The organism is Rubrivivax gelatinosus IL144 (assembly GCF_000284255.1).
Lineage (GTDB): Bacteria > Pseudomonadota > Gammaproteobacteria > Burkholderiales > Burkholderiaceae_C > Rubrivivax > Rubrivivax gelatinosus_A.
Window position 1 is genome coordinate 220,814 of sequence record NC_017075.1, and the last position, 55,655, is coordinate 276,468.

General features: G+C 71.4%; 50 protein-coding genes and 1 riboswitch (2 of these 51 running past the window's edge). Of the genes, 11 read left to right on the forward strand and 39 right to left on the reverse strand.

Annotation, left to right across the window (positions count from 1 at the left end; genetic code table 11):
• The 5 genes from RGE_RS01030 to RGE_RS01050 all read right to left on the reverse strand — a co-directional run.
• Window positions 1-275: the 5' portion of a DedA family protein gene (locus RGE_RS01030; RefSeq protein WP_014426448.1), read on the reverse strand. It extends 316 nt beyond the left edge of the window; the window shows 275 of its 591 coding nt (coding positions 1-275); the start codon lies at window positions 273-275; its stop codon lies beyond the left edge, outside the window.
• A 50-nt stretch (window positions 276-325) separates the two neighbouring features.
• Window positions 326-958 carry a trimeric intracellular cation channel family protein gene (locus RGE_RS01035; RefSeq protein ID WP_014426449.1) on the reverse strand — a complete coding sequence of 211 codons (633 nt, stop codon included), beginning with the start codon at window positions 956-958 and terminating at the stop codon, window positions 326-328.
• A 2-nt stretch (window positions 959-960) separates the two neighbouring features.
• Window positions 961-2,985 (reverse strand): primosomal protein N', encoded by a 2,025-nt coding sequence (locus tag RGE_RS01040; RefSeq protein WP_014426450.1) that lies wholly within the window; start codon window positions 2,983-2,985, stop codon window positions 961-963.
• Window positions 2,986-3,315: 330 nt separating this feature from the next.
• Complete coding sequence (hemE, locus tag RGE_RS01045) at window positions 3,316-4,413, reverse strand: uroporphyrinogen decarboxylase (RefSeq protein ID WP_014426451.1); 1,098 nt, start codon at window positions 4,411-4,413, stop codon at window positions 3,316-3,318.
• A gap of 7 nt (window positions 4,414-4,420) precedes the next feature.
• A complete protein-coding gene (locus RGE_RS01050) occupies window positions 4,421-5,164 on the reverse strand; it encodes a Rossmann-fold NAD(P)-binding domain-containing protein (RefSeq protein WP_014426452.1) in 744 nt (247 codons plus the stop codon).
• A gap of 83 nt (window positions 5,165-5,247) precedes the next feature.
• Here RGE_RS01050 and RGE_RS01055 point away from each other — a divergent pair, with 83 nt between their 5' ends.
• From RGE_RS01055 to RGE_RS01065, 3 genes are read left to right on the forward strand one after another with little or no spacing between them, the layout of a single operon-like run.
• The gene (locus tag RGE_RS01055; protein ID WP_014426453.1) at window positions 5,248-5,850 is read left to right on the forward strand and encodes a LemA family protein; all 603 of its coding nucleotides are present in this window, start codon (window positions 5,248-5,250) and stop codon (window positions 5,848-5,850) included.
• 7 nt (window positions 5,851-5,857) lie between these two features.
• Entirely contained in the window at window positions 5,858-6,775 is a 918-nt protein-coding gene (locus RGE_RS01060; RefSeq protein ID WP_014426454.1) for a TPM domain-containing protein, read from the forward strand.
• Window positions 6,775-7,272 (forward strand): TPM domain-containing protein, encoded by a 498-nt coding sequence (locus RGE_RS01065; RefSeq protein ID WP_014426455.1) that lies wholly within the window; start codon window positions 6,775-6,777, stop codon window positions 7,270-7,272. Before RGE_RS01060 ends, RGE_RS01065 begins: the two co-directional genes overlap by 1 nt.
• A 10-nt stretch (window positions 7,273-7,282) precedes the next feature.
• On the opposite strand, the gene RGE_RS01070 is transcribed toward RGE_RS01065, so the two are convergent.
• The 12 genes from RGE_RS01070 to RGE_RS01125 form a co-directional block, all read right to left on the reverse strand.
• Window positions 7,283-7,816: a hypothetical protein gene (locus RGE_RS01070; protein WP_014426456.1), complete on the reverse strand. Its 534-nt coding sequence runs from the start codon at window positions 7,814-7,816 to the stop codon at window positions 7,283-7,285.
• A 42-nt stretch (window positions 7,817-7,858) separates the two neighbouring features.
• Complete coding sequence (locus RGE_RS01075; protein ID WP_014426457.1) at window positions 7,859-8,869, reverse strand: XdhC family protein; 1,011 nt, start codon at window positions 8,867-8,869, stop codon at window positions 7,859-7,861.
• Window positions 8,870-8,948: 79 nt separating this feature from the next.
• Complete coding sequence (gene ppk2 / locus RGE_RS01080; protein ID WP_014426458.1) at window positions 8,949-9,746, reverse strand: polyphosphate kinase 2; 798 nt, start codon at window positions 9,744-9,746, stop codon at window positions 8,949-8,951.
• Between the two features lie 84 nt (window positions 9,747-9,830).
• Window positions 9,831-10,250 (reverse strand): F0F1 ATP synthase subunit epsilon, encoded by a 420-nt coding sequence (locus RGE_RS01085; RefSeq protein WP_009858588.1) that lies wholly within the window; start codon window positions 10,248-10,250, stop codon window positions 9,831-9,833.
• A 62-nt stretch (window positions 10,251-10,312) separates the two neighbouring features.
• A complete protein-coding gene (gene atpD, locus RGE_RS01090; RefSeq protein ID WP_014426459.1) occupies window positions 10,313-11,713 on the reverse strand; it encodes a F0F1 ATP synthase subunit beta in 1,401 nt (466 codons plus the stop codon).
• A gap of 25 nt (window positions 11,714-11,738) precedes the next feature.
• Window positions 11,739-12,617: a F0F1 ATP synthase subunit gamma gene (atpG, locus tag RGE_RS01095; protein ID WP_014426460.1), complete on the reverse strand. Its 879-nt coding sequence runs from the start codon at window positions 12,615-12,617 to the stop codon at window positions 11,739-11,741.
• 15 nt (window positions 12,618-12,632) lie between these two features.
• Window positions 12,633-14,186: a F0F1 ATP synthase subunit alpha gene (gene atpA / locus RGE_RS01100; protein ID WP_014426461.1), complete on the reverse strand. Its 1,554-nt coding sequence runs from the start codon at window positions 14,184-14,186 to the stop codon at window positions 12,633-12,635.
• Between the two features lie 34 nt (window positions 14,187-14,220).
• On the reverse strand, window positions 14,221-14,751 hold the full coding sequence (locus RGE_RS01105) for a F0F1 ATP synthase subunit delta (RefSeq protein ID WP_014426462.1): 531 nt from the start codon (window positions 14,749-14,751) through the stop codon (window positions 14,221-14,223).
• A gap of 1 nt (window position 14,752) precedes the next feature.
• Entirely contained in the window at window positions 14,753-15,223 is a 471-nt protein-coding gene (locus tag RGE_RS01110) for a F0F1 ATP synthase subunit B (RefSeq protein ID WP_009858583.1), read from the reverse strand.
• A gap of 85 nt (window positions 15,224-15,308) precedes the next feature.
• Entirely contained in the window at window positions 15,309-15,572 is a 264-nt protein-coding gene (atpE, locus tag RGE_RS01115; protein WP_009858582.1) for a F0F1 ATP synthase subunit C, read from the reverse strand.
• Between the two features lie 71 nt (window positions 15,573-15,643).
• Window positions 15,644-16,516, reverse strand: coding sequence for a F0F1 ATP synthase subunit A (atpB, locus tag RGE_RS01120; RefSeq protein ID WP_014426463.1), 873 nt, complete (start codon window positions 16,514-16,516; stop codon window positions 15,644-15,646).
• A 25-nt stretch (window positions 16,517-16,541) separates the two neighbouring features.
• Window positions 16,542-17,021, reverse strand: coding sequence for an ATP synthase subunit I (locus RGE_RS01125; RefSeq protein ID WP_014426464.1), 480 nt, complete (start codon window positions 17,019-17,021; stop codon window positions 16,542-16,544).
• Between the two features lie 201 nt (window positions 17,022-17,222).
• Here RGE_RS01125 and RGE_RS01130 point away from each other — a divergent pair, with 201 nt between their 5' ends.
• Window positions 17,223-19,355, forward strand: coding sequence for a protein-disulfide reductase DsbD family protein (locus RGE_RS01130; RefSeq protein ID WP_014426465.1), 2,133 nt, complete (start codon window positions 17,223-17,225; stop codon window positions 19,353-19,355).
• On the opposite strand, the gene RGE_RS01135 is transcribed toward RGE_RS01130, so the two are convergent.
• From RGE_RS01135 to RGE_RS01155, 5 genes are read right to left on the reverse strand one after another with little or no spacing between them, the layout of a single operon-like run.
• Complete coding sequence (locus tag RGE_RS01135) at window positions 19,356-20,933, reverse strand: glycerol-3-phosphate dehydrogenase/oxidase (protein WP_014426466.1); 1,578 nt, start codon at window positions 20,931-20,933, stop codon at window positions 19,356-19,358.
• A complete protein-coding gene (locus RGE_RS01140) occupies window positions 20,930-21,808 on the reverse strand; it encodes an SMP-30/gluconolactonase/LRE family protein (protein ID WP_014426467.1) in 879 nt (292 codons plus the stop codon). The genes RGE_RS01135 and RGE_RS01140 overlap by 4 nt, the downstream gene beginning before the upstream one ends.
• A gap of 3 nt (window positions 21,809-21,811) precedes the next feature.
• Window positions 21,812-22,663: an aldose 1-epimerase gene (locus tag RGE_RS01145; RefSeq protein WP_014426468.1), complete on the reverse strand. Its 852-nt coding sequence runs from the start codon at window positions 22,661-22,663 to the stop codon at window positions 21,812-21,814.
• A 4-nt stretch (window positions 22,664-22,667) separates the two neighbouring features.
• Window positions 22,668-23,183 (reverse strand): GNAT family N-acetyltransferase, encoded by a 516-nt coding sequence (locus RGE_RS01150; RefSeq protein WP_014426469.1) that lies wholly within the window; start codon window positions 23,181-23,183, stop codon window positions 22,668-22,670.
• A gap of 5 nt (window positions 23,184-23,188) precedes the next feature.
• Window positions 23,189-23,881, reverse strand: a complete 693-nt coding sequence (locus RGE_RS01155) for a cytochrome b/b6 domain-containing protein (RefSeq protein ID WP_014426470.1) — start codon at window positions 23,879-23,881, stop codon at window positions 23,189-23,191.
• A 190-nt stretch (window positions 23,882-24,071) separates the two neighbouring features.
• Here RGE_RS01155 and RGE_RS01160 point away from each other — a divergent pair, with 190 nt between their 5' ends.
• Window positions 24,072-24,527: a c-type cytochrome gene (locus RGE_RS01160; protein ID WP_014426471.1), complete on the forward strand. Its 456-nt coding sequence runs from the start codon at window positions 24,072-24,074 to the stop codon at window positions 24,525-24,527.
• Between the two features lie 77 nt (window positions 24,528-24,604).
• Here the strand turns inward: RGE_RS01160 and RGE_RS01165 are convergent, their stop codons facing one another.
• Genes RGE_RS01165 through RGE_RS01180 form a run of 4 tightly spaced genes read right to left on the reverse strand, consistent with a single transcriptional unit; the run spans window position 24,605 to window position 28,308 of the window.
• Complete coding sequence (locus tag RGE_RS01165) at window positions 24,605-25,333, reverse strand: alanyl-tRNA editing protein (RefSeq protein WP_014426472.1); 729 nt, start codon at window positions 25,331-25,333, stop codon at window positions 24,605-24,607.
• A gap of 7 nt (window positions 25,334-25,340) precedes the next feature.
• On the reverse strand, window positions 25,341-26,174 hold the full coding sequence (locus tag RGE_RS01170) for a PhzF family phenazine biosynthesis protein (protein ID WP_014426473.1): 834 nt from the start codon (window positions 26,172-26,174) through the stop codon (window positions 25,341-25,343).
• Window positions 26,171-27,340 carry an aminotransferase-like domain-containing protein gene (locus RGE_RS01175; RefSeq protein WP_014426474.1) on the reverse strand — a complete coding sequence of 390 codons (1,170 nt, stop codon included), beginning with the start codon at window positions 27,338-27,340 and terminating at the stop codon, window positions 26,171-26,173. The genes RGE_RS01170 and RGE_RS01175 overlap by 4 nt, the downstream gene beginning before the upstream one ends.
• Complete coding sequence (locus RGE_RS01180; RefSeq protein ID WP_014426475.1) at window positions 27,337-28,308, reverse strand: DMT family transporter; 972 nt, start codon at window positions 28,306-28,308, stop codon at window positions 27,337-27,339. Before RGE_RS01180 ends, RGE_RS01175 begins: the two co-directional genes overlap by 4 nt.
• Window positions 28,309-28,409: 101 nt before the next feature.
• Between RGE_RS01180 and RGE_RS01185 the strand changes: the two genes are divergently transcribed.
• Window positions 28,410-29,816, forward strand: coding sequence for an aminotransferase-like domain-containing protein (locus tag RGE_RS01185; RefSeq protein ID WP_081528188.1), 1,407 nt, complete (start codon window positions 28,410-28,412; stop codon window positions 29,814-29,816).
• A 76-nt stretch (window positions 29,817-29,892) separates the two neighbouring features.
• On the forward strand, window positions 29,893-30,636 hold the full coding sequence (locus RGE_RS01190) for a hypothetical protein (protein ID WP_014426477.1): 744 nt from the start codon (window positions 29,893-29,895) through the stop codon (window positions 30,634-30,636).
• 10 nt (window positions 30,637-30,646) lie between these two features.
• Here RGE_RS01190 and RGE_RS01195 read toward each other — a convergent pair whose 3' ends face one another.
• Window positions 30,647-32,560 (reverse strand): ATP-binding cassette domain-containing protein, encoded by a 1,914-nt coding sequence (locus tag RGE_RS01195; RefSeq protein ID WP_014426478.1) that lies wholly within the window; start codon window positions 32,558-32,560, stop codon window positions 30,647-30,649.
• Between the two features lie 59 nt (window positions 32,561-32,619).
• Here RGE_RS01195 and RGE_RS01200 point away from each other — a divergent pair, with 59 nt between their 5' ends.
• On the forward strand, window positions 32,620-33,948 hold the full coding sequence (locus tag RGE_RS01200; protein ID WP_014426479.1) for a serine hydroxymethyltransferase: 1,329 nt from the start codon (window positions 32,620-32,622) through the stop codon (window positions 33,946-33,948).
• Here RGE_RS01200 and gshB read toward each other — a convergent pair.
• The 6 genes from gshB to RGE_RS01230 form a co-directional block, all read right to left on the reverse strand.
• Window positions 33,945-34,892 carry a glutathione synthase gene (gene gshB / locus RGE_RS01205; protein WP_014426480.1) on the reverse strand — a complete coding sequence of 316 codons (948 nt, stop codon included), beginning with the start codon at window positions 34,890-34,892 and terminating at the stop codon, window positions 33,945-33,947. The genes RGE_RS01200 and gshB overlap by 4 nt on opposite strands.
• Before the next feature lie 8 nt (window positions 34,893-34,900).
• On the reverse strand, window positions 34,901-36,079 hold the full coding sequence (locus RGE_RS01210) for a benzoate/H(+) symporter BenE family transporter (RefSeq protein ID WP_014426481.1): 1,179 nt from the start codon (window positions 36,077-36,079) through the stop codon (window positions 34,901-34,903).
• A 12-nt stretch (window positions 36,080-36,091) separates the two neighbouring features.
• The gene (locus RGE_RS01215) at window positions 36,092-37,978 is read right to left on the reverse strand and encodes a potassium transporter Kup (RefSeq protein ID WP_043784471.1); all 1,887 of its coding nucleotides are present in this window, start codon (window positions 37,976-37,978) and stop codon (window positions 36,092-36,094) included.
• A gap of 91 nt (window positions 37,979-38,069) precedes the next feature.
• Complete coding sequence (gshA, locus tag RGE_RS01220; RefSeq protein WP_014426483.1) at window positions 38,070-39,365, reverse strand: glutamate--cysteine ligase; 1,296 nt, start codon at window positions 39,363-39,365, stop codon at window positions 38,070-38,072.
• 143 nt (window positions 39,366-39,508) lie between these two features.
• Window positions 39,509-41,023: an ammonium transporter gene (locus RGE_RS01225; RefSeq protein WP_014426484.1), complete on the reverse strand. Its 1,515-nt coding sequence runs from the start codon at window positions 41,021-41,023 to the stop codon at window positions 39,509-39,511.
• 38 nt (window positions 41,024-41,061) lie between these two features.
• On the reverse strand, window positions 41,062-41,400 hold the full coding sequence (locus RGE_RS01230) for a P-II family nitrogen regulator (protein ID WP_014426485.1): 339 nt from the start codon (window positions 41,398-41,400) through the stop codon (window positions 41,062-41,064).
• Window positions 41,401-41,801: 401 nt separating this feature from the next.
• Between RGE_RS01230 and RGE_RS01235 the strand changes: the two genes are divergently transcribed.
• Window positions 41,802-43,331, forward strand: coding sequence for a YifB family Mg chelatase-like AAA ATPase (locus RGE_RS01235; protein ID WP_014426487.1), 1,530 nt, complete (start codon window positions 41,802-41,804; stop codon window positions 43,329-43,331).
• A gap of 4 nt (window positions 43,332-43,335) precedes the next feature.
• Here RGE_RS01235 and metH read toward each other — a convergent pair whose 3' ends face one another.
• The gene (gene metH, locus RGE_RS01240) at window positions 43,336-46,059 is read right to left on the reverse strand and encodes a methionine synthase (protein ID WP_014426488.1); all 2,724 of its coding nucleotides are present in this window, start codon (window positions 46,057-46,059) and stop codon (window positions 43,336-43,338) included.
• 18 nt (window positions 46,060-46,077) lie between these two features.
• Window positions 46,078-46,167, reverse strand: a riboswitch (S-adenosyl-L-homocysteine riboswitch).
• A gap of 12 nt (window positions 46,168-46,179) precedes the next feature.
• Window positions 46,180-48,090 (reverse strand): glucokinase, encoded by a 1,911-nt coding sequence (locus tag RGE_RS01245; RefSeq protein ID WP_014426489.1) that lies wholly within the window; start codon window positions 48,088-48,090, stop codon window positions 46,180-46,182.
• A 382-nt stretch (window positions 48,091-48,472) separates the two neighbouring features.
• On the opposite strand from RGE_RS01245, the gene glk reads away from it, so the two are divergent.
• A complete protein-coding gene (gene glk, locus RGE_RS01250; protein ID WP_014426490.1) occupies window positions 48,473-49,495 on the forward strand; it encodes a glucokinase in 1,023 nt (340 codons plus the stop codon).
• A 176-nt stretch (window positions 49,496-49,671) separates the two neighbouring features.
• A complete protein-coding gene (locus RGE_RS01255) occupies window positions 49,672-50,883 on the forward strand; it encodes a maltoporin (protein WP_014426491.1) in 1,212 nt (403 codons plus the stop codon).
• 121 nt (window positions 50,884-51,004) lie between these two features.
• Here RGE_RS01255 and RGE_RS01260 read toward each other — a convergent pair whose 3' ends face one another.
• From RGE_RS01260 to malF, 4 genes are all read right to left on the reverse strand, one after another.
• On the reverse strand, window positions 51,005-51,481 hold the full coding sequence (locus tag RGE_RS01260; protein WP_014426492.1) for a pullulanase-associated domain-containing protein: 477 nt from the start codon (window positions 51,479-51,481) through the stop codon (window positions 51,005-51,007).
• 53 nt (window positions 51,482-51,534) lie between these two features.
• Entirely contained in the window at window positions 51,535-53,223 is a 1,689-nt protein-coding gene (locus tag RGE_RS01265; RefSeq protein ID WP_014426493.1) for an alpha-amylase family glycosyl hydrolase, read from the reverse strand.
• Between the two features lie 139 nt (window positions 53,224-53,362).
• The gene (gene malG, locus RGE_RS01270) at window positions 53,363-54,253 is read right to left on the reverse strand and encodes a maltose ABC transporter permease MalG (protein WP_014426495.1); all 891 of its coding nucleotides are present in this window, start codon (window positions 54,251-54,253) and stop codon (window positions 53,363-53,365) included.
• Between the two features lie 3 nt (window positions 54,254-54,256).
• Window positions 54,257-55,655, reverse strand: the 3' portion of a protein-coding gene (gene malF, locus RGE_RS01275; protein ID WP_014426496.1) for a maltose ABC transporter permease MalF. Its footprint extends 155 nt past the window's final position; the window shows 1,399 of its 1,554 coding nt (coding positions 156-1,554); its start codon lies beyond the right edge, outside the window — the gene reads right to left on this strand; it ends in the stop codon at window positions 54,257-54,259.

The window sequence follows — 55,655 nt, forward strand, 5'->3', positions numbered from 1 at the left end:
GTCAGCCAGCGGCCGTGGCGTTCGGCCAGGTGCTCCAGCCGGCGCTGCCCCAGACGCTGGCCGAGCCAGTACCAGGGCAGCGTCCCGGCCAGCGAGCCGGCGGCGCCGGCGGCGACGACCAGCGCCGGGTCGAGCGCGCCCTGCGCGGCGTGGAAACCGGCGAAGGGCATGATCAGCTCCGACGGGATCGGCGGCAGCACGTTCTCCAGCGCCATCAGCGTCGCGATGGCCCAGTAGCCGTGGGTCTCGATGAAGCCGGTGATCCAGTCCGCCATGCGGGCTCCGCTGAAAGCAAAGCCGCGAATCGGCAAACGCCGTTCCCGTCTCAGCGCCGGCCGGCGCGCCACTCCGGCAGGCGCAGGTCGCGCCACAGCGTCCAGGCGCGCAGGCCGAAAGCCAGCGCGGCGCCGGCGGCCAGGCTGGGGCCCGGCGGCCAGCCCCAATGCTCGGCGAGCACGACCAGCCAGCCGCCGACGAAGGCGCAGAGCGCGTAAGGCTGGTGGTCGTTGAAGGCCGTCGGCACCTCGGCACAGGCGATGTCGCGCAGCACGCCGCCGCAGGCCGCGGTCATCGTGCCCATCAGCACCGCGATCAGCGGCGGCATGCCGGCGGCCAGCGCGATCTGCGTGCCGCTGGCGGCGAACAGGCCCAGGCCCAGCGCGTCGGGCCACTGGATCGCACGCTGCGTCGTCGAGACGTGGCGGTGGTCGAGGTAACGCATCGCCAGCAGCGTCAGCAGCATCAGCCCCCACAGCCAGTCGGCGTTGTCGACCCAGAAGAAGGGCCGGCGGTCGAGCAGCAGGTCGCGCATCGTGCCGCCGCCGAACGCCGACAGACAGGCCACCGAGAACGAGCCGACGACGTCCAGCCGCTTGCGTGCCGCCGCCAGCAGCCCGGCGGTGAAGAAGGCCAGCGTCGCGGCGACCTCGATCGCCAGGTGCAGCAGGTCCAGATGCATCGTCAGATCGCCAGCGGGTCGACGTCGACGGCCCAGCGGATCAGGCCTTTGTGATGCGGCCGCAGCGCGTGCAGCTGCGGTAGCCAGCCGGCGAGGAAACGCTGCAGCGCCGGCCGCGACGTCGACTCGACGAGCATCTGCACGCGTTCGACGTCGGCCACGCGCGACACCGCCGGCGGCACCGCCGGGTACAGGCCGATCGTCTCGACGCCCTCGGCCAGCGTCGCGGCTTCGTCGAGGAAGGCGGTGGCGACCTCGGCGCTCTTGGCTTCCGCCCGCAGCAGCGCCAGGTGGCTGAACGGCGGCAGCCCGGCGCTGCGGCGCTCGTCGAGCTGGCTGGCGGCAAACGCCGCGTAGTCGTGGCGCTTCAGGGCGTCGAACAGCGCGTGCTGGGGGTTCCAGGTCTGGATCCACATCTCGCTGCGCGCCGCCTGCTCGGCGTCGCGCCCGGCGCGGCCGGCGGCCTGCATCAGCAGCGCGAACAGGCGCTCGGGGGCGCGGAAGTCGCTGGCGAACAGCGCCGAATCCGGGTTCACCGCGACGACCAGCGTGATGCGGCGGAAGTCGTGGCCCTTGGCCACCATCTGCGTGCCGACGAGCACGTCGACCTCGCCGGCGTGCACGGCGCCCAGCTGCTGCTCCAGCGCGCCGGCGCCGCGTGTGCTGTCGGCGTCGATGCGCGCCACGCGCGCCTCGGGCAGCAGTTCGGCCAGCTGCTCGGCGAGCTTCTCGGTGCCGCGGCCGATCGGGGCGATGTCCTGGTTGCCGCAGTCGGGGCAGGCGCGCGGCACACGTTCGGTGAAGCCGCAGTGGTGGCAGCGCAGCGTGCGGTCGCCCTTGTGGAAGACGCGCCAGGCGCTGCAGTGCGGGCAGCCGCTCTTCCAGCCGCATTCGCCGCAGTGCAGCACCGGCGCATAGCCGCGGCGGTTGAGCAGCAGCAGGCTCTGTTCGCCGCGTTCGAGCCGCTGCTTCAGCGCCTCGAGCACCGGCGGTGCCAGCGGCGGCGCGTCGACACCGCGCTGGCGCGGCAGCCGGCTCATGTCGAAGACACGAACACGCGGCATCGCGCCGCCGCCGATGCGGGCGTCCAGCGCCAGGCGCCGGTAGCGGCCTTCCTGCACGCGTTGCCAGGTTTCCAGCGACGGCGTCGCCGAGCCCAGCAGCACCGGCACGCCGGCGTCGTGGGCGCGCCAGACGGCCAGGTCGCGCGCCGAGTAGCGTGCGCCTTCCTGCTGCTTGAACGAGGGGTCGTGCTCCTCGTCGACGACGACCAGCCCCAGCCGCGGCAGCGAAGCGAACACCGCCAGCCGCGTGCCGAGCACCAGGTCGGCCGTGCCCAGGTGGGCCTGCAGCCAGTTCTTCAGCCGCTGCGCCGGCGTCAGCGCGCTGTGCAGGCTGACCAGGCGCCGGCCGGGGAAACGTGCGGCGAAACGCGCTTCGAGCTGCGGCGTCAGGTTGATCTCGGGCACCAGCACCAGCACCTGCCGGCCGGCGTCCAGCGCCTGCTCGGCGGCGCGCAGGTAGACCTCGGTCTTGCCGCTGCCGGTGACGCCGTGCAGCAGCGCCGGCGCCGTGCCTTCGGCCAGGGCGGCCAGCGCGGCCTGCTGCTCGGCACTGGGCTCGGGCCGCGGCGGCGGCTCGGCGGCCGGCGGCGGCGCGAGCTTGGCCAGCTTGGCGACGCGGCGCGCGAGCTGCACGTCGTCGAGCTTGCGCAGCTCGGGCGGCAGCACCGCCAGCGCCAGCTCGCCGACGCCGCGCTGGTAGTACGCCGCGGCGAACTCGACCAGCCGGCGCCAGGCTTCGCCCAGCGGCGGCAGCGCTTCCAGCGCCGGGCCGGCCGGGCGCAGCGCGTCGTCGGCCAGTTCGGTGTCGCCGCCGCGGTGCCAGACGATGCCCGGCACTTCGCGCCGCCCCAGCGGCACGCGCAGCAGCGTGCCCGGTGGCCAGGCCTGGTCGGCGAGGTAGTCGAGCACGCCGACCCCCGTGTGCTGGGGTGTCTCGACGGCGACGGCGATACGGTTCGTCATCGGCTCGTCACTTGCGTGCGAAAGCTCGGTGGCTTCTCAAGGATCGTCCCCAAGTCCTTGTGTCGGAAGGCTTTTCGGACCTGCCCACAGCTTCTGTGGATAACTTTGTGCAGAAGCTGCGTCCAGCGCCTCCAAGTTGTTGATTCTCCAAGCCCCGAGGTTCTTTGCGCGATTTCGTGGCAGTGGAGCGATCGTATATGAATCAACAACTTAGCGAAGACAAACGGCCCCAGTGGGGCCGTTGTGGGGAAGTGGCTGCGGCGTTGCGCCGCAGCACGTTTTCTGGGGATAAGTCAAGCCTTCAGGCAGGGCAAACGCTGCCCTGAGCACTCACTTACCGGCCGAGCGAAGCAGGCGGCCGTGCTTGTGCACCGCTTCGACGAGCGCGGTGACGTTGTCCGGCGGCGTGTGCTGGCTGATGCCGTGGCCGAGGTTGAAGACGTGGCCGCCCCAGCCGCCGTCGGCACGCTGCGGCGCGCCGAAGCTGTCGAGCACCTTGGTCGCTTCCTTGGCGATGACCTCGGGGTTGGAGAACAGCACCGCCGGGTCCAGGTTGCCCTGCAGCGCGACGCGGTCGCCGGTGCGGCGGCGGGCGTCGCCCAGGTTGGCCGTCCAGTCCAGGCCGACGACGTCGGCGCCGATCGCGGCGATCTCTTCCAGCCAGATGCCGCCGCCCTTGGTGAAGACGATGACCGGGATCTGCTGGCCGTCGTGCTGGCGCTTCATGCCGGCGACGACGCGGCGCGTGTACTCCAGGCTGAATTCCTGGAACACGCCGTCGGCGAGCACGCCGCCCCAGCTGTCGAAGATCATCACGGCCTGCGCGCCGCACTCGATCTGCTGGTTCAGGTAGGCGGTGACGGCCTGGGCGTTGACGTCGAGGATGCGGTGCAGCAGGTCGGGGCGCGCGTACAGCATCTGCTTGACGACGCGGTAGTCGTCCGAGCCGGCGCCTTCGACCATGTAGCTGGCCAGCGTCCAGGGGCTGCCGGAGAAGCCGATCAGCGGCACGCGGCCGTTGAGCGCCTTGCGCAGCATCGTCACGGTGTCGAAGACGTAGCGCAGCTTGTCGAGGTCGGGCACCTGCAGCGCGGCGACCGAGGCTTCGTCACGCAGCGGGCGCGCGAAACGCGGGCCTTCGCCGGCGCCGAAGCTCAGGCCCAGGCCCATCGCGTCGGGCACGACCAGGATGTCGGAGAACAGGATCGCCGCGTCCAGCGCGTAACGGTCCAGCGGCTGCAGCGTCACCTCGGTGGCGTACTGCGGGTTGGTGGCCAGACCCATGAAGCTGTTGCCCGCCTTCTCGCGCGTCGCGCGGTACTCCGGCAGGTAACGACCGGCCTGGCGCATCAGCCAGAGCGGCGTGTGGGTCGTGGGCTGGCGCAGGCACGCGCGCAGGAACTGGTCGTTTTGGAGGGGGGCGAACATCGGCGAATTATCGCCGTGCGAGCGCCGCCGCCAGTTTGATCTCGGCTTGGTTCTCGTCAGGCTCGCGTGCGGCGTCGGCGAGTTGTTCGGGCGCCAGCACGTGCGTGCCCGGCGGCACGGCCGGCAGCAGCCGGCCGATCGTCACGACGAGCTGCGCCAGGCGCGCGGTGAGCAGCGCGGCCTGCGGCGCCGGGATCATCCAGCGCAGCTGCGACAGCCACCAGCCGACCAGGCGCTCGACCGTCGAACGCCCGGCCTGCGGCGTCGCGCCCTGCGCGGCGCGCAGGAAGACGCAGTGCTCGAAGTCCAGCGCCGCGACCGCGTGTTCGGTCTGCGACGCGAAACCCTGGGCCAGCGCGGCCGGCAGCAGCGCCGGCGCGTGCGGCACGACGACGACCAGCCGGCGTACGCCGGCCGCGAGCAGCCGCGCGGCGAGTGCCGGCAGCGCCAGCGGGTCGGGGCGCACGAAGGCCTCGTCGCGGCCGTTGGCGTGGCGGTCGCGTTCGAAGACGACGAAAGCGATGTCGGCGACGGCCGCGCCCGGGGCGTCCAGCGCCGCCTCGGGCAGCGCGACGAAGCCGTCCAGCGTCGCCGCCAGCGGCGTGGCGACCAGCGCCGCGACCCGGGCGAAGCGCCCGGCGACCAGCGCCTCGGCCAGCAGCGCCGAACCGAGCACGCCGCCGGCGCCGACGACGAGCGCGCGCTGGCGCGGCAGCAGCGTCGTGGCGGAGGGCGGCGCGGAGGGCGACATCGGGGCCGATCCTACGCCGCAGGCCCGGCTGCCGCGGGGCCATCGCCCGGCGTAGCATCGGGCGCCAAACGAAGGAGGACGCAATGGGTTTGACGAGGTGGATCGCCGCGTTCGGCGTCGTGCTGGCCCTGTCGGGCTGCGGCTACAACGACTTCCAGCGCCTGGACGAGCAGACCAAGTCGCGCTGGGCCGAGGTGCTCAACCAGTACCAGCGCCGCGCCGACCTGGTGCCCAACCTGGTCGCCACCGTCAAGGGCGAGGCCAACTTCGAGCAGGAGACGCTGACCCGCGTCGTCGAGGCGCGTGCGCGCGCGACCTCGATCCAGGCCACGCCCGAGCTGGTCGACAACCCCGAGGCCTTCCGCAAGTTCCAGGCGGCGCAGGGCGAGCTGTCGGGCGCGCTGTCGCGGCTGCTGGTCGTCAGCGAGAACTACCCCGCGCTGCGCGCCAACCAGGGTTTCCAGGACCTGCGCGTGCAGCTCGAAGGCACCGAGAACCGCATCACCGTCGCGCGCAACCAGTACATCCAGGCGGTGCAGCAGTACAACGTGCTGGCGCGCAGCTTCCCGAGCAACCTGACGGCGATGGCGCTGGGTTACCAGGTCAAGCCCAGCCTGCAGGTGCAGGACGAGGCCGCGATCAGCCGGCCGCCGGCGGTCAACTTCGAGAGCCCGGCCTCCAGGTGAGCGCCTGATGCAGCGCCTGCTGCGTGCGCTGGCCTTCGTGCTGGCGCTGTTCGTGCCGGCGGTCTTCGCCCAGGACGGGCTGCGGCCCGTGCCGGCGCCGACGGCGCGCGTCATCGACCAGACCTCGACGCTGCAGCCGGCCGAGCGCGACGCGCTCGAAGCCAGGCTCGCCGCTTTCGAAGCCGAGGCCGGGCCGCAGATCGTCGTGCTGATCGTGCCGGCGACCGCGCCCGAGGACATCGCGGCCTACGCCTGGCGCGTCGCCGACCAGTGGAAGATCGGCCGGCGCGAGGTCGGCGACGGCGTGCTCGTCGTCGTCTCGATGGGCGACCGGCGGGTGCGCATCGAGGTCGCACGTGCGCTCGAAGGCGCGATCCCCGATCTGGCAGCGCGCCAGATCATCGACCGCGCGATCCGCCCGGCGTTCCGCGAGGGCCGTTACGCCGACGGCCTGTCGGCCGGCGTCGACCAGCTGATCGCGCGCATTCGCGGCGAACACCTGCCGGCGCCCGAGGCCGGTGCCGCGCGCGGCGAAGAAGGCACGCAGATCGAGGACTGGGGGCTGCTGCTGTTCTTCGGCGTGCCGCTGATGGCCACCGTGCTGTCGCGCGCGCTGGGCCGCAAGCTCGGCGTGCCGCTGACGGCCGGCATCGCCGGCGGCGTCGCCTGGTGGGTGACGGCCAGCGTGCTGGTCGCGCTGGGCGTCGGCGTCGCGGCGCTGGTCTTCGCGCTGATCTTCAGCGTCGCCTCGGCGCTGCGCCAGATCGGCGGCGGCTCGGGCCGCGGCGGTGGTGGTTGGGGTGGCGGCGGCTGGGGCGGAGGAGGTGGCTTCGGCGGCGGCGGCGGGTTCGGCGGGGGTGGCGGCGGCTTCTCCTCCGGCGGCGGCGGAAGTTTCGGCGGCGGTGGCGCCTCGGGAGGCTGGTGATGGGCATGACCCGCTGGTGGCGTCACGCGTTCGCCGACGAAGGCGAGGTGCGCGCCGTGCTGGACGCCGCGGCGATGGCCCGGCTGACCGAACGCGTGCGCGCCAGCGAGGCGCGGCACTCGGGCGAGATCCGGCTGTGTGTCGAGGCCGGCCTGCCCTGGGCCTGGCTGCGCCGGCCGGTGCGCGAACGTGCGCTGGCGGTGTTCGCCGAGCTCGGCGTCTGGGACACCGAGGCCAACAACGGCGTGCTGGTCTACCTGCTGCTGGCCGACCGCGCGATCGAGATCGTCGCCGACCGTGGCGTGATGCGCCACGCCCCGGCCGGCCACTGGGACGCGGTCGTCGCGACGATGCGCGAGGCCTTCCGCGCCGGGCGTTTCGAGGACGGGCTGGCGCAGGCCATCGACGCCGTCGACGCGCTGCTGCTGCGCCACTTCCCGCTGGCCGAGGGCGAGCGCAACCCGAACGAGCTGCCGGACGCGCCGCACGTGCGCTGACGACGCGGGCTCAGCGCGGCAGGGCCAAGGTCTTGCGCAGCCCGGTTCCGTCGTAGCGCTCGATGGTCACGACGGCGCGGCCGTCGGCGTCCAGCGCCAGCTCGCCGCGCCGGGCGTCGGTAAAGCTGTCCAGGGCGCGCACGCGGTGCACCGGCCCGTAGCCGGTGGCGAGGAAGAGGTTCAGCGCCGAGAACGAGGTGAAGGCGCCGCCGTCGTTGGCCTCCAGCAGCAGCCATTGCCCGGACGGCAGCTGCAGCGTCGCGGCATAAGGCGGCGCGTCGTCGCCCCAGGTCATCGCCTGGTAGCTGCCGAAGATGGCGGTCAGCACCACGATCGCCGTGATGCGCAGGGTCTTGCCGCCGCGCATCGTCGCCAGCGCGAAGGCGATGACCAGCATGAAGGCACAGGCCAGCAGCAGGTTGGCGTGACGGAAGTAGGCCGCGGTGAACCAGGCCGGCCGCAGATCGGGCCAGAACAGGCGGCTGCCGTAGTAGGCCAGCGGCGCGCCGAGGGCGAGGGTCCAGACGGCGAGACGTTTCAGCATGGCGGCCACATCGTAGCGAGGGCCGTGCCGTGGCCGGCCGCCTCAGCCGGGGGGCGTCACCCGGGCGCAGGATCGGCCGCCCTGCCAGTCGGCCAGCGGCCCGTCCAGCGCCGCGCCGCGGCGCACCGCGGTCATCTCGGCGACGATCGCCAGCGCGATCTCCGGCGGCGTGCGGCCGCCCAGGTTCAGCCCGACCGGGCCGTGCAGGCGCGCGATCTGCGCCTCGTCGAGATCGAACTCGAGCAGGCGCCTGCGGCGCGCATCATTGTTGCGTCGCGAGCCGAGCGCACCGACGTAGAAGGCCGGCGTCTTCAGCGCCTCCATCAGCGCCAGGTCGTCGAGCTTGGGGTCGTGCGTCAGCGCGACGACGGCGGTGTGCGCGTCGGGGCGCATCTCGACGACGAGGTCGTCGGGCATCGTGCGCGTCAGCGTCGCGCCGGGCAGCGTGTCCCAGCCTTCGCGGTACTCCTCGCGCGGGTCGCAGACGGTGACCGCGTAGTCCAGCATCAGCGCCATCTGCGCCAGGCAGCGCGAGAGCTGGCCGGCGCCGATGACGATCAGCCGCAGCCGCGGGCCGTGCACGGTCTCCAGCACCGCCCCGTCGAAGTGCAGGGCGTCGCCGTCGGTGGCCGGCAGCAGGGCCACGCGGCCGCTGGCCAGATCCAGCCGGCGGCGCACCAGCTCATGGCGCTGCACCGCGGCCAGCAGCTCGGGCAGCGCCGAGGCCGCGGACAGCGGCTCCAGCACGATCTCCACCGTGCCGCCGCAGGGCAGGCCGAAACGCCGCGCCTCGTCGGCGCTGACGCCGTAGCGGGTGAGCGCCGGCGTGACCGCGGGCAGCTCGCCGGCACGGCGGCGGGCGATCAGGTCGTCCTCGATGCAGCCGCCGGACACCGAGCCGGCGACCTGGCCGTCGTCGCGCAAGGCCATCATCGAGCCGGGCGGCCGGGGCGAGCTGCCCCAGGTGCGCACGACGGTGGCCAGCAGCACGCCGCGGCCGGCGTCGAGCCAGGCCAGCGCGGTGTTCAGGACTTCGACGTCCAGGCTGTGCATCTCGGGGGCTCCTGCGGCGGGGCGACCAGACTGCCACGCGCGCTGCGGCGGCGCCTCGGGGCCGTCCCGCAGTCCGCGCTCAGATCGGCTTGAGCGGCCCGTCGAAACGCTCGACCAGCGGCGGGTGGCCCAGCGGCGGGAAATCGATCTTCGCCTCGGGCACCTTGCGGTCGGGGATGCGGTCGATCAGGTCGCGGATCAGGCGCAGCCGGCCGATGCGCTGGTCGTTGAAGTCGACCAGCGTCCACGGCGCGTGTTTGGTGTGCGTGGCCGCGAGCATCGCGTCGCGCGCGCGGCCGTACTCGGCATAGCGGCTGCGCGCCTGCAGGTCCACCGGCGAGAGCTTCCAGCGCTTGAGCGGGTCGGCCAGGCGGTCGGCGAAACGCAGCTCCTGGCGCTCCTGGTCGACGGTCAGCCAGTACTTCAGCAGCAGGATGCCGTCGTCGACGAGCAGCTTCTCGAACACCGGGGCCTGCTTCAGGAAGGCCTTGGCCTGGGCTTCGCTGCAGTAGCCCATCACACGCTCGACGCCGGCGCGGTTGTACCAGCTGCGGTCGAAGAGCACGATCTCGCCGGCCGCCGGCAGGTGCGCGACGTAGCGCTGGAAGTACCACTCGGTCGCCTCGCGTTCGGTCGGTTTGGGCAGCGCGACGGTGCGGCACTGGCGCGGGTTCAGCGTCGAGGCGATGGCCGAGATCACGCCGCCCTTGCCGGCGGTGTCGCGGCCCTCGATCAGCACCAGCAGGCGCTTGCCGGTGTGCTGCAGCCAGCGCGCCAGGTCGTTGAGCTGCAGCTCCAGCGGTTCGAGCTGCGCCAGGTAGTCGGCCTTCGAGATCTTGCCGTTGGTGCCGTCGCCGTGCTTGGTCTTCTTGCCCATGCGGCGATGATGCGCCCGGCACGCGGCCAATGAAAAGGCCGCCGGCGCTCTCGCGCGGGCGGCCCGTCGTGCGGACGTCGCAGCTTACTTGCGGCGCAGCTTCTGGATCGCGGCGATCTGCGCGGCCATGGCCGCGAACTCGCTCTGCGCCTTCGCCAGGTCGATGTCGCTCTTGGCGTTGCGCATCGCTTCCTCGGCCAGGCGCTTGGCCTCGGTGGCCTTGGCCTCGTCGAGGTCGTGGCCGCGGATGGCCGTGTCGGCGAGCACCGTCACGACGTTGGGCTGCACTTCCAGGATGCCGCCGGCGACGAAGACGAACTCCTCCTCGCCGTTGTCGGCGCGCTCGATGCGCACCGCGCCCGGCTTGATGCGGGTGATCAGCGGCGTGTGGCGCGGCAGGATGCCGAGCTCGCCGTTCTCGCCCGGCAGCGCGACGAACTTGGCCTCGCCCGAGAAGATGCTCTCCTCGGCGGAGACGACGTCGACGTGAATGGTCTTGGCCATGGGGGTCCTCGGATGGAAGAAGGATCAGGAAGCGGCGGGGCGCAGCGCGCCCCGGGACCCGCTTACTGGATCTTCTTCGCCTTCTCGAAGGCTTCGTCGATCGTGCCGACCATGTAGAAGGCCTGCTCCGGCAGGTGGTCGCACTCGCCGTTGACGATCATCTTGAAGCCGCGGATCGTTTCCTTCAGCGGCACGTACTTGCCCGGCGTGCCGGTGAACACTTCGGCGACGTGGAAGGGCTGCGACAGGAAGCGCTGGATCTTGCGGGCGCGGGCGACGGCCAGCTTGTCTTCCGGCGACAGTTCGTCCATGCCCAGGATCGCGATGATGTCGCGCAGTTCCTTGTAGCGCTGCAGCGTGGCCTGCACCGCACGCGTCGTGCTGTAGTGCTCCTCGCCGACGACGTTCGGGTCGATCTGGCGCGAGGTCGAGTCCAGCGGGTCGACGGCGGGGTAGATGCCCAGCGCGGCGATGTCACGCGACAGAACGACGGTGGCGTCCAAGTGGGCGAAGGTCGTGGCCGGCGACGGGTCGGTCAGGTCATCCGCAGGGACGTACACGGCCTGGATCGAGGTGATCGAGCCGACCTTGGTCGACGTGATGCGCTCCTGCAGGCGGCCCATTTCCTCGGCCAGCGTCGGCTGGTAGCCCACCGCCGACGGCATGCGGCCCAGCAGAGCGGACACTTCGGTACCGGCCAGCGTGTAGCGGTAGATGTTGTCGACGAAGAACAGAACGTCACGGCCTTCGTCGCGGAACGCTTCGGCCATCGTCAGGCCGGTCAGCGCGACGCGCAGACGGTTGCCCGGGGGCTCGTTCATCTGGCCGTAGACCATCGCCACCTTCGACTCGGACAGGTTCTCCTGCACGACGACGTTGGAGTCCGACATCTCGTGATAGAAGTCGTTGCCCTCGCGGGTGCGCTCACCGACGCCGGCGAACACGGACAGACCCGAGTGCGCCTTGGCGATGTTGTTGATGAGCTCCATCATGTTGACGGTCTTGCCGACGCCGGCGCCGCCGAACAGACCGACCTTGCCGCCCTTGGCGAACGGGCAGATCAGGTCGATGACCTTGATGCCGGTTTCGAGCAGTTCCTGCGACGGCGACAGCTCGTCGTAGGCCGGGGCCTTGCGGTGGATCGTCGCGGTGTGGGTCTGGTCGACCGGGCCACGCTCGTCGATCGGGTTGCCGAGCACGTCCATGATGCGGCCCAGCGTCGCCTTGCCGACCGGCACCGTGATGCCGGCGCCGGTGTCGGTGACCATCAGGCCGCGGCGCAGGCCGTCCGACGAGCCCAGGGCGATGGTGCGCACGACGCCGTCGCCGAGTTGTTGCTGCACTTCCAGCGTCAGCGGCGAGCCTTCGAGCTTCAGTGCGTCGAAGATCTTGGGCATCTGGTCGCGCGGGAACTCCACGTCCACGACGGCGCCGATGCACTGAACGATCTTGCCTTGTGCCATTTTGAGCTTCCTTCGATTCGTATCTTTAGACGGCGGCGGCGCCACCCACGATTTCCGACAGTTCCTTCGTGATCGCGGCCTGGCGGGTCTTGTTGTAGACGAGCTTGAGTTCGGCGATCAGGTTGCCGGCGTTGTCCGTGGCGGCCTTCATCGCGACCATGCGCGCGCTCTGCTCGCTGGCCATGTTCTCGGCCACGGCCTGGTAGACCAGGGCTTCGATGTAGCGCGTGATCAGGTCGTCGATGACCACCGACGCCTCGGGCTCGTAGATGTAGTCCCAGGCGTAGGCCTTCTTCTCGGCGGCGGTCTGCTCAAGGCGCGCGGGCGCCAGCGGCAGCAGCGGCTCGACCATCGGCTCCTGCTTCATCGTGTTGATGAACTTCGTGTAGCAGAGATGCACTTCGTCGATCTCGCCGGCCACGAAGGCGTCGAGCATGACCTTGACCGGGCCGATCAGCTTCTCGAGCTGCGGCGCGTCGCCGAGCTGGATCGCGTGGCTGATGACCTGCGCGCCGATCCGGTTCAGGAAGCCGAACCCCTTGTTGCCGATCGCCACCGTCGCGATCGAGCCGCCGGCCGCCTGGACTTCCTTCATCTTCGCCGTCACCGCACGAAGGATGTTGGTGTTCAGGCCGCCGCACAGGCCCTTGTCGGTGGTCACGACGATGAAGCCGACCTTCTTCGTCGTGCCGCCGGTGCGCAGGTAGGGCGACTTGTATTCCGGGTTGGCTTCCGACAGGTGCGCGGTGATGTTGCGCACCTTGTCGGCGTACGGGCGCGCGGCGCGCATGCGCTCCTGCGCCTTGCGCATCTTGGAGGCGGCGACCATTTCCATGGCCTTGGTGATCTTCTTGGTGTTCTCCACCGATTTGATCTTGCCGCGAATTTCCTTGCCGACCGCCATGGTCTGGGCTCCCGGTTAGGCGAAGGACTTCTTGAACGCAGCGATCGCGCCGGCCAGCTCTTCCTCGGCGGCCTTGTCCATCGCCCGGTCGTTCTCGAGCTTGGCCAGCAGCGCGGCGTGGCTCGACTTCAGGTGCTGGTGCAGGCCGTGCTCGAAGGCGAGGACCTTCTTCACGTCGATGTCGTCCAGGAAGCCCTTGTTGGCGGCGTACAGCGTCGCGGCCATCAGGCTGATCGGCAGCGGCGAGTACTGGGCCTGCTTGAGCAGTTCGGTCACGCGTGCGCCGCGGTCGAGCTGCTTGCGGGTGGCAGCGTCGAGGTCCGAGGCGAACTGCGCGAACGCGGCCAGTTCACGGTACTGCGCCAGGTCGGTACGGATGCCGCCCGACAGGCTCTTGATCAGCTTGGTCTGGGCGGCGCCACCGACGCGCGACACCGAGATACCGGCGTTGATCGCGGGACGGATGCCGGCGTTGAACAGGCTGGTTTCCAGGAAGATCTGGCCGTCGGTGATCGAGATCACGTTCGTCGGCACGAAGGCGGACACGTCGCCGGCCTGCGTCTCGATGATCGGCAGCGCGGTCAGCGAACCGGTCTTGCCCTTGACCTCGCCCTTGGTGAAGGCTTCGACGTAGTCGGCATTCACGCGAGCGGCGCGCTCGAGCAGACGGCTGTGGAGATAGAACACGTCGCCAGGGAAGGCTTCGCGGCCCGGCGGGCGGCGCAGCAGCAGCGAGACCTGGCGGTAGGCGACGGCCTGCTTGGACAGATCGTCGTAGATGATCAGGGCGTCCTGGCCGCGGTCGCGGAAGTACTCGCCCATCGTGCAGCCGGAGTAGGCCGACACGTATTGCATCGCCGCCGATTCCGACGCCGAGGCCGCGACGACGATGGTGTAGTCCATCGCGCCGGCTTGTTCCAGGGAGCGCACCACGTTCTTGATCGACGAAGCCTTCTGGCCGATCGCGACGTAGATGCAGGTCATGTTCTGACCCTTCTGGTTGATGATCGTGTCGATCGCCACCGCGGTCTTGCCGGTCTGGCGGTCGCCGATGATCAGCTCGCGCTGGCCACGGCCGATCGGCACCATCGAGTCGATCGACTTCAGGCCGGTCTGCACCGGCTGGTCGACGGACTTGCGGGCGATGACGCCCGGCGCGACCTTCTCGATGACGTCGGTCATCTTGGCGTTGATCGGGCCCTTGCCGTCGATCGGCTGGCCGAGCGCGTTGACGACGCGGCCGATCAGCTCGGGGCCGACCGGCACCGACAGGATCTGGCCCGTGCACTTGACGGTGTCGCCTTCGGAGATGTGCTCGTACTCGCCCAGAATCACCGCGCCGACGGAGTCGCGCTCGAGGTTCAGAGCCAGGCCGTAGGTCGGCTGGCCGCTCGCGGTGGGCGGGAACTCCAGCATTTCGCCGGCCATCACCTCGGACAGGCCGTGAACGCGGCAGATGCCGTCGGTCACCGAGACGACCGTACCCTGGTTGCGGATGTCGGTCGAGACGCCAAGGCCTTCGATGCGGCTCTTGATCAGCTCGGAAATTTCAGCGGGATTCAGGTTCATAGGTTCTCCTCGAAGGGCGCACGCTCGACGGCTGTCAGGCGGTCAGGGCGGCCTTCATCTGTTCGAGACGGGCGCGGACCGAGGTGTCGAGCACCTCGTCGCCGACGACGACACGCACGCCGCCGATCAGCTCCGGGTCGACTTCGACGTGCGCGTTCAGCTTGCGGCCGAAGCGCTTCTCGAGCGAGGCCGTGACCTCGGCGAGCTGCGCGCCGTCGAGCGGGAACGCGCTGTAGACCGTCGCGTCGGAGACGCCGCCGGACGCGTTGACCAGGGCGCGGAACTGGGCCGCGACTTCGGTCAGCGCCGCGAGGCGGCCGTTTTCGATGACGGTGCGCAACAGGTTGGCCGCGCGCGGGTCGAGCTCGAGGCCGACGACGCCGGTGATGACGTCGTAGACCTGCGAAGCCGGGACCTTCGGGTGTTCGGCGAACTGGCGCAGCTCGGCGTTGCCCGCCACGGCGGCCAGCGCGTCGATCTGCGGCGTCAGGACCGCGGCACTGCTGCCGGCGGCCTGGTACAGCGCTTCGGCGTACGGCCGGGCGATCGTCGCGAGCTCTGCCATGTCAGAGCTCCGCCTTCAGGCGCGACAGCAGCTCGGCGTGAACGCCGGGATTCACCTCGCGACGAAGGATCTGCTCGGCGCCCTTGACGGCCAGGCCGGCGACCTGCTCGCGCAGCGCCTCGCGGGCCTTCACGGCTTCCTGTTCGGCCTCGGCTCGCGCCGCGGCGATGATCTTGGCCCCTTCCTCGGTGGCACGCCCCTTGGCTTCCTCGATCATCTGCTGCGCGAGACGTTCGGCGTCGGCGAGCCGCTTCTGGGCATCGTTGCGCGCAGCCGAGAGTTGCTGCTCGACGCGCTGGTTCGCGGCCGCCAGATCGGACTTGGCCTTGTCGGCCGCCGACAGACCGTCGGCGATCTTGGCAGCGCGCTCGTCGAGCGCCTTGACGATCGGCGGCCAGACGAATTTCATCGTGAACCCGACCAGGATCAGGAACACGATCATCTGGATGATCAGTGTCGCGTTGATGCTCACTTTGTGTCCTCGAAACGCATGTGGCGAAAAACGGCTGCGTCGCGCTGAGCCGTCCGATTCGCGGCGCTGAAGGCCGCGCGCCGGATTACTTCGCCAGGGCGGCGATCTGGCCGAGGAACGGGTTGGCGGTGGTGAACCACAGCGCGATACCCGTGCCGATGATGAACGAGGCGTCGATCAGGCCGACCAGCAGGAACATCTTGGTTTGCAGTTCGCCCATCAACTCGGGCTGACGCGCGGCCGATTCGAGGTACTTGCTGCCCATGACGCCGATACCGATACAGGCGCCAGCGGCGCCGAGACCGATGATCAGGCCGGCGGCGAGAGCGACGAGACCGATGAGTTCCATGATGACTCCTTGCTAAATGCGAAAGTGGAGAAAGGGGAAGAAGGGGCAGTGACCTGCCCCGGGGCTAACTGTCAGTGCGAGTCGTGCGCCTGACCGATGTACACCAGCGTCAGCATCATGAACACGAACGCCTGGAGCGTGATGATCAGGATGTGGAAGATGGCCCAGACGGTCCCGGCCACGATGTGCAGCAGGGACAGCACCAGACCGCTGGCGGAAAGGGTGAAAGCACCGCCGAGCAGCGCGATCAGCAGGAAGATCAGCTCGCCGGCGTACATGTTGCCGAACAGCCGCATGCCGTGCGAGATGGTCTTGGCGACGAACTCGACGAGCTGCATCGCGAGGTTGACGATGCCCAGCAGCACGGCGAACAGCGGGTTCTTGCTCGTGCCGAACGGCGCCGTGACGAGTTCGTGCGCGAAGCCGCCGATGCCCTTGATCTTCAGGTTGTAGTACAGGCACAGCAGCAGCACCGTGCCCGACAGCGCCATCGTGATCGACAGGTCGGCGGTCGGCACGACGCGCAGATAGGCCTCGTGGTTGCCGGTGGCCGACTGCCACATCCAGGGCAGCAGGTCGACCGGCAGCAGGTCCATCGCGTTGAGCATGAAGACCCAGATGAAGACCGTCAGCGCCAGCGGGGCGACGAACTTGCGGCTCTGGGCGTTGTGCACGATGTCCTTGGCCTGGCTGTCGACCATCTCGACGAGCAGCTCGATGGCGGCCTGGAAGCGGCCCGGCACGCCGGAGGTGGCCTTGCGGGCGGCCATCCACAGCAGGCCGCAGGTCAGGATGCCCAGCGTGATGGCGAAGAACACCGAGTCCAGGTTGACGACCGAGAAGTCGACGACCCCGGTCTGGTGACCGGTCTGCGCATGGTGCAGGTGGTGGACGATGTACTCGCCCGCGGTCGGCGCGTGTTCTGCGGTTCCTTCGGCTGCCATGTTCTCGTCGTCCCGTGTCGTCGTGTCAGCGGCCGCGCCACAGGAGCGCAACCCAGTATGTCTTGATGCACAGCACCAGGCTCACCAGCAGCGCCGGCCAGCTCAGGTCCTGCACGAGCCTCGACGCCAGCATCAGCATGGCGACCGAAACCGCGATCTTCACCGACTCCCACAACATGAAGCTGACGGCGCCTGAGCCGGGCGACATGATGCTGAAGCGGCTGGTCGCACCGCGCGCCATCAGGGCGCTTGGTAGGACCACGGTGGCTGCGCCGTAAAGCGCCGACCATCCGGCTGCCGGACTGCCCGTGATCAACGCTGCAAGCAGCGAGACCACCACCCCGACCCCCGCCTGGACAAGGATCACCCGCCACGGTGACAGCGGCGGGTTCTTCTGGCGCAGGATGCGAGCTTCCTCGCGGGTCAGTGGCTTGAAGTCAGCCAGGTCCGTCGCGTCCTCGTCGTCCTCCCAAGGGTCGGCCTGCAATTTACGGTCGATCGCCATGGTGAGTCGGGGGAAGCGGACAGCAAAGCCGGCGCATTATACGGATAAACCCCGGTCAAACCGGAACACCCGGAAACGCGGTATGGCACCCCTGCGCCGCCGCGGGTCGGGCGCCTTGGCGCGGCGTCCGCTGGCGGACAATCGGGGCCCTTCGGCGCCTCTCGCGCCCCTCGTGGCGACCTGTCTTCCGCCCCTGTCCCGATGCTGCTCCCGCGTCCGCTGCTGACCCTCGCCGCCCTCGTTGCCGCCCTCGCCGCGCCGTCCGTCATGGCGATTCCCGGCGCCGTCGTCACCACCCCCCAGGTGCGGGCCGAACTCGTCGCCCATGCGCCCGAAGGCCTGGGCCCCGGCCGGCCGATGGCGCTGGGCCTCCTGATCCGCCACCAGCCCGGCTGGCACACCTACTGGAAGAACCCGGGCGACTCGGGCCTGCCGACGACCTTCGCCTGGACGCTGCCCGAAGGCGCCAGCGCCGGCGACATCCGCTGGCCGACGCCGCGCCGGCTGCCGGTGGGCCCGCTGATGAACTTCGGCTACGACGGCACGCTGCTGCTGCCGGTGCCGCTGACCGTCGCCGAGGGCTTCAAGGGCGAGCGCCTCGACGTCACGCTGCACGCCGAGTGGCTGGTCTGCAAGGAGGTCTGCATCCCCGAGTCGGGCGACTTCGCGCTGTCGCTGCCGCGCGAGCAGGCCACGGCCGGACAGGCCGAGGCCTTTGCCGCCGCCGAGGCCGCGAAGCCGGTTCCGGCCACCGGCGCCCAGGCCCGAGCACGCATCGACGGCCAGGCTGTCGTCGTCGAGGTGAAGGGCCTGCCCGCCGACTGGCAGGGCGCCGCGCTCGACGTGCTGCCGGCCACCGCCGGCGCGCTGCGCAACGCCGCCGTGCCGCAGGCCTCGTGGTCGGGCGCGGTCTGGACGGCGCGGCTGGAGATCGACCCGCAGCACACCGAATCGCCCCCTGCGCTGGACCTGGTGCTGGTGCGCGATGGCGTGCCGGCCGGGCTGGAGATCAATGCGCCGGTGTCCGGCAGCTGGCCGGCGCCGGCCGACGCGGCGACGCCGGCCGAGCCTGCGGCCACGCCCGCCGCACCGCCGGCCGACACCTCGCTGGGCCTGGCGCTCGCGCTGGCCTTCGGCGGCGGCCTGCTGCTGAACCTGATGCCCTGCGTGTTCCCGGTGCTGTCGCTGAAGGTGCTGGGTTTCGCCGCGCACGCGCACGACCGCGCCAAGCTGCTGGCCGGCGGCCTGGCCTACACCGCGGGTGTCGTCGTCTCCTTCGTCGCGCTGGCCGGCCTGCTGCTGGCCTTGCGCGCCGGCGGCGAGCAGCTCGGCTGGGGCTTCCAGCTGCAGCAGCCGGGTGTCGTCGCGGCGCTGGCGGCGCTGTTCACGCTGATCGGCTTGAACCTGGCTGGCGTCTTCGAGTTCGGCTCGGTGCTGCCCTCGTCGTGGGCGGCGGCGCGCGCGCGCCATCCGCTGGTGGACTCGCTGCTGACCGGCGTGCTCGCGGTCGCGGTCGCCTCGCCGTGCACGGCGCCGTTCATGGGCGCGTCGCTGGGCGTCGCGGTGACGCTGCCGGCGCCGCAGGCGCTGACGATCTTCGCCGCGCTGGGCCTGGGCATGGCCGCGCCCTACCTGTTGGCCAGCGCCTGGCCGCGGCTGGCCGGCGCGCTGCCGCGCCCGGGCGTCTGGATGGCGCACTTCAAGGTCCTGATGGCCTTCCCGATGTTCGCCACCGTCGTCTGGCTGGTCTGGGTGCTGGGCCAGCAGGCGGGCATCGACGGCGCCGCGGCGCTGCTGGCCTTGCTGGTGGCGCTGGCCTTCGCCGCCTGGGCCTTCGGGTCGCGTTCGCTCGGCGTGCGCGCCCGCACCGGCTTCGGCCTGCTGTCGCTGGCGCTGTTCGGCGCGACGCTGGCCTGGGCGCTGCCGGCCTGGCGCGAGGCGCCGCCGGCGGCCACGGCGGCGGCGGCCGAGACCGGCTGGCAGCCCTGGAGCGCCGAGCGGGTCGCCCAGGCGCTGGCCGAAGGCAAGCCGGTGTTCGTCGACTTCACCGCCGCCTGGTGCGTGACCTGCCAGGTCAACAAGCGCACGACGCTGGCGCGCGAAGAGGTGCTGGCCGAGTTCCGCGCCCGCGGCGTCGTGCTGCTGCGCGCCGACTGGACGCGCCGCGACGCGGCGATCACCGCCGAGCTGGCCCGCCTGGGCCGCAGCGGCGTGCCGGTCTATGCGCTGTACGCGCCGGGCGGCGGCGCGCCGCGCGTGCTGAGCGAGATCCTCAGCCCGGCCGAGGTGCGCGCGATGCTGGCCGAGCTGCCGGCGGTCGCCGCGCCGGCCTGATCAGGGCAGCCGCGTGTAGCGTGCGGCCAGCGCCTCGAACGGCGCCGGGTCGAGCTCACGCTCCAGCTCGTCGCCGAGGATCGCCGCCACCGCGCCGGCCAGCCGGCCGGCCTCGGCGGCGTCCAGGAACAGCAGCCGCGAGCGCCGCGCCAGCACGTCCTCGACCGTGCGCGCCGCTTCGTGGCGGGCGGCGAAACGCACCATCGCCTCGCTGAGGCCGCCGTCGCCGTCGCGCCAGAGCCAGCGCTCCGCACCGGGCAGGGCGCGCAGCGTCGCGGCTTCGCTGCCGTAGAGATGTTCGCCCGGCGGCGCCGCCAGCGAGCGCCCCGGTGCCGCGCCGACGAGCTGCAGCCGCGCCGTCGCGCCGGCCGGCCGGCGCGGCAGCAGGCCCTGGGCCATGCAGCGGTCCAGCACGTCCTCGGCCATCGCGCGGTAAGTCGTCCACTTGCCGCCGGTGACGGTGACCAGGCCGCTGGCGGCGACCAGCACCGTGTGCTCGCGCGACAGCGCCTTGGTGTCGCCGGCCTCGCCGTCGTGGCGCACCAGCGGGCGCAGGCCGACCCAGACCGAGCGCACGTCTTCGCGCCGCGGCGCCTGCTGCAGGTAGCGCGCGCTCTCGCGCAGGATGAAGTCGACCTCGGCCGGGAAGGGCTGCGGTTCACGCGCCAGGTCCTCGCGCGGCGTGTCGGTCGTGCCGAGGATGGTCTTGCCCAGCCAGGGCACGGCGAAGAGCACCCGCCCGTCGGCGGTCTTGGGCACCAGCAGCGCGTGCGTGCCGGGCAGGAAACGGCGGTCGACGACCAGGTGCACGCCCTGGCTGGGCGCGACCAGCGGGGCACGCGCCGGGGCCTGGTCGTCGCGGTCCAGGTCGCGCAAGGTGTCGACCCAGACGCCGGCGGCGTTGACTACGCAGCGCGCCGACAGCGTCGCCTCGGCGCCGGTCTCGGCGTCGCGCACGACGACGCCGTGCACGCGGCCGTCGCGGCGCAGCAGCGCGGTGGCGGCGCAGTGGTTCAGCACGACCGCGCCGCGCGCGGCGGCGGTGCGCGCCAGCAGCACGGCGTAACGCGCGTCGTCGAATTGGCCGTCCCAGTACTTGACGCCGCCCCACAGCCCGCGCGGCTGCACGCCGGGCAGCAGCGCCTGCACCCGGGCGCTGCCCAGCCATTCGGTGGCGCCCAGGCCGCGCGCGCCGGCCAGCGCGTCGTAGAGCTTGAGCCCGGTGCCGTAGAAGCCGCGCTCCCACCAGTGGTAGCCCGGCATCACGAAAGGCAGCGGCTGGGCGACGTGCGGCGCGTTGGCCAGCATCGCCGCGCGTTCGTGCAGCGCCTCGCGCACCAGGTGCACGTTGCCTTGCGCCAGGTAGCGCACGCCGCCGTGCACGAGCTTGGTCGCGCGCGACGAGGTGCCCTGGGCGAAGTCGTGCGACTCGACGAGCGCGACCGAGAAGCCGCGTGCCGCGGCGTCCAGCGCCACGCCCAGCCCGGTGGCGCCGCCGCCGACGACGACCAGGTCCCAGTCGCGGCGCTCGGCGAGGCGCGCCCAGCGGCGCGCGCGGTCCTCGTTGGCGGGTTTCACGCGTGCACGAAATTCACCGGCAGGCCCGGCACGTCGACGTGCAGCACGAGCACGCGCCCGGCCAGCGGCTCGGCGTCGCCCTTGGGCACGGCGCTGGTGACGTACAGCGTGCGCAGGTCGGCGCCGCCGAAACACGGCATCGTCGGGCAGCGCACCGGCAGCGGCAGGTCGGCCAGCACCCGCCCGTCGGGCGCGAAACGCAGCAGCCGCGCGCCTTCGTACATCGCCACCCAGTAAGCCCCCTCGACGTCGACCGCGGCGCCGTCGGGCCGGCCGACGTAGCCGGCGAGCGAGCCGTCGGCGGGTTTCAACGGGAACTGGTGGAAGACCCGGCGCCGCGACAGCGAGCCATCGCTGGCGTCGAAGTCGAAGGCCTCGATGCGGTGGGCCTGGGTGTCGCACCAGTACATCGTCGTGCCGTCGGGGCTCCAGGCCAGGCCGTTGCTGGTGCTGGCGGTGTCGAGCTGCGGCTCCAGCGCGTCGTCGGCCCAGCGGTACAGCGCGGCGCGCGGCGGCAGCCGCGGCTCGCAGATCGTGCCGACCCAGAAGCGGCCCTGCGGGTCGGCCTTGCCGTCGTTGAAGCGCTGCGAGGCGCGGTCGTAGGGCGGCGGCGCCAGACGCTGCGTCGCGCCGGTGGCCAGGTCCAGCCGGAACAGGCCGTCACGGCGCGCCAGCATCAGGCCGCCGTCCAGGTGCGGCGCGATGCAGCCGACCTCCTCGGGCTGGTCCCAGCTCGTGTGCACGCCGTCGCGCGGCCGCCAGCGGTGCACGCGCCGCCCGGGGATGTCGCACCAGTACAGCGCGCCTTGCTCGGGCCACCAGAACGGCGATTCGCCGGTGCCGCAAGGCGCGACGGGCAGCGCGTCGACCTGCATCGTTCAGACCGCGGCGATGTCCAGTCGCATCCAGGCCTCGGTGCCGGCGCCCGGCGCGACGTCGACCAGGCCGTGGGCCAGCGGGTCGGCCATGTGCACCGCGTTGCTGACGTGGCTCACCGGCTCGACGCAGAAGTAGGGCTTGGTCGGCGGCGTGTAGACCACCAGGCGCGACACCGACGAGGTGAGGCGCAGCGACAGCTTCTCGTCGCGCAGGCGTGCCGGCCCGCTCCAGCCGTCGAAGCAGTGGTCGAAGCTGAGGTGGGCGACGTCGGCATCGATGCCCGGCTGCGGCACGGCGCGTGTCGGCAGGCCGCTGGCGTCGCTGTCCCAGCGCTGGGCGACTTCGGCGTGCAGCCGGCTGCGCGCGCGCTTGGGGAAGTACGGGTGCCAGCCCAGGCCGACCGGCTGCGGTTCGGCGCCGGTGTTGCGCAGCTCCAGCGAGAGCTTGAGCGCGTCGGGCTCGAGCACGAAACGCTGCCGCACTTCGAAGGCGGACGGCCAGTGCGAGTCGCCCGGGTGCACCAGCCCCAGCGTCGCGCTGGTGGCGTCGGCCTCCAGCACCTCCCAGCCGCGCTGCCAGGCGATGCCGTGCAGCGAATGCGGGCTGCCGGCTTCGTTGGGCGCGGTCGTGAAGTCCTGGCCGTGCCAGCGCAGGCGGCGGTAGCCCAGGCGGTTGGAGTAGGGCACCAGCGGGTAGCAGGCCGCCAGGCGCGAGCTGGCCAGTTCGGCCGGCTCGGTGCTGCGCATCACCGGCAGCTCGCCGAGCCAGAGGCCGGCGATCGAGCCGCCGAGGTCGGGGCGAAGGGCCAGGCGCAGATCGCCGGCACGGAGTTCGAGGGCACAGGGGGTCATCGGGTCACCAGCGTGTCAGACCGTCGGCCAGGTCGGCGCGCAGGTAGTGCGCCCCCGGAATCGGGTTGTAGTAGTAGGGCGGGATCTCCTCGAAGCCGAGCGACTCGTAGAGGCCGCGTGCGGCCTCCATGTCGTCCAGCGTGTCGAGCAGCATGTTGGAGTAGCCGTCCTGCACCGCACGTTCGAGCAACGCCTGGGCGACGATGCGGCCGATGCCGAAACCGCGGAAGGCGCGCCGCACGTACAGGCGCTTCATCTCGCAGGCGTTGGTGTAGTCGACGTCGGCCAGCGCGCGGAACGCGCCGCAGCCGGCCACCTGGCCGTCGACCAGCGCCAGCAGCAGCGCGCCGGCCGGCTCGGCGTAGTCGCCGGGCAACTGGGCCAGTTCGGCCTCGAAGTTCTGGAAGCACAGGTCGATGCCCAGGCCTTCGGCGTATTCGCGCAGGATGGCGCGCGTGGCGTCCAGCAGCGCCTCGTCGCCGTGGGCGAGGTCGACGAGCTGGATGTCGGGTGGCTGCACGGCGATCAGCTCAGCGCGCCGAGCGAGACCACCCAGCTGACCAGCGCCCAGGCCGCGGCGCCGAGCACCAGCGCCAGCAGGCGCTGCGACCAGCCGTCGGCGCTGGCCGGCGTGCCGGCGGGCAGCGGCTTGTCGCCGGTGAGCATCGGCAGCACGAGGTTGTGGCCACGAAGGCGGTGGAACACGATCGACGCGATGTGCAGGGACACGAGGGCGATGATGATCCACTGCCCCGGGCCTTTGTGCCAGGAGGTCGCGGCCGACGCGGTCTCGCTCTCGACGAAACGCCACAGCGGGCCGGTGTTGGCGATCTCGTCGTCGGCGACGAGGCCGGTGGCGACCTGGATCGAGACGATGCCCAGCAGCGCGAAGACCGAGAAGCTGCCCAGCGGGTTGTGGCCGACCTCGATCAGCTCGTCGGGCCGCGTGCGGCCCTTCAGGTAGCGAAGGATCGTGCCGGGCGCGTAGATGAAGTTCACGAAGCGCGACCAGCGGCCGCCGACCAGGCCCCAGACGAGGCGGAAGGCGACGAGCCCGAACGCGACGTAGCCGGCCTTGAAGTGCCACTCCATCGCGTTGCCGCCGATCTTGCCGCTGACGAAGCAGACGACGATGGCGGCGGCCAGCGTCCAGTGGAACAGACGGGTCGGCAGGTCCCAGATGCGGGTCGGGCGGGGCGTGAGAGCGGTCTCGGCCATGGGGTGCAGCAGGCTCCTCGGGCAGCAATGGGAGGCTCAACCATAACCCCATCCGGGGCCGGCGCCGGCCAATGTCGGCGATCCGCGGCGTGTTTGTCCAAACCCGGGGCGGTATCGGTTCGTGGGGCTTTAGACTCGCCGCGCCGGGCGCTGCGCCCGCGCCCCTGCATAACCTACAACGGAGTGCCGCATGAAAAAGATGTTGCTCGTGGCCGCCGGCCTGGCTGGCCTGGCCACCGCGCTGCCTGCCGCCGCCCAGTTCCAGAAGCCTGGTGACGCGATCGAATACCGCCAAAGCGCGTTCACGCTGATCGCCACCCACTTCGGCCGGGTCGCCGCGATGGCGCAAGGCAAGGCGCCGTTCGACGCCAAGGTCGCCGCCGAAAACATCGCGCTGGTCTCGACCCTGTCCAAGCTGCCGCTGACGGCCTTCGGCCCGGGCACCGACAAGGGCCACAAGACCGAAGCCAAGCCGGCCGTCTGGAGCGACGCCGCCGGCTTCAAGGCCGCCGCCGACAAGTACGTCGCCGCGGTCGAGAAGCTCGACGCCGCCGGCAAGACCGGTGATTTCGCCCAGATCAAGGCCGCCGTCGGCGAGACCGGCGGCTCCTGCAAGGGCTGCCACGACAAGTTCCGCGAGAAGTGATCGCCGCGGCGCTGCGGCGCCGCTGAAGACACGCCCATCGGCGAAGCGAGGCTCCGGCCCGCTTCGCCGATGTCGCTTCAGCCTCCAGCAAAGCCGAGCACGACGCGCCGGGTCCGTGCGGACTTCTTCTCGATCTTGGTGACGACGACGGCGCCGATCTCGGCCGTGTTGCCGACGTGCGTGCCGCCGCAGGGCTGCAGGTCCACGCCTTCGATCTCGACCAGGCGCACGCGGCCCTGGCCGCGCGGCGGTTGCACGCTCATGCTGCGCACGAGCTGCGGGTTGGCGTCGAGCTCGTCTTCGGAGATCCAGCGCGTGCGCACGGGCCGCGCTTCGGCGACCAGGCGCGCCAGGCCCGCGTTCAGCGCGTCCTTGTCCAGCGGCTCGGTCATGTGGAAGTCCAGCCGCGCGTAGCCGGCGGTGATCGAGCAGCCGTCCACCGGCTGCGGCACCAGCGCGCACAGCAGGTGCGTCGCGCTGTGGAAACGCCGGTGCGCCTGGCGGCGGGCGACATCGATCGCCGCGCGAACGGCGGTGCCGGGCGCCAGCCACGACAGGTCGGCGCCTTCGGCCGGGCGATGCACGACGACGCCCGGGTGCTCGGGGTGCTTGCGTGTGTCGGCGATGGCCACGCGGCGGCCGTCGGCGCTGAGCAGCTCGCCGGCGTCGCCGGCCTGGCCGCCGCCCTGCGGATAGAACACCGTGCGGTCGAGCACGATGCCGCCGTCGGGCTCGACGACCAGCACCGTCGCGTCGCATTCGGCCAGCGTCGCGTCGTCGCGGAACAGTTCTTCGGTGGCTTGCATCGCGGTCTCAGAGCGTGACGCTGCCGGCGATGCAGGGTGCGACCTCCCCGCCGATCCAGACCGTGTCCCCGTCGGATTCGACGTGCACGCGCCCGGCGCGGCCCAGCGCCGTGCCCTGCGCGGCGACATAACGCCCGGGCAGCACGCCGGCGCCGATCAGCCACAGCGCCAGGCCGGCGTTGAGGCTGCCGGTCACCGGATCCTCGTCGACACCGACGCCGGGCACGAAGGCGCGCACCTCGGCGGCGGTCTCGCCGTCGTCGACGACGGCGACGACGCCCAGCTTCAGCCGGCCCATCGCCACCATGTCGGGCTTCAGCGCCAGCACCTGGGCGCGTGTGCGCAGCCGGATCGCCAGCCATTCGGGGCCGTTGACGACCCACTGGTGGTCGACGACGTCCTCGGCCGCCACGCCCAGCGCGCGCACCGCCTGGGCCAGCGTGGCCGCGTCGGCCGGGCCGCTGCGCAGCAGCGGCGGCGCCGCGAAGGCCAGCCGGCCGTCGGCCTGGCGCAGGCGCACGAGGCCGATGCCGCATTGCTGGACGACGACGCCGGCTTCACGCGGCGTGCCGCCCGCCTGCAGCCAGGCCCAGGCGCTGCCCAGCGTCGGGTGGCCGGCGAACGGCAGCTCGCCGCCGGGCGTGAAGATGCGCACCCGGTAGTCGGCGCCGGCCTCGGTGGGCGGCAGCAGGAAGGTCGTTTCCGACAGATTGGTCCAGCGCGCGAACGCGGCCATCTGCGTGTCGTCCAGCCCCTCGGCGTCGTGCACGACGGCCAGCGGGTTGCCCTTGGTCGCTTCGGCGGCGAAGACGTCGACCTGGTGGAAGCGGCGTACGGTCATGCCGAGGCCTCTTTCAGCACCTGGCCGAGCAGCGCGATGCCGCGCTCGATCTGCTGGGGCGACACGGTGACGAAACTCAGCCGCAGCGTGTTGGCGTGGCCGCCGCCGGCGAAGAAGGGCGCGCCCGGCACGTAGGCGACGCCGGCGGCCACCGCGGCCGGCAGCAGCGCCGTCGCGTCCAGGCCGGCCGGCAGTTCGATCCAGAAGAACATGCCGCCCGAGGGCACCTGCCAGCGGCAGCCGGCGGGCAGGTGCGTTTCCAGCGCGGCGCGCATCGCGTCGCGGTGCGCGGCGTAACGCGCGCGGATCGTCGGCACGTGCTGCTCGAGGAAGCCGTCCTTCACGACCTCGTAGACGATGCGCTGGTTGAAGCCCGGCGTGTGCAGGTCGGCGGCCTGCTTGGCCTGCAGCAGCTTGGGGAAGAGCGCGCGCGGCGCCAGCATCCAGCCCAGCCGCAGCCCTGGCGCCAGCACCTTGGAGAACGAGCCCAGGTAGACGGCGTTGTCGCCGGCGTGCGCCGACACCGGGGCCGGCGGCGGCTGGTCGTACCAGAGGTCGCCGTAGGGGTTGTCCTCGACGATCGGCAGGCCGGCGGCGGCAGCAGCGGCGGCCAGCGCGCGGCGGCGTTCGTCGCTCAGGCAGCGCCCGCTCGGGTTCTGGAAGTTCGGCAGCAGGTAAATGAAACGTGCGCCGGCGACGGCGGCCAGGCCCTCGGGACGCGGGCCTTCGTCGTCGCCGTCGACGGCGACGAACTCGGGTTCGTAGGCGTTGAAGGCCTGCAGCGCCCCCAGGTAGGTGGGCGACTCGACAGCGACGCGGCTGCCCGGGTCGATCATCACCTTGCCGACCAGATCCAGCCCCTGCTGCGAGCCGGTGGTGACGAGGATGCGTGCCGGGTCGGCGTCCAGGCCCTTGGCCGCCAGGCGCGCGGCGATCCATTCGCGCAGCGGGGCGTAGCCTTCGCTGGCGGCGTACTGCAGCGCCTCGCGGCCGCTGTCGCGGTAGACGCGGGCGGTGGCCTCGGCCATCGCCCCGACCGGGAAACCGTCGGCCGCCGGCAGGCCGCCGGCCAGCGAGACGATGCCCGGCTTCTCGGTCAGCTTGAGGATCTCGCGGATCGTCGAAGGATTCAGCCGCTCGGCGCGGCGGGCCATCTGCCAGCTCATCGGGTCATCGCTCCAGGTTCGGGATCGGGTTCGGCCGGCCGCCAGGCCGGGGACGGCGCGCGGGGCGCTGCCGCGGGTGCCGCCGAGAAGCGGCGCCCCAGCGCCACCAGGCCCACCGCCGCGGCGGCGAAGCCGACGGTGGCCGCATCCAGGGTCTCGCCCAGCAGCGGCACGGCGGCCAGCAGGGCGACGAAAGGCTGCAGCAGCTGCACCTGGCTGACGCGCATCACGCCGCCCAGCGCCAGGCCACGGTACCACGCGAAAAAGCCCAGCCACATCGAGAACAGCGAGACGTAGCCCAGCGCCGCCCAGGCGCCGGCGCGCACCGGCGTCGGCGGCCATTGCAGCAGCGCCGCGGGCAGCGTCAGCGGCAGCATGAACAGCAGCGCCCAGCAGACGGTCTGTGCCGGCGGGATCTCCAGCGACACGCGGGCGCCGGCGACGTAGCTCGCCGCGGCGCTGAACAAGGCCAGCAGCAGCAGACCGTCGGCGGCCTGCAGGCGGCCGTGGCCGCTCCAGGCGGCAAACCCGAGCACCAGCGCACAGCCGGCCACGGCGCAGGCCCATAAGCCGGCCGACGCCCGCTGGCGCAGCGTGATCGCGGCGACGACGGCGGTGGCCAGCGGCAGCACGCCGCTGATGACGGCGGCGTGCATCGCGTCGACCTGGCGCAGCGCCAGCGCGCTGAACAGCGGGAAACCGACCACCGAGCCGGCGGCGCAGGCCGCCAGTGCCGGCCACAAGCCGCGCCGCGGCGGCCGGGCGCGCACGGCCAGCAGGTAGGCGGCGCTGCACAGCCCGGCGATCGCGGCGCGCGCCGCGGTGACGAAACCCGGCGGCAGCTGCGGGTCGGACGCATCGCCGACCGCCAGCCGCGTCACCGGCAGCGTGAGCCCGAAGACCAGCACCGCGAGCGCCCCCAGCCACAGGCCGCGGCGGGCGTCTCGGGCGTGCGGGGTCATCGGCATCGCTTCAGTCTAGGGGCGACAAGCAGCACAGTACCAGTACACTTTGCCGATACACAACCAACATCTGTATTGGTGTCGCCGCCAATACAGTGGCCGCGACGATGGACGAGAGCCCCGTGCTGGCGCGTGCTGCCGGCGAGACGCTGGCCGAGCAGCTGGCCGCCCGCTTCACCGAGCGCATCACCCAGCGCCTGCTGGCGCCGGGCGCACGCCTGCCTTCGGTGCGCGACTGCGCGCGCCGGCATCGCGTCAGCGCCAGCACCGTCGTCGGCGCCTACGAGCGGCTGCAGGCGCGGGGTCTGGTCGAGGCCCGGCCGCAGCGCGGTTTCTTCGTGCGCGAGACGCAGCCGGCGCGCGCGCTGCCGGCCTCGCGCGCCGCGGCGCCGATGCCGCTGCCGGTGGACGCGACGGCGCTGATCCGCAGCATGTTCCAGGCGCAGTCGGGCCGCCCGGCGCCTGGCATGGGCACGCTGCCGCAGGAATGGCTGGACGGCGAACTGCTGCAGCGCGCGCTGCGCCGCCTGGGCAGCGGCGACGCCGGCGCCTGGCTGCGCTACGGCGAGCCGGCCGGCGATGCCGCGCTGCGCGAGGCGCTGGCGCAGCGCCTGGCCGACCTGGGCATCGCTGCGTCGCCGGCGCAGATCATGACCTCCATCGGCGCGACGCACGGGCTGGACATCGTCTCGCGCACGCTGCTGCGCCCGGGCGACGCGGTGCTGGTCGACGAGCCCGGCTGGTCGGTCGAGTTCGCGCGCCTGACGGCCGCCGGCATGCGCCTGCTGCCGGTGCCGCGCGGCGCCGACGGGCCCGATCTGGCGGCGATGGAGGCGCTGGCGCGCGAGCACCGCCCGCGGCTGTACGTCACCGTCTCGGTGCTGCACAACCCGACCGGCAGCTCGCTGACCGCCGCCGCCGCGCACCAGGTGCTGCGCCTGGCCGAGGCCCACGACTTCGTCGTCGTCGAGGACGACACCTACGCCTGGCTGGCGCCGGCGCATGCGCCGCGGCTGGCCCAGCTCGACGGCCTGCGGCGCACGGTCTACGTCTCGGGTTTCTCGAAGATCCTGACGCCGCAGTGGCGCGTCGGCTTCGTCGCCGCGGCGCCGGCGCTGGTCGAACGTTTCATCGACACCAAGCTGCTCGGCTCGCTGGGCACGCCCGGGCCGCTGGAACACGCGCTGGCCTGGTGCCTGTCGCAAGGGCTGCTGCGCCGCCACGCCGAGCGCATCGTCGCCCGGCTCGACGGCGCGCGCGCCCGCGTCGTTCGCCTGGCCGAAGACGCCGGCTGCCGTTTCGTCACGCCGCCGCAAGGGCTTTTCGGCTGGATCGACGTCGGTGCCGACACCGAGCGTTTGGCGCAGAATTTGCTCGATGAAGGCTGGCTGACCGCACCGGGCCTGTTGTTCCACCCGACGCGGCGGCCGACGACGCTGATGCGGGTGAATTTCGCGACCTCGTCGGAGCCGGGTTTCTGGCGGCGTCTGCGGGAACTGGCGGACGCTGCTTGAACGGCGCATTTCCTCTTGTCACCGCGCATCCTTACCATCGGTCCCACGGCTTCCGAGTGAGGCGGGAATGAGCGGTATGTTCGAGTCCACGCTGCCGGCCGGGGTGCCCGACCTGTTGAGCGTCAGCGCGTTCCGGCGCTACCTGGACGAGATCTCGCGCGGCCCCGATGTCGATGCCGGCGCGAGCCGGCTGTCGGGCCTGAACCCGTCGCTGCTGCAGGACCTGCTGCGTTTCGACGGCCGCAGCGCCGAGGGCGAGGGCCTGGAGGTGCTGGAGGTGCTGGCCGCCTGCGTGCGCCACGGGCGCGCCTTGCTGGTGCATCTGCAGGACGGCCAGCGGGTCGTGCCGCTGACGGTGTTCCCGGCCCAGCGCCTGGTGCACACGCCGGTGCCGCCGGCCGAGCTGCTGGCCGGCGACCCGACCGTGCTGCGCGTGCTGCACGTCGAGCCGGCGCTGCTGCGCCCGCCCGGCCACCCCGACCGCACGCTGGTCGGCGAACGCGAATGCCACGCGCCGCTGGGCCCGCTGCTGTGGGAGCTGGCGCTGCGCGGCGCGCGCGAAGACCTGCTGCCCGAGATCGCCGGCCCTGCCGCCTACCGCCTGGCGCCGGGCGTGGATCTGTCGGCGCTGAAGATGGCCGGCACCCAGGCCGCGGCGGTGCACCGGCTGCGGCGCACGACGAGCTCGCTGCGCGAGATCGCCGAATGGCCGGGTTTCGACCGCGGCCGCGCGATGCGGCTGCTCAACGGGCTGTACCTGCAGGCCGGGCTGATCGTCTCGCGCAGCCACCCGGCCGCCGGTTCCGACGGCTGGTTCTGAAGGGCTGCGCTCAGCCGCCGACCGAGGCCAGCTTCTCCCAGCGCTCCAGCGCTTCCATCAGCTCGGTCTCGATCGCCTCGTGACGCGCCTGCAGCCCGGCGACGGCCTGCGGCTCGTTCACGTAGAGCTCGCTGCTGGCCAGGCGCTCGGCGATCTGCTTCTGCTCGGTCTCCAGCGCCTCGATGCGGCCCGGCAGCGCCTCCAGCTCGCGCTGTTCCTTGTAGCTGAGCTTGGCGCGCACCGTCGCCGGCCGCGGCGTGGGGGCGACGGGCGCGGCCGGCGGCGGCGGGGCCGCGGCTTCGGCGGCGGCGCGCGAGCGTGCGCGCTGGATCTTCCAGTCCTCGTAGCCGCCTTCGTACTCGCGCCACAGCCCGGGGCGGCCGCCCCAGTCCGGGTCGCCTTCCCAGGCGATGGTGCTGGTGACGACGTCGTCGAGGAAACGCCGGTCGTGGCTGACCAGGAAGACGGTGCCGGCGTAGCCCTGCAGCAGCTCCTCCAGCAGGTCCAGCGTGTCGATGTCCAGGTCGTTGGTCGGCTCGTCGAGCACCAGCACGTTGGCCGGCAGCGCGAACAGCCGTGCCAGCAGCAGGCGGTTGCGCTCGCCGCCGGAGAGCGTGCGCACCGGCGAGTTGGCGCGTTCCGGCGAGAACAGGAAGTCGCCGAGATAGCTCTTGACGTGCTTGCGCGTGCCGCCGACCTCGACCCACTCGCTGCCCGGGCTGATCGTGTCGGCCAGCGTGGCGTCCAGGTCGAGCCCGGCGCGCATCTGGTCGAAGTAGGCGACCTGCAGGTTGGTGCCGCGGCGCACGCTGCCGCCCGTCGGTTCGAGCTGGCCGAGGATCAGCTTGAGCAGCGTCGTCTTGCCGACGCCGTTGGGGCCGATCAGGCCGACCTTGTCGCCGCGCAGGATGGTCGCGGTGAAACGCTCGATCAGCGTGCGCTCGCCGTAGCGCATCGTCACGTCCTGCAGCTCGGCGACGATCTTGCCCGGCGGCAGGCCGGCGTCGAGCTCCAGCCGCACCTGGCCCAGCACCTCGCGGCGCGCGCGGCGCAGCTCGCGCAGCTTCACCAGGCGCGCGACGCGGCCGACGCTGCGCGTGCGCCGGGCCTCGACGCCCTTGCGGATCCACACCTCTTCCTGCGCCAGCAGCTTGTCGGCGCGCGCGGCAGCCTGCGCCTCGGCTTCGAGCTCACGCTGCTTGGCGGCCTCGAAGGCGGCGAAGTTGCCCGGGTAGCTGCGCAGCTGGCCGCGGTCGAGCTCGACGATGCGCGTGGCCACCGCGTCGATGAAGGCGCGGTCGTGCGAGACGAAGACGATCGCGCCGCGTGCCCCGGCGGCCGAGCCGCGCCAGCCGGTCAGCAGGTCCTGCAGCCACTCGATGGCGTCGATGTCGAGGTGGTTGGTCGGTTCGTCGAGCAGCAGCACGTCGGGCGCGGCGACCAGCGCGCGCGCCAGCGCGACACGCTTCTTCATGCCGCCGGACAGCGCGTCGACGCGGGCCTCGGGCGCCAGCTGCAGGCGCTGCAGCGCCTCGTCGACACGCTGCTCCCAGGTCCAGCCGTCCAGCGCCTCGATGCGCGACTGCAAGGCGTCGAGGTCTTCGCCTGCCGCGTGGGCCTCGAAGCGCGCGCGCAGCGCGCGTGCCTCGGCCACGCCTTCGGCGACCGCGTCGAAGACCGTGCTGCCGGCCTCGAAGACCGGCTCCTGGGCGACGTAGACGCGGCGCACGCCGGTCTGCAGCTGCAGCGTGCCGTCGTCGGCCTTCTCCAGGCCGGCGAGGATCTTCAGCAGCGAGGACTTGCCGGCGCCGTTGCGCCCGATCAGCGCCAGGCGTTCGCCGGCTTCCAGGGCGAGGGCGGCGCCGTCGAGCAGCGGAACGTGGCCGTACGCGAGGTGGGCGTCGGCGAGGGTGATCAGAGCCATCCTGCGATTGTCGCCGCCAGGCTGCAGCCGCCGCGGCCGCACCGGCATACGATGGCCGCATGCTGCAACGCCGTGCCTGGGTGCCCACCCGCTGCGAGAACCTCGTGCAAGCCATCGCCGCGTCCACCGCGGCGGCCACGAGCGACGCCACCGCCGCCGAGATCACGCGCCTCGTCGTCGAGAACCGGCGCCTGCACGACGAGGACGGCATCAACCTGAACCCGGCGTCCAACGTGATGAACCCCCGGGCCGAGGCGCTGATGGCCGCCGGCCTGGGCTCGCGCGCCTCGCTGGGCTGGCCCGGCGACAAGTACGAGATGGGGCTGCAGGCGATCGAGCGCATCGAGGTCGTCGCCGCCGAGCTGGCGGCCGAGGTCTTCGGCGCCCACTTCGCCGAGGTCCGCGTGGCCTCGGGCGCGCTGGCCAACCTCTACGTCTTCATGGCGACGTGCCAGCCGGGCGACACGATCATCGCGCCGCCGGCCGAGATCGGCGGCCACGTCACGCACCACGCCGCCGGCGCGGCCGGGCTCTACGGGCTGAAGACGGTGCCGGCGCCGGTGCACGCCGACGGCTACACCGTCGACGTCGACGCGCTGCGCACGCTGGCGCAGCAGGTGAAGCCGGCGCTGATCACGCTGGGCGGCAGCCTGAACCTGTTCCCGCACCCGGTCGAGGCGGTGCGCGGCATCGCCGACGAGGTCGGCGCGACGCTGATGTTCGACGCCGCCCACCTGTCCGGGATGATCGCCGGCGGCGCCTGGCCCAACCCGCTGGCCCAGGGCGCCGACGTGATGACGATGAGCACCTACAAGAGCCTGGGCGGGCCGCCCGGCGGGCTGGTCGTCGGCAACGCGCCCGAACTCTTCGAACGCATCGACGCCATCGCCTACCCGGGGCTGACGGCCAACTTCGACGCCGGCAAGACCGCGGCGCTGGCGCTGGGCCTGCTCGACTGGAAGGACTACGGCCGCGAGTACGCGACGACGATGCAGGCCACCGCCAAGGCGCTGGCCGAAGCGCTGGCCGCGGCCGGGCTGCCGGTGTTCGCACGCGAGCGCGGGATGACGACGTCGCACCAGTTCGCCGTCGAGGCCGAGCGCTGGGGCGGGGGCCAGGCCGCGGCGCGCCGGCTGGAGCGTGCGCGCCTGCTGGCCTGCGGCATCGGGCTGCCGGCGGCGCGTGTCGCGGCCCTCGACGGCGATGTCAACGGCCTGCGCCTGGGCGTGCCCGAGATCGTGCGCCTGGGTTTCGCGCCCTGGCACATGGCCGACCTCGGCGCGCTGGTCGCGCGGGCGCTGCTGGGCGAACCCGAGGCCGTGGCGCCGGAGGTCACGGCGCTGCGCCGGCGTGTCGCCAACGGCGCGCTGCGTTTCGTGCGCGCCTAGGGCGCCAGCGCGGCTTCCAGCGCGTCGACGAACATCGCCGCGACGTCGAAGCCGGTCTGCTGCTGGATCTCCTGGAAGCAGGTCGGGCTGGTGACGTTGATCTCGGTGAGGCGGTCGCCGATGACGTCCAGGCCGACGAGCAGCAGCCCGCGCGCGGCCAGCACCGGGCCCAGGGCCTCGGCGATCTCGCGGTCGCGCGGCGACAGCGGCTGGGCCACGCCCTTGCCGCCGGCGGCGAGGTTGCCGCGGATCTCGCTGCCCTGCGGGATACGCGCCAGCACGTAAGGCACCGGCTTGCCGGCGATGACCAGCACACGCTTGTCGCCGTGCACGATCTCGGGCACGTAGCGCTGGACCATCAGCGTGCGCGTGCCGCCGGCGTTCAGCGTCTCGATGACGCTGCCCAGGTTCAGGCCGTCGGGGCCGACGCGGAAGATGCCCATGCCGCCCATGCCGTCCAGCGGCTTCAGGATGACGTCGCGGTGCTCGTCGTGGAAGCGCCGCACGGCGGCGGCGTCGCGCGTCACCAGCGTCGGCGCGATGTGTTCCGGGAACTCCAGGATCGCCAGCTTCTCCGGGTGGTCGCGCAGCGCCGCCGGCTTGTTGAAGACGCGTGCGCCTTCGCGCTCGGCCTGGCCGAGCAGGTGCGTGGCGTAGAAGTACTCGCTGTCGAAGGGCGGGTCCTGGCGCATCAGCACGGCGCCGGTGTCGGCGACCCGCGTCTCGGTGCTCTCGACGACGCGGAACCAGTCGTGCGCGTCGCCGGTGAGCTCGATGCGGCGCGTGTCGGCGACGACGCTGCCGCCACGCTGCCAGCGCAGCGCGCGCGATTCGCAGTGCAGCAGGCCGTGGCCGCGGCGCGCGGCCTCGCGCATCATCGCGAAGGTGCTGTCCTTGTAGGTCTTGAAGCCTTCCAGCGGGTCGGCGACGAAGAGCAGGTCCATGCAGGGTCCTAACGGGTGGGGCGCCAGTGTTGCACGGCCAGCGCCAGCGCGCCGGCGACCACGCCCCAGAAGGCCGCGCCCACGCCCCACAGGCTCAGGCCGCTGGCGGTGACGAGAAAGGTGATCAGCGCCGCCTCGCGGCTCTTCTCGTCCTTGGTCGCGACGGCCAGGCCGGTGCCGATCGTGCCCAGCAGCGCGAAGCCGGCCACCGCCACCACCAGTTCCTTCGGGAAGGCGGCGATCAGGCCGACGACGGCGCCGCCGAGCAGGCCGACGACGATGTAGAACAGGCCGGCCATCGTCGAGGCCCAGTAGCGCCGCGCCGGGTCTTCGTGGGCTTCGCGGCCCATGCAGATCGCGGCGGTGATCGCCGCCAGGTTCAGCGCGTAGCCGCCGAAGGGCGCCAGCAGCAGCGAGGCGATGCCGGTGGTGGCGACGACCGGCGACACCGGCGTGTCGTAGCCGGCGGCACGCTGCGCGGCGACGCCCGGCAGGTTCTGCGAGGCCATCGTGACGATGAACAGCGGCAGCGCCAGGCCGATCGTCGCCGCGACGCTGAACTCGGGCATCGTGAACACCGGCTGGGCCCACTGCCATTCGATGCCGCCCAGGTGCAGCTGGCCGCGCGCGGCGGCGATCAGCGCGCCGACGGCGAGCACGCCCGGCACCGCGTACCGCGGCCACCAGCGCCGGCCGGCCAGGTAGGCCAGCAGCATCGCGAAGACCAGCGTGAACTCGCGCTGCATCGCGCCGAAGGCGTCGAAGGCGAAACGCGCCAGCACGCCGGCCAGCAGCGCCGCGGCCAGCGACTGCGGCAGCCGGTTCATCACGCGTGCGAAGGCGCCGGTGGCCCCGGCGGCGGTGATCAGCAGCGCGCAGAGCATGAAGGCGCCGACTGCCTCGCCCATCGAGAAGCCGCTGCCGGCGGTGGCCAGCAGCGCCGCACCGGGCGTCGACCAGGCGGTCAGCACCGGCAGGCGGTACCAGAGGCTCAAGCCCGCGCTGGTCAGCCCCATGCCCAGCCCCAGCGCCCACATCCACGACACCGTCTGCGCCGGCGTCGCGCCGAAGGCCGCGGCGGCCTGGAAGACGATGACCACCGAACTCGTGAAGCCCACGAGCACGGCGACGAAGCCGGCGACGACGGCGGGCAGCGACAGGTCGCGCAGCGAGATCCGCGCTCGCATCGTCTCAGACACTCAGATCTCGACCTTTGCGCCCAACTCCACGATGCGGTTGGCGGGCAGGTTCAGGAAGTCGCCGGCCGCAGCCGCGTTGCGGTGCATGCTGGCGAAGAGCTTTTCGCGCCACAGCGCCATGCCGCCGCCGAAGGTCGGGATCACCGCGTCGCGCGACAGGAAGTAGCTGGTCTCCATCTCGTCCAGCGGCACGCCGCGGCCCTGCAGCAGCTTCAGCGCCTCGGGCACGTCGGGATCGTTCATGAAGCCGAAGTGCAGCCGCACCTGCCAGCAGCGGTGGCCCAGCTGCTCGACTTCCAGCCGCTTGTCGAAGCCGACCCAGGGCACCTCGTGATGCTGCACGGTGACGAAGACGTTGTGCTCGTGCAGCACCTTGTTGTGCTTGAGGTTGTGCATCAGCGCGTTGGGCGTCAGGCCGGCTTCGCTGGACAGGAAGATCGCGGTGCCCGACACGCGTGTCGGCGGGCTCACGAACACCGCCTCCAGGAAGCTCTTCAGGTCGATGGCTTCGTCGCGCAGGCGTTCGCCGACGAGGCGGCGGCCGTCGACCCAGGTGCGCATCAGCGTGAACATCGCGATGCCGATGACCAGCGGGAACCAGCCGCCGGCCAGCAGCTTCAGCACGTTGGAGGCGAAGAAGGTGACGTCGATCGCGAGGAAGAAGCCGGTCGCCGCCAGCGCCAGCGCCAGCGGGTACTTCCAGCCGTAGCGGATGACGAAGAAGGTCATGATCGTCGTGATCGTCATGTCCAGCGTCACCGTGATGCCGTAGGCCGCGGCCAGCTTGGACGAGCTGCCGAACAGCCCGACCGCCAGCACGATGCAGGCGTACAGCCCCCAGTTGACGAAGGGCACGTAGATCTGGCCGGTGTCGCGCACCGAGGTGTGCACCACCCGCAGCCGCGGCAGCAGGCCGAGCTGGATGGCCTGCTTGGTCACCGAGAAGGCGGCCGTGATCAGCGCCTGCGAGGCGATGACGGTGGCCGCGGTGGCCAGCAGCACCAGCGGCAGCCGCGCCCAGCCCGGGGCCAGCAGGAAGAACGGGTTCTCGACGGCCGTCGGGTCCTCGAGCAGCAGCGCGCCCTGGCCGAAGTAGTTGACGACCAGCGCCGGCGCCACCAGCCCGTACCAGGCGATGCGGATCGGCAGCCGGCCGAAGTGGCCCAGGTCGGCGTACAGCGCCTCGCCGCCGGTGACGACCAGCACCACCGAGCCCAGCGCGATGAAGGCCACCAGCGGGTGGTGGGCGATGAAATGCGCCGCGTGGGTGGGCGACATCGCGACCAGCACCGTCGGGTGCTCGATGATCTGCGGCACGCCCAGCGCGATCAGCACCGCGAACCAGATCATCGTCACCGGCCCGAAGGCGCGGCCGATGCCGCCGGTGCCGAAGCGCTGCACCGAGAACAGCCCGGTCAGCACGATCAGCGTGATCGGCACGACCCAGTGTTCGAGCTGCGGCGCGGCGACCTCCAGGCCCTCGACCGCCGACAGCACCGACACCGCCGGCGTGATGACGCCGTCGCCGTAGAAGATCGCCGTGCCGAACATGCCCAGCGCCAGCAGGCCGCGGCGCAGCCGGGGCTTCTCGGCCACTGCCGAGGTCGCCAGCGCCAGCATCGCGATCAGGCCGCCCTCGCCGCGGTTGTCCGCGCGCAGGATCAGCAGCACGTATTTCAGCGAGACGATGATCGTCATCGTCCAGAAGATCAGCGACAGCACGCCGAGGATGTTCTCCCGCGTCACCGGCACGTGGCCGGCGTGGAAGACTTCCTTCAGCGCGTACAGCGGGCTGGTGCCGATGTCGCCATAGACGACGCCGAGCGCGCCGAGCGTGAGCGCGGCGACGGCGGCGGGCGTGCGGGGGGTGGGCGGATGCGGAGTCACGAGACGGCAGGCCTCGCGGCCGCGCGGATGCGGCGCGATCGTAGCGAAACCCGGGCCGGCGTGCGCGGGCACGCCGCAGGCCCGGAGTCGGCTACTCGTAGATCTCGGCGTCCGGGTCGGTGGCTTCCAGCTCGTAGGCCGCGGCCAGCATCGCCAGCCGGCCGATGACGCCGTACATGTAGAAGCGGTTGGGCGCACTGGCGCCGGGCTTGGCGCCCGGGCGCGGCAGCTGGGTCGATTCGGCGAAGGCCAGCGGCACGACGTCCGAGCCCGGCGCGTTGAGGTTCTCGTCGATGCCGCGTTCGCCGTGCACGCGGTAGAAGCCGCCGACGACGTAGCGGTCGATCATGCAGACCACCGGTTCGGCGGCGGCGTCGGCCACGCGTTCGTGCGTCGGCACGCCTTCCTGGATGATGACCTCGCTGATGTGCTGGCCGTCCTTGGCGACGCTCATGCGCTCGCGCGTGTGGCGGCTGATCTCGTCGAGCTCCTTGGCGTCGCGCACCGTCATCACGCCCATGCCGTAGGTGCCGTTGTCGGCCTTGACGACGACGAAGGGCTTCTCGGCGATGCCGTATTCCTTGTACTTGCGGCGCACCTTGGCCAGCAGCTGGTCGGCGGCCGACTGCACGCACTCCAGGCCGGTGGCTTCGCCGAAGTCGACCTGGCCGCACTGGCCGTACATCGGGTTGATCAGCCAGGGGTCCATGCCCAGCAGCTTGGCGAACTTCTTGGCGACTTCCTCGTAGCTGCGGAAGTGGCGGCTCTTGCGGCGCACGCCCCAGCCGGCGTGCAGCGGCGGCAGCAGGTACTGCTGGTGCAGGTCTTCCAGGATCGCCGGCGTGCCCGCCGACAAGTCGTTGTTCAGCAGGATCGTGCAGGGGTCGAAGTCCTTGAGCCCCAGGCGGCCGCGGGCGCGCAGCAGCGGCTCGAGCACCAGCTCGCCGCCGTCGGGCAGGGCCAGCGGCACCGGCGACTTCAGGTCCTCGTCCAGCGAGCCCAGGCGCACGTTCAGGCCCGCCTGGTTGAAGACCTGGATCAGGCACTGCAGGTTGGCCAGGTACTCGGGGCTGCGCGTGTGGCGCTCCGGGATCAGCAGCAGGTTCTTGGCTTCGGGGCAGATCTTCTCGATCGCCGCCATCGCCGCCTGCACCGCCAGCGGCAGCATCTGCGGCGTCAGGTGGTTGAAGCTGCCGGGGAACAGGTTGGTGTCGACCGGCGCGAGCTTGAAGCCGGCGTTGCGCAGGTCCACCGAGGTATAGAACGGAGGCGTGTGCTCCATCCATTCGAGCCGGAACCAGCGTTCGATCGCCGGCATCGACTCCAGGACGCGCGCCTCGAGCTCGTTGATCGGGCCGGTGAGGGCGGTGACGAGATTGGGGACCATGGCAGGCGGGGAGGGTGAGGCGGAAATTCTGGCACGTGGGGGCGGCGGCACGAAGCACAAGCGCCGCGGGCATCCGCTGCGCGACCGTCATGGGCAAGAAAAAGGGCCGCCCGAAGGCGGCCCCGTGTCGCGGTGACGGCAGCTTACTTGTTGTAGGCCGTCTCGCCGTGCGAGGTGATGTCCAGACCTTCGCGTTCCTCTTCTTCCGGCACGCGCAGGCCGATGACCTTGTCGACGACCCAGTACGAGACGAACGCGACCGCAGCCGACCAGACGATGGTCACGCCGACGGCCTTGGCCTGGATCAGCAGCTGGGTCAGGATGTCGTTGGAGCCGACCGTGGCGGTGACCCAGTCGGTCACCAGGCCCGGGCCGCCGAGCGCCTGGTTGTTGAACACACCGGTCAGCAGCGCACCGATGATGCCGCCGACGCCGTGCACGCCGAACACGTCCAGCGAGTCGTCGGCGCCGAGGATCTTCTTCAGGCCGGTGACGCCCCACAGGCAGGCGAAGCCGGCGATGAAGCCGATGACCAGGCCGCCGACGATGCCGACGTTGCCGGCGGCCGGGGTGATGGCCACGAGGCCGGCGACGGCACCCGAGGCGGCACCCAGCATCGAGGCCTTGCCCTTGATCAGCGCTTCGCCGACGCACCAGGCCAGCACCGCGGCGGCGGTGGCGGAGAAGGTGTTCAGGAAGGCCAGCGCGGCGCTGTTGCCCGCTTCCAGCGCCGAGCCGGCGTTGAAGCCGAACCAGCCGACCCACAGCAGCGAGGCGCCGACCATGGTCATCGTCAGGTTGTGCGGGGCCATGGCTTCCTTGCCGTAGCCGATGCGCTTGCCGATCATGTAGGCGCCGACCAGGCCGGCGACGGCGGCGTTGATGTGCACCACGGTGCCGCCAGCGAAGTCCAGCGCGCCCCACTGCCACAGCAGGCCGGCCTTGGCGTTCATCGCGTCGACGACTTCAGGGCCGGTGTAGGCGTCCGGGCCCATCCAGTACCAGACCATGTGCGCGATCGGCGTGTAGCTGAAGGTGAACCACAGCACCATGAACAGCAGCACGGCGGAGAACTTCACGCGTTCGGCGAAGGCGCCGACGATCAGGCCGCAGGTGATGGCCGCGAACGTGGCCTGGAAGGCGACGAAGACGATCTCGGGGATCACGACGCCCTTGCTGAAGGTCGCGCCCATCGCGAACGCGCCGGTCGCGGGGTCGAAGATGCCCTTCAGGAACAGCCGGTCGAAGCTGCCGATGAACTGGTTGCCTTCGGTGAACGCCAGGCTGTAGCCGTAGACGACCCACAGCACGGTGATCAGCGAGAAGGTGACGAACACCTGCATCAGCACCGACAGCATGTTCTTGCTGCGCACCAGGCCGCCGTAGAACAGCGCCAGGCCGGGGATCGACATCATGATCACCAGCAGCGTGGAGACGAGCATCCAGCTCACGTCGCCCTTGTTGGGCACCGGGGCAGCGACGGCGGCCGAGGCGGCATCGGCAGCCGCGGAAGCGGCTTCGGCCGGTGCGGCCGCCGCGGCGGTGGCCACGGCGTCGGAAGCGGCGGCAGCGGCCGAGGCGGCGTCCTGGGCGAGCGCCAGGTCCACCGAGCCCAGGAGCGCGAGCCCCACGGCCAGGATCGATAGCAGTTTCTTCATGATGGGGTGGTTTCTCGGGTTGGTCTCGGGTCGCGCCTTCAGAGGGCGTCGGTGCCGGTTTCGCCGGTCCGGATGCGAACCACCTGCTCGAGCGAGCTGACGAAGATCTTGCCGTCGCCGATCTTGCCGGTGCGGGCGGCGCCTTCGATCGCCTCGATGACGCGGTCGACGATGGCTTCGTCGACGGCGGCTTCGATCTTCACCTTGGGCAGGAAGTCGACGACGTACTCGGCGCCGCGGTAGAGCTCGGTGTGGCCCTTCTGGCGGCCGAAGCCTTTCACCTCGGTCACGGTGATGCCCTGAACGCCGATGCCGCTGAGGGCCTCGCGCACTTCATCGAGCTTGAATGGTTTGACGATCGCGGTCACCATCTTCATGGTCGGTCCTCTGGTCCTCTAGGGTTGCGTGTGCCCGCCCGCCGACGCCGCGCCGGAGCGCGCCGTGCGGACGTGGCCGGCCGTGGCGACGGGGATGTGCTTCGGCACCGGATGCGCTCGGCCCAGGGCCTGCACCGCGGGAGTCGCTGCGGTGTCGGGGCTGGCCGGGATCAGTCTCTTCATGAGGGGCTGCAGTGCGGAGGTGACGAGTGCCGTCGCGGCTACTGCAGCTTCCATGCCAGTGACCACAAACGGTTACAGCCGCGGCGGACGGGGCTGCGGCCGGCTTCCATGCGATGCACGGCGCCGTGCATCCCTCTTTTGGTGCACTCCCTTGGTGCGAGGCCGCCGCCGCGTGCGCGCCGCCGGCGGCCCGGACAATCGCCGCGGGGAGGCGGCAGATGAGCTTGGCGGTGGTGGCGAGCCGTGCGCTCGACGGGCTGGACGCGCCGGCGGTGCACGTCGAGGTGCAGCTCGCCAACGGTTTGCCGTGTTTCACGCTCGTCGGCCTCGCGGATACCGAAGTCAAGGAATCGCGCGAGCGCGTGCGCGCGGCGCTGCAGCACAGCGGCTTCCAGTTCCCGCACAACAAACGCATCACGGTCAACCTGGCGCCGGCCGACCTGCCCAAGGAGTCGGGGCGTTTCGACCTGCCGATCGCGCTGGGCATCCTGGCCGCCGACGGCGTGCTCGACGCCGCCCGGCTGGCGGCCTGCGAGTTCGCCGGCGAGCTGTCGCTGGCCGGCGAGCTTCGCCCGGTGCGCGGCGCGCTGGCCCTGGCGCTGGCCGCGCGCCGCGACGGCGGCGGCCGCACGCTGGTGCTGCCGGCGGCCAGCGCCGGCAGCGCGGCCCGGGTCGGCGGGCTGGACGTGCGCGGTGCGGCGACGCTGCTCGAGGTCGTGCAGGCGCTGCTGCCCGGCGAAGCCGCCGAGCCGCTGTCTCCGGCACGGCCGCCGCCGGCCGAGCCCGGCGAGCCGGCGCCCGACCTGCGCGACGTGCGCGGCCAGGCGGCGGCCAAGCGGGCGCTGGAGATCGCCGCCGCGGGCGCGCACTCGCTTCTGCTCGTCGGCCCGCCCGGCACCGGCAAGTCGATGCTCGCCGCGCGCCTGCCCGGGCTGCTGCCGGCGATGGACGACGAGGAGGCGCTGGTCAGCGCCGCGCTGCAAGGGCTGGCGCCGCAGGCCCTGGACGGCGCCGGCTTCGGCCGCCGGCCGGTGCGTTCGCCCCACCACAGTGCGAGTGCGGTGGCGCTGGTCGGCGGCGGTTCGCCGCCGCGGCCGGGCGAGATCTCGCTGGCGCACGGCGGCGTGCTGTTCCTCGACGAGCTGCCCGAGTTCGCGCGCGCCGCGCTGGAGGCGCTGCGTGAACCGCTGGAGACCGGCCGGGTGACGATCTCGCGCGCCGCGCGCCAGGCGCAGTTCCCGGCGCGCTTCCAGCTCGTCGCGGCGATGAACCCCTGTCCCTGCGGCTGGCTGGGCGCTTTCGCCGCCACCGGCCGCGCCTGCCGCTGCGGCGCCGACGGCGTGGCGCGTTACCGCAGCCGGCTGTCGGGGCCGCTGCTCGACCGCATCGACCTGCAGATCGAGGTGCCGGCGGTGCGCCCGGCCGAGCTGATGGGCGCTCCCAGCGGCGAGAGCTCGGCGGCGGTGGCGGCGCGGGTGGCGGCCGCACGCTCGCGCCAGCTCGACCGCCAGGGCGAGCCCAACGGCCGCCTCGGCGCGGCCGACACCGACCGCTGCTGCGTCGCCGAGGCCGCCGCGCGGCGCCTGCTGCAGACCGCGGCCGAGAAGCTGGGCTGGTCGGGCCGGCGCCTGCACCGCACGCTGCGCGTCGCGCGCACGATCGCCGACCTGGACGGCGCCGCGACGATCGGCGTCACCACGATGGCCGAGGCGCTGCAGCTGCAGCGCGGGCTCGACGCCGCGGACTGAAGCCTCAGCGGCGCTGCGTCGCCAGCCGGCGCTCGGCGTCTTCCCGGCTGATGCCCTCGCGCGCGGCGAAGTCGGCGACCTGGTCGTCGCCGACCGGGCCGACGTTGAAGTAGCAGGCTTCCGGGTGCGCGAGATAGAAGCCGCTGACGCTGGCTGCCGGCGTCATCGCCAGGTTCTCGGTCAGGCCCATGCCGATCTCCGTGGCCTTCAAGAGCTCGAACATCGCGCGCTTGGGGCCGTGGTCGGGGCAGGCCGGGTAACCCGGCGCCGGGCGGATGCCTCGGTAGCGTTCGCCGATCAGCTCGTCGACGGCCAGCGCCTCGTCGGCGGCGTAGCCCCAGAGTTCGGTGCGCACGCGCTGGTGCAGGCGCTCGGCGAAGGCTTCGGCCAGGCGGTCGGCCAGGGCCTTGACCATGATGGACGAGTAGTCGTCGTGGGCTTCGGCGAAACGCTGCGCGCGTTCGTCACAGCCCAGGCCGGCGGTGACGGCGAACATCCCGATCCAGTCGGGTTTGACCCCGCGCGGCGCGACGAAGTCGGCGAGGCTGCGGTTGGGCCGCGGCACGCCGTCGATCACCGGGCGCTCGCCCTGCTGGCGCAGCGGCGTCCAGCGCATCGCGACCTGGCTGCGGCTGTCGTCGGTGTAGACCTCGATCGTGTCCTCGTCCACCGTGTTGGCCGGCAGCAGCGCGACGACGCCGTTGGCCTGCAGCCAGCGGCCTTCGACCAGGCGCTCCAGCATGCGCTGGCCGTCGGCGAAGACGCGGCGTGCGGCCTCGCCGACGATCTCGTCGTCGAGGATCGCCGGGTAGGGGCCGGCGAGGTCCCAGGTCTGGAAGAACGGGCCCCAGTCGATGAAGCGCGCGAGCTCCGCCAGGTCGTAGTGGCGGAACAGGCGCCGGCCGGGCGCACGCGGCGCCGGCGGCTCGTAGGCCGCCCAGTCGGGGCGGGCGCGGTTGGCGCGCGCGGCGGCCAGCGTCACCAGCGGCGTCGCCTTCTTGCTGGCATGCAGCCGGCGCACGTGCTCGTAGTCGGCGCGCAGCTCGGCGAGGTAGGCCGCCTGGCGCTCCTCGGACAGCAGGTCCGAGCAGACGCCGACGCTGCGCGAGGCGTCGGGCACGTAGATCACCGGGCCGTCGTAGTGCGGCGCGATCTTCACCGCGGTGTGCACGCGGCTGCAGGTGGCGCCGCCGATCAAGAGCGGCGTGCCGCGCTCGCGGAACCATGCGTCGCGCTGCATCTCGGCGGCGACGTGCTGCATCTCCTCCAGGCTGGGCGTGATGAGGCCCGACAGGCCGACGATGTCGGCGCCTTCGACACGCGCCTTCTCGAGGATGTCCTGGCACGGGACCATCACGCCCATGTTGACGACCTCGAAGTTGTTGCACTGCAGGACGACGGTGACGATGTTCTTGCCGATGTCGTGCACGTCGCCCTTGACGGTGGCGATGATCACCTTGCCCTTGGGTTTGACGTCGCCGCCGGCGTCCTGCAGCGCCAGCTTCTCGGCCTCGATGTAAGGCAGCAGCTGGGCCACCGCCTGCTTCATCACGCGCGCGCTCTTGACCACCTGCGGCAGGAACATCTTGCCCTGGCCGAAGAGGTCGCCGACGGTGTTCATGCCGGCCATCAGCGGGCCTTCGATGACGTGCAGCGGGCGCCCGCCCTTGGCGCGCACCGTCTGCCAGGCCTCTTCGGTGTCGGCGGCGATGAACTCGGTGATGCCGTGCACCAGCGCGTGCGCCAGGCGTTCCTCCACCGTGCCGGCGCGCCAGGCCAGGCGCGCCGAGTCGTCGCGCGCCGCGCCCTTGGCGCGTTCGGCGATCTCGATCAGGCGCTCGGCGGCGTCGGCGCGGCGGTTCAGCACCACGTCCTCGACACGCTCGCGCAGCTCGGCGTCCAGGTCGTCGTAGACGCCGACCATGCCGGCGTTGACGATGCCCATGTCCAGGCCGGCCTTGATCGCGTGATAGAGGAAGACGGTGTGGATCGCCTCGCGCACCGGGTCGTTGCCGCGGAAGCTGAACGAGACGTTGCTGATGCCTCCCGAGACCTTGGCGCCGGGCAGGTTCTGCTTGATCCAGCGCGTCGCCTCGATGAAGTCGACGGCGTAGTTGGCGTGCTCCTCGATGCCGGTGGCGATCGCGAAGACGTTGGGGTCGAAGACGATGTCCTCGGGCGGGAAACCGACCTCGTCGACGAGGATGCGGTAGGCGCGCGCGCAGATCTCGGTCTTGCGCCGGTAGGTGTCGGCCTGGCCCTGCTCGTCGAAGGCCATGACGACGGCCGCGGCGCCGTAGCGGCGCACCAGCTTCGCCTGGCGCTTGAACTCGGCCTCGCCCTCCTTCAGCGAGATCGAGTTGACGATGCCCTTGCCCTGCAGGCACTTGAGCCCGGTCTCGATGACGCTCCACTTGGAGCTGTCGACCATCACCGGCACGCGCGCGATCTCGGGCTCGGTGGCCAGCAGCTTCAGGAAACGGTCCATCGCCGCGGCCGAGTCGAGCATCGCCTCGTCCATGTTGACGTCGATGACCTGGGCGCCGTTCTCGACCTGCTGGCGCGCGACCGACAGCGCGTCCTCGAAGCGGCCCTCGAGGATCATGCGGGCGAAGGCGCGCGAGCCGGTGACGTTGGTGCGCTCGCCGATGTTGACGAACAGCGTTCCGTCGCCGATCGAGACGGGTTCGAGGCCCGACAGGCGCATCGCGGGCAGGGCAGCGGTCATCGTGTCACTCCAGGGGGAATGGGACGAGCGCCGTTGCTGCGGCCGCGACCGGTGCCGCGGCTCGCCCCGAGCCTGGTGGCCGACGCCATCGCAACGCTCCTCGGGGCAGGGTCCGCGATTTTATCGGCTGTGCGCGGTCAGATGCGCCAGCGGGCCGGCGGTGCTGATGCCGGGGCCGGCACGGCGCGCGCCCGGCGGCGGCGACTCCAGCGGCGCCTCGTCGAAGCCGACGATCTCCTCGCGCGGCAGTTCGGCCACGCGCTCGGCGCCGCGGCGCATCGCCACGCCGACGGCCAGGATGTCGATGACCAGCAGGTGCAGGATGCGGCTGATCATCGGCACGTGCGTCGACGGGTCCTCGAGGTGGTCGACGATGATCGCGACGTCGGCCTTCTTGGCCAGCGGCGACTGGCTGGCGGTGATCGCCAGCACCGGCGTGCCGCGCTCGTGGGCCTTGTCGGCGACCGCGAGCAGGTCCTCGACCTGGCCGCTGCTGCTGATGATGACGGCGACGTCGGTCGGCCGCATCACGTTGGCCGTCAGCACCTGCAGCCGGTGTTCGGTGACCGCCATCGACGGCACGCCGAAACGCAGGAACTTCAGCTGCGCGTCGTCGGCGACGACGCCGTAGTGGCCGACGGCGAAGAACTCCACCCGATCGGCCGCGGTCAGCAGGTCGATCGCGCGGTCGATCGCGTCGCGGTTGAGCTGGTCGCGCACCTGCAGGATCGCCGAGGCGGTGTTGCCCAGCACCTTGACGCCCAGCTCGAGCATCGTGTCCTCGCCTGTGACCTGGGTGTGCGAGACCGGGATCGTGCCGGTCAGGCTGGAGGCCAGGCGCAGCTTGAAGTCGGACAGGCCCTCGCAGCCCAGCGAGCGGCAGAAGCGGATGACCGTCGGCTGGCTGACCGCGGCGGCACGCGCGATCTCGGCGATCGGGTCCGACAGCGTCGGCCGCGGGTGGGCGAGCACGTGGTCGGCGACGCGGCGCTCGGCCGGCGAGAGCTTGTTGCGCACGCGTCGGATCAGGCCGAGCACGGCGGTGTCCTGCTGCGCGTCCATGCGCCGCAGCTGCTCGGCGAGGATCGCCGAGGCGCCGGCGAAGGTCGCGTTATCGGCGTTGACGACGAAGGTCGGAATCGTGCGCACGTAGTCGCTGAAGCGGCCCTTGTCCTCGAAGCGGGCGCGAAACGGCGAGCGGTCGAAGTACTCGCCCAGGCGCGGCACGATGGCGCCGCCGATGTAGATGCCGCCGAAGGCGCCCAGCGTCACCGCCAGGTTGCCGGCGGCGGTGCCGAGGATCGAGCAGAAGGCCTCGACGGCCTGCAGGCACAGCGCGTCGCCGCCGTCGATCGCGCGGCGCGTGATCTCGGTGGCCGGCAGCGGCTCGCCGCCGCGGCCCTCGGAGACCGCGCGGTAGATCAGCTCCAGGCCGGGGCCCGAGAGCAGGCGCTCGAACGAGACGTGCTCGTGCTGGCGTGCGGCGTAGCGCAGGATCGCGATCTCGCGCTCGTCGCGCGGCGCGAAGCTGGCGTGGCCGCCTTCGGTGCCGAGCGCGACGTAACCGTCGCCGGTCGGGATCAGCCCCGAGACGCCCAGGCCGGTGCCGGCGCCGATGACGCCGATGACGCTGCGCTCGCGCGCCTCGCCGGGGCCGACCTGGCGGCGCTGGGCGTTGGACAGCCGCGGCAGCGCCATCGCCAGCGCGGTGAAGTCGTTGATGACGACCAGGGTCTGCAGCCCCAGGCGTTCGCGCATCTGCTCGATCGAGAACTGCCAGTGGTAGTTCGTCATGCGCACCAGGTCGCCTTCGACCGGGTTGGCGATGGCGACGGCGGCGTGTTCGATCGTGTCGGCCAGCGAGGGCGGCAGCGAACCGAGGTAGGCACGCACCGCGGAATGGAAGTCCGGGTGCGCGGCGCAGGGGATGGACGCGACGTGGCCGAAGGCACCGGGCGCGGCCTCGACCGCGAAGCGGGCGTAGTTGCCGCCGATGTCGGCGAGCAGGCGGGGATGTTCGAAAGGCGTCATGGACGGGTTCCGAGCTTCGGGCGCCTGACGGTGCGCGCCGAGTGACGATGTAGCCGGACTACTGATCCCGTCAGATCCGTATCCTGGAAGGGCTGCACCACGATGCGGCATGCCGGGCAGTGCTTCAAGGTGACCGAAGCAGTACCCATGCCCGGCATGTCCGGATCAGGGGGAAGCCCTCAGTTGCCCAGGTGCAACATTGGCTTGTCGCGTACTTGTAGTTTTGCTACCTTTTCGATGCTTTGCAAGGGTTTGCCGTGCATCGCAAAGGCGCCGATCCCGGCGCCCGGTTCGAGTCGAGGAGGGCTCCCGTGAACCATCACCCGATCGTCGCCAAGAGCGCCGGCCGGTCCTCCTCGTGCACGGCGGGGGAGGGATTGTCGTGAACCTCGGTGGCAGTGCCGTGCCGCGGCCCTGGCTGGTGGCCGACATCGGCGGTACGAACGCGCGTTTTGCGCTCGTCGACGGCGCCGGTGCGCCGCCGCGCGACATCCACCGCGTGCGCTGCGCCGACTACGCCGGCCCGGTCGAGGCCGCGCGGGCCTACTTGGCCGAGCGCCAGGCCGCCGCCGGCACCGGCTGGCAGGCGCCCGACTGGGCGGCGTTCGCCGTCGCCACCCCGGTCGGGCAGGACCGCATCGAGCTGACGAACAGCGCCTGGTCGTTCTCGCGCGCCGAGAGCGAGGCGGCGCTGGGTCTGGACGGCCTGCTGATGCTCAACGACTTCGAGGCCCTGGCGCTGTCGCTGCCGGGGCTGGCACCGCAGCAGCTGCGTGCCCACGGCGCGCTGCCGGCGGCGCGCGGCACGCTGGCCGTGCTCGGCCCGGGCACCGGGCTGGGCGTCGGCGGCCTGCTCGAGACGGCCCACGGCTGGCGCGCGATCGCCGGCGAAGGCGGCCACGCGACGCTCGCGGCAGGCGACGATTTCGAGGCCGAAGTCCTGCGCGTCGTGCGCGGCGAGTTCGAGCACGTGTCGGCCGAACGCCTGCTGTCGGGCATCGGTCTGCCGACGCTGTACCGCGCCATCGCCCGCGTGCGCGGCGAGGCCGCGGCCGAACTGACGGCCGAGGAGATCGGCACGCGCGGCGCCGACGGCTCGGACGCGCTGTGCGCCGCGACGCTGGACAGCTTCTGCGCGATGCTCGGCGGCTTCGCCGGCAACGTCGCGCTGACCTTCGGCGCGCGCGGTGGCGTGTTCATCGGCGGCGGCATCGTGCCGCGTTTCGCCGACTTCTTCTTCGCCTCGCGTTTCCGTGAACGTTTCGAGGCCAAGGGGCGCTTTCGTGCCTACCTCGAAGCGGTACCGACGGCGCTGATCGTCGAGCCGTACGCCGCGCTGTACGGCGCCGCCGCCGCCATCGAGGCACGGCGCCGTCGCGCCACTTCACAAGGCCACGCCGCATGAGCACGCGCCGTGGCCAGCCGAGCGCCCGTCGGGCCGGGGGACCGCGAGACCCCGCGCATGACGGCACTGCCGCGACCGCCGGACGACGGTCGCGATTCGGGCCGGGGCTTGCACGACGGGCGCCCGCCGAATTTCCCCGTCCCATTCACCACTAGACCACGAACGAGGAGTTAACGATGTCTCGCCTTCACACCCGACTTCTTCCACTGGCGGCGGCCGCTGCGGCCGCGCTGTTCAGCACCGGCGCGAGCGCGCTGGAGTTCCATGGCTACATCCGCAGCGGCTCCGGCGTCACCAGCGGTGGCGGCGACCAGACCTGCTTCTCGCTCCCGGGCGCCTACACCAAGTACCGTCTCGGCAACGAGTGCGAAACCTACGGTGAAGCCCAGCTCGACCAGAACCTCTACGACGGCAAGGACGGCGTCAAGTTCGACTACCACCTGATGTTCGCGTACAGCAAGGCGTACTCGACGCAGCAGGACTACGAGAGCCTGAAGAACGACGGCGCCGACTGGGCGCTGCGCCAGAACTGGATCGGCGTGAAGGGCCTGCCGATGCTCAATGGCGCCAGCGTCTGGGCGGGCAAGCGCTACTACAAGCGCGAAGACGTCCACATGTCGGACTTCTACTACCACGACACCTCGGGCTACGGCGCGGGTATCGAGGACGTGCAGGCCGGCCCGGGCAAGTTCTCGTACGCGCTGATGCGCAACACCGACACCGACCGTGGCATGACCCGCCACGACTTCCGCTACGAAGGCATCAGCCTGGGCGGGGCCGGCACGCTGGACTTCGCGATCGAGCTGAACCGTGCCGACTCGACCAATGGCGCGACCGCGGAGAACGGCTCGTTCCTGCAGGTCGAGCACATGATCCCGATGTTCGGCGGCTTCAACAAGCTGGCCGTGCAGTACGGCAAGGGCTCGGCGAGCAACCTGGTGCTCGGCTATCCGTCCTACACCGCCGACAACGACAACAAGACCTGGCGCATCCTGGACTGGGGCGTGGTCGAGTTCTCGCCGTCGTTCAGCGGCATGTACGAGATCATGCACCAGGACACGAAGGACAACTATTCGTGGACCTCGATCGGCGTGCGCCCGGTCTGGCACCTCACCGACTACTTCAAGCTGCAGGCTGAACTCGGCTACGACCGCGTGAAGCCCGACAACCTGAAGACGATGAACCTGACGAAGTTCACGATCGCCCCGACGCTGGTCGCCGGCCGTGGCTTCTGGGCGCGTCCGGAACTGCGCCTGTACGTCACGCACGCGAAGTGGAACGACGCCGCGCGTGACCAGTGGGGTGGTGTGGCTGGTGGCAGCACGGGCCGCTTCGGCTCGGACACCAACGGCACGACCTACGGCTTCCAGATCGAAGCCTGGTGGTGATCGGCTGACGGGGTGCCGGGCGACCGGCACCCTGTTCGCGACTCGTCCCTTTACGACAAAGGCGCTCCTCGGAGCGCCTTTTTTTGCGTCGTGCCCGGCTGGAGGCCGGGCGGCGTTCAACTCACTTGCGTGCCTTCAGCGCCTCTTCGAGCGTGAAGTACGCGGTGCAGTCGCCGGCGTTGATGAACACCTGGCGACCCTGCGGCAGCATCCAGGTCGAGTCCTTGGTGCAGTCCTTGTTGTCGCCCTTGTGGATGATGTAGTTGATCTTGCCGTTGCGGAACTCGTTGGCCTTGACCTGCCAGTACATGCCGAAGCCGTCCTGGCCGGTGGGCTTCATCGGGTTGCCCCAGCTGATGCCCATGATCGGCATGTCGGCCTTGTCGCGCGGGCCGACGACCTTGCCGTCCTGCACCTTCTCGAACGATTCCCAGAAGTGCACGCCCCAGCCGGCGTAGCTGCCGTCCGGACGGTAGTAGTGCAGCGAGATCGTGTCGGCGGGCACCTCGGCGACCTTGACCGCGTCCTGCGCGGCGGCCGGGCCGGCCGAGAGCAGGGCCGCGGTACCGAGCGCGGCGATCCAGGCGAGTCGTTTCATCTTTGCTCCTTCGGTGGGGTTCGAACGGGCCGCCCACCCGCGGCCTCCTTGGTTCACTTCAGCGCTTCGAGCAGCACGACGCCGCGCGGGTCGGCGTCCAGCGTCACCTTGCCGCCGGCCACCGTCGCGCTGCCGCCGCCGTAGGCGTCGTGCACGCGCGTGCCGTCGGCGAAGACGTCGGCGACGCTGATCGTCACCGTGCCGCGGGCGCCGACGGCCGCGACGATGCGGTCTTCCGGCAGCACGCGGGCGAAGGTGTAGGGCTGGGCGGCGATCTGCCAGTGCTTGCCGCGTGCGACGGCCACGTGGCGGGCGCGGAACTGGCCCAGCTTGCGCCAGTGCGCCAGCGCCGCGCTGTCCAGGCTGGCCCAGTTCATGTCCGAGCGCGTCGACTGCTGCGGGTCGCCGTAGGCCGCCGGGCCGTCGGGGCGCGCGCTCTCGTCGCCGTAATAGATCTGCACGCCGCCGGGCGCCAGCATCAGCGCCGTCGCGCCGTCGAGGATCGCCTTGCGGTCGAAGAGCTTGGTGTCGTGCGATGAGATGTACGACAGCACGTTGTGCGTCGCCGGCGCGGCCAGCGTGCGCGCGTACTCGGCGTAGACCTTGTCGAGCTCGGCTCCCTTGGCCTCGGCGCGGCGCTGGAAGTCGAAGTTGATCATGTTGTCGAAGCCGATGTCGTAGTGGCGCGTGCGCTCGATGCCCTGACCCCAGTTCTCGCCGGTCATCCAGAACGGCGCGTCGTCGATCGCGGCCTTCGGGTTGGCGGCCTTCCACTCGGCCAGCGCCTTCGTCGACGCGTCCTTCAGCGCCGTCCACGACGGGTACTCGACGTGCTTGACGGTGTCGGCGCGGAAGCCGTCGATGCCGTAGTCGCGCACCCAGCGCGACAGCCAGGCGACGAGATAGCCGCGCACCGTCGTGTTCGGCAGTTCCACCGCCTCGGTGTCGGCCTTCTTCTTCAGGAACGGCGGCAGGCCGACCGGCTTGTCGGACTCGGTCTTGAAGTCGGGCAGGAAGGCGAGCTGCTTGGTCAGGTCGTCGCTGCCGCCTTCGGTGTAGCCGCGCAGGCCGGAGCGGATCCAGTCCGGCCCCCACCACTGCAGCCAGGCGGGGTCGTTGTAGTCGATCCACGAGTGGTAGTCGCGCAGCGTCGCCGCCTCGTAGCCCTTCCAGAGCATGCCGCGCTTCTTGTCGGTCTCGGGCTCGGTGACGTACTCCGACAGGCTCTGGATGTCGCCGTAGCCCGGGTGGTTCATCACGACGTCGAACAGGATGCGGATGCCCTGGGCGTGCGCGGTGGCCACCAGCTCGCGCAGCTCGGCCGGCGTGCCCATGTTGGCGTCGAGCTTGGTGTAGTCGAGCGCGAAGTAGCCGTGGTAGCCGTAGTGCTTGAACTCCTTGCTGCCGCCGACCACCCAGCCGTGGATCTGCTCGTAGGGCGCGGTGATCCAGATCGCGTTGACGCCGAGCTCGCGGAACCAGCCTTCGCGCAGCTTGGCCGTCAGCCCGGCGAGGTCGCCGCCGTGGAAGCTGCCGATGTCGTCCTGCGGCTTGGCCTCGCGCTTGCGGCCGTAGCTGCCGTCGTTGGCCGGGTTGCCGTTGGCGAAGCGGTCGGTGACGACGAAGTAGACGATCGGGTTGTCGGCGAAGCGCCCCGGGCGCGCGACGGGCTCGTCGGCGGCCGCGGCCGAGCCGAGGGCGAGGGCGGCCGCGAGCGCGGCGACGGTACGGCGGAACATCATGCGTGTCGCTCCGGAGGGCAGCCGGAGCTGCGGGTGCGGCGCCCATGTGGCGCCATCAAGCGGCCGCCGCGGAGCCGGCTCTGCCGGGCCGCTGGCGGCGCCCCCCTGGGGGGGAGCGCCGAAGGCGCTACGGGGGGGGTCATCCTTTGACGCCACCGGCGGTGAGGCCGGAGACGATCCATTTCTGGGCGAACAGGAAGACGAGCGTGATCGGCAGGCCCGACAGCACCGCCGCGGCGGCGAAGTCGCCCCAGAGGTAGCGCTGCTCGTAGAGGAAGTACTTGGAGCCGACGGCCAGCGTCAGGTTGTGTTCCTGGCGCAGCAGGATCGACGCCACCGGGTACTCGATGACCGCGCCGATGAAGGCCAGCACGAAGACCACCATCAGGATCGGCACCGCCATCGGCAGCAGCACGTAGCGAAAGGCCTGCCAGTGCGTCGCGCCGTCGACCTTGGCGCATTCCTCGATCTCGACGGGGATCGTGTCGAAGTAGCCGCGGATGGTCCAGACGTGCATCGCGCAGCCGCCCAGGTAGGCGACGATCAGCCCGGCGTGGGTCTCGATGCCCAGCCAGGGCACGTAGCTGCCGATGGCCTCGAAGATCGCGTAGATGGCCACCAGCGCCAGCACCGCCGGGAACATCTGCAAGAGCAGCATCGAGTTCAGGATCTGCGTCTTGAAGCGGAACTTCAGCCGCGCGAAGGCGTAGGCGGCGGTCGTCGAGATCGCGACGATCAGGAAGGCCGAGATGCCGGCGATCTTCACCGAGTTCCACAGCCAGCGCAGCACCGGGAAGGGCGGCTGCACCAGGCTGCCGTCGGCGGCCTCGTAGGGGATGCCGAGAGCCAGCTTCCAGTGCTCGAAGCTGATCGTCTCGGGGATCAGCGAGCCGGTGGCGAAGTTGCCCGGGCGCAGCGAGATCGAGACGATGGCCAGCAGCGGGAACACCGTCACGCAGATCAGCGCGATCAGGAACAGGTGCGCGCCGAGCAGGCGCCAGCGTTGCGACTTGCCGGTGACGATGGCCATGGCTTACTTCCGCTCGTCGTTGACCTTGGCCAGCTTCAGGTTGGCCATCGACAGCATCGCCACGAGGAAGAAGATGATCGTCGAGATCGCCGCGGCGAGCCCGAAGTTCTGCCCCGAGTCCTGGAACGCGATGCGGTAGGTGTAGGACACCAGGATGTCGGTCGTGCCGGCCGGCACCTTGGTGTTCAGGAAGTCGGGCCGCCCGTTGGTGAGCAGCGCGATCAGCACGAAGTTGTTGAAGTTGAACGCGAAGGACGCGATCAGCAGCGGCGTCAGCGGCTTGACGATCAGCGGCGCCGTGATCTTCCAGAAGTTGGTCAGCGGCTTGGCGCCGGCGATCGCCGAGGCCTCGTACAGGTCGGCCGGGATCGCCTTGATGAGCCCGGTGCAGAGCACCATGATGTACGGGTAGCCCAGCCAGGTGTTGACCAGCAGGATCATCACCTTGGCGAGGAAGGGATCGGCGAACCACGCCGGCTTGATGCCGAACAGCGTGTTCAGGATCAGGTTGATCTCGCCGAAGTTCTGGTTGAACAGCCCCTTGAAGACCAGGATCGAGATGAAGCCCGGCACCGCGTAGGGCAGGAACAGCAGCGTGCGGTAGACGGTGCGAAAACGCAGCGCCTCCCAGTTCAGCACCACCGCCAGCGTCGTGCCGACGGCCAGCGTGAACAGCACCGTCAGCGCGGCGAAGACGACGGTCCAGACGAAGATGCGGATGAAGGGCCCGCGGAACTCCGGGTCCTCGACCATGCGCAGGTAGTTGCCCAGGCCGATGCCGACCTTGAAGCCCGGCTGCAGGCGTTCGCCGGCCCCGTCCTCGTAAAAGCCGGTGTCGCGGTTGGCGCGGAAGACGACGCCGGTGGCGGTCTGCTTGAGCACACCCTCGGCTTCGCGCGTGAAGGTGGGCACCAGCGGCGCGAACTCGCGCACGCCGGCATAGGACAGCGCGGCGCCGTCGGGCAGCACGAGCTTCAGCGCCGCGAGCGCCTGGCGGTTCTTCAGCACCGCGCCCAGCGGCAGCGGTTCGCCGGGCTTGAAACCCGAGGCGGCCAGCGGCTCGAGCTTGATCTCCTGGGCGCCGCCCAGCGCCAGCGGCGGCGTGACGAGGCTGCGCTCGGCGCGCGTCTCGGGCTGCTCGTCGTCGTCGGCCTGGCCGGGCGCCAGCACGAGGCGCAAACGCTGGCCGTCGGGATGCAGCGCGAAGCCCCAGCCGTGGCCCTCGCCGGGCGTCGTCTGCTCCAGCAGGTAGGCGGTGGCGCGCTCGTAGCTGAGCAGGTTGGACGAGGAGTAGTTCGTGAACCCGATCTGCACCGTGTAGAGCAGCGGGAAGGCGACGAACACCAGCATCCCGGCCAGGCCCGGGAACAGGTAGCGGTAGGCGAAGGCGACGTTGGACAGG

What these genes read in the sequence shown, in the direction of transcription:
- RGE_RS01035 (WP_014426449.1), bottom strand. Translation starts at nt 958, where the DNA reads ATGCATCTGGACCTGCTGCACCTGGCGATCGAGGTCGCCGCGACGCTG.
- RGE_RS01040 (WP_014426450.1), bottom strand. Translation starts at nt 2,985, where the DNA reads ATGACGAACCGTATCGCCGTCGCCGTCGAGACACCCCAGCACACGGGG.
- hemE (WP_014426451.1), bottom strand. Translation starts at nt 4,413, where the DNA reads ATGTTCGCCCCCCTCCAAAACGACCAGTTCCTGCGCGCGTGCCTGCGC.
- RGE_RS01050 (WP_014426452.1), bottom strand. Translation starts at nt 5,164, where the DNA reads ATGTCGCCCTCCGCGCCGCCCTCCGCCACGACGCTGCTGCCGCGCCAG.
- RGE_RS01055 (WP_014426453.1), top strand. Translation starts at nt 5,248, where the DNA reads ATGGGTTTGACGAGGTGGATCGCCGCGTTCGGCGTCGTGCTGGCCCTG.
- RGE_RS01060 (WP_014426454.1), top strand. Translation starts at nt 5,858, where the DNA reads ATGCAGCGCCTGCTGCGTGCGCTGGCCTTCGTGCTGGCGCTGTTCGTG.
- RGE_RS01065 (WP_014426455.1), top strand. Translation starts at nt 6,775, where the DNA reads ATGGGCATGACCCGCTGGTGGCGTCACGCGTTCGCCGACGAAGGCGAG.
- RGE_RS01070 (WP_014426456.1), bottom strand. Translation starts at nt 7,816, where the DNA reads ATGCTGAAACGTCTCGCCGTCTGGACCCTCGCCCTCGGCGCGCCGCTG.
- RGE_RS01075 (WP_014426457.1), bottom strand. Translation starts at nt 8,869, where the DNA reads ATGCACAGCCTGGACGTCGAAGTCCTGAACACCGCGCTGGCCTGGCTC.
- ppk2 (WP_014426458.1), bottom strand. Translation starts at nt 9,746, where the DNA reads ATGGGCAAGAAGACCAAGCACGGCGACGGCACCAACGGCAAGATCTCG.
- RGE_RS01085 (WP_009858588.1), bottom strand. Translation starts at nt 10,250, where the DNA reads ATGGCCAAGACCATTCACGTCGACGTCGTCTCCGCCGAGGAGAGCATC.
- atpD (WP_014426459.1), bottom strand. Translation starts at nt 11,713, where the DNA reads ATGGCACAAGGCAAGATCGTTCAGTGCATCGGCGCCGTCGTGGACGTG.
- atpG (WP_014426460.1), bottom strand. Translation starts at nt 12,617, where the DNA reads ATGGCGGTCGGCAAGGAAATTCGCGGCAAGATCAAATCGGTGGAGAAC.
- atpA (WP_014426461.1), bottom strand. Translation starts at nt 14,186, where the DNA reads ATGAACCTGAATCCCGCTGAAATTTCCGAGCTGATCAAGAGCCGCATC.
- RGE_RS01105 (WP_014426462.1), bottom strand. Translation starts at nt 14,751, where the DNA reads ATGGCAGAGCTCGCGACGATCGCCCGGCCGTACGCCGAAGCGCTGTAC.
- atpE (WP_009858582.1), bottom strand. Translation starts at nt 15,572, where the DNA reads ATGGAACTCATCGGTCTCGTCGCTCTCGCCGCCGGCCTGATCATCGGT.
- atpB (WP_014426463.1), bottom strand. Translation starts at nt 16,516, where the DNA reads ATGGCAGCCGAAGGAACCGCAGAACACGCGCCGACCGCGGGCGAGTAC.
- RGE_RS01125 (WP_014426464.1), bottom strand. Translation starts at nt 17,021, where the DNA reads ATGGCGATCGACCGTAAATTGCAGGCCGACCCTTGGGAGGACGACGAG.
- RGE_RS01130 (WP_014426465.1), top strand. Translation starts at nt 17,223, where the DNA reads ATGCTGCTCCCGCGTCCGCTGCTGACCCTCGCCGCCCTCGTTGCCGCC.
- RGE_RS01140 (WP_014426467.1), bottom strand. Translation starts at nt 21,808, where the DNA reads ATGCAGGTCGACGCGCTGCCCGTCGCGCCTTGCGGCACCGGCGAATCG.
- RGE_RS01145 (WP_014426468.1), bottom strand. Translation starts at nt 22,663, where the DNA reads ATGACCCCCTGTGCCCTCGAACTCCGTGCCGGCGATCTGCGCCTGGCC.
- RGE_RS01155 (WP_014426470.1), bottom strand. Translation starts at nt 23,881, where the DNA reads ATGGCCGAGACCGCTCTCACGCCCCGCCCGACCCGCATCTGGGACCTG.
- RGE_RS01160 (WP_014426471.1), top strand. Translation starts at nt 24,072, where the DNA reads ATGAAAAAGATGTTGCTCGTGGCCGCCGGCCTGGCTGGCCTGGCCACC.
- RGE_RS01165 (WP_014426472.1), bottom strand. Translation starts at nt 25,333, where the DNA reads ATGCAAGCCACCGAAGAACTGTTCCGCGACGACGCGACGCTGGCCGAA.
- RGE_RS01170 (WP_014426473.1), bottom strand. Translation starts at nt 26,174, where the DNA reads ATGACCGTACGCCGCTTCCACCAGGTCGACGTCTTCGCCGCCGAAGCG.
- RGE_RS01175 (WP_014426474.1), bottom strand. Translation starts at nt 27,340, where the DNA reads ATGAGCTGGCAGATGGCCCGCCGCGCCGAGCGGCTGAATCCTTCGACG.
- RGE_RS01180 (WP_014426475.1), bottom strand. Translation starts at nt 28,308, where the DNA reads ATGCCGATGACCCCGCACGCCCGAGACGCCCGCCGCGGCCTGTGGCTG.
- RGE_RS01185 (WP_081528188.1), top strand. Translation starts at nt 28,410, where the DNA reads ATGGACGAGAGCCCCGTGCTGGCGCGTGCTGCCGGCGAGACGCTGGCC.
- RGE_RS01190 (WP_014426477.1), top strand. Translation starts at nt 29,893, where the DNA reads ATGTTCGAGTCCACGCTGCCGGCCGGGGTGCCCGACCTGTTGAGCGTC.
- RGE_RS01195 (WP_014426478.1), bottom strand. Translation starts at nt 32,560, where the DNA reads ATGGCTCTGATCACCCTCGCCGACGCCCACCTCGCGTACGGCCACGTT.
- RGE_RS01200 (WP_014426479.1), top strand. Translation starts at nt 32,620, where the DNA reads ATGCTGCAACGCCGTGCCTGGGTGCCCACCCGCTGCGAGAACCTCGTG.
- gshB (WP_014426480.1), bottom strand. Translation starts at nt 34,892, where the DNA reads ATGGACCTGCTCTTCGTCGCCGACCCGCTGGAAGGCTTCAAGACCTAC.
- RGE_RS01210 (WP_014426481.1), bottom strand. Translation starts at nt 36,079, where the DNA reads ATGCGAGCGCGGATCTCGCTGCGCGACCTGTCGCTGCCCGCCGTCGTC.
- gshA (WP_014426483.1), bottom strand. Translation starts at nt 39,365, where the DNA reads ATGGTCCCCAATCTCGTCACCGCCCTCACCGGCCCGATCAACGAGCTC.
- RGE_RS01225 (WP_014426484.1), bottom strand. Translation starts at nt 41,023, where the DNA reads ATGAAGAAACTGCTATCGATCCTGGCCGTGGGGCTCGCGCTCCTGGGC.
- RGE_RS01230 (WP_014426485.1), bottom strand. Translation starts at nt 41,400, where the DNA reads ATGAAGATGGTGACCGCGATCGTCAAACCATTCAAGCTCGATGAAGTG.
- RGE_RS01235 (WP_014426487.1), top strand. Translation starts at nt 41,802, where the DNA reads ATGAGCTTGGCGGTGGTGGCGAGCCGTGCGCTCGACGGGCTGGACGCG.
- metH (WP_014426488.1), bottom strand. Translation starts at nt 46,059, where the DNA reads ATGACCGCTGCCCTGCCCGCGATGCGCCTGTCGGGCCTCGAACCCGTC.
- RGE_RS01245 (WP_014426489.1), bottom strand. Translation starts at nt 48,090, where the DNA reads ATGACGCCTTTCGAACATCCCCGCCTGCTCGCCGACATCGGCGGCAAC.
- RGE_RS01255 (WP_014426491.1), top strand. Translation starts at nt 49,672, where the DNA reads ATGTCTCGCCTTCACACCCGACTTCTTCCACTGGCGGCGGCCGCTGCG.
- RGE_RS01260 (WP_014426492.1), bottom strand. Translation starts at nt 51,481, where the DNA reads ATGAAACGACTCGCCTGGATCGCCGCGCTCGGTACCGCGGCCCTGCTC.
- RGE_RS01265 (WP_014426493.1), bottom strand. Translation starts at nt 53,223, where the DNA reads ATGATGTTCCGCCGTACCGTCGCCGCGCTCGCGGCCGCCCTCGCCCTC.
- malG (WP_014426495.1), bottom strand. Translation starts at nt 54,253, where the DNA reads ATGGCCATCGTCACCGGCAAGTCGCAACGCTGGCGCCTGCTCGGCGCG.